Origin of the sequence: Corynebacterium sp. HMSC073B01 (genome assembly GCF_001838255.1) — a bacterium.
Classification (GTDB): domain Bacteria; phylum Actinomycetota; class Actinomycetes; order Mycobacteriales; family Mycobacteriaceae; genus Corynebacterium; species Corynebacterium jeikeium_D.
In genome coordinates this window covers 1-57,671 of the sequence record NZ_KV836134.1, presented here as the reverse complement: position 1 = coordinate 57,671, position 57,671 = coordinate 1, and the positions used below count along the sequence as shown (strand labels likewise).

Genomic DNA, 57,671 nt, shown 5'->3' with positions numbered 1-57,671 from the left:
TCCTCCCAACCGTGCGGAAGACTTGCAATGTACTCCACCGAAAGATCACCGCGATTCGCAGCGTTTCGAATTAGGTACGGGCTAATCCCACTCTGGTTAAAAACACCCGGCAAAGCGGAATTGTCGTTGTACCCCCGCACACCTCGGAGAGTGCCGAAGTAGTGATCAAAAGAGCGGTTTTCCTGCATCAACACGACAACGTGCTCAACCTGGTCGAGGGAGCCAGCCGGTCGGGGCTGCGCGAGTGCATGGCGCAATGATGGCGGCAGCAGCGTGCTCGCAGCGGTGACGGCACCGACTCCTGCGGCAGTCTGCAGGAAATGTCGACGGGAAAACTCAGATATATTTTTAGGTGAAGTTGCCATAGGCATCTACGTTAAGAAGCGCAGATTACCAGCCGGCGAACTGCCGCTTAATTCTCCTCGATAAATCGCTCGAAACGGTCAACCACAGCCTGTGGCTCACGCGCCCACTGATTATGGCCAAGGCGCTGCTCAATGAACTCGTACTTCGCAGACTTAGGCAACATCCGAGCTAGCGCTTGCGCAGATTCCGCTGGGCAATCACGGTCACCGCCACAGTTCAGCAATAACGCTGGGGTAGTTACTTTCGGCATCTCAGCGGCATAGTCGATGTCTGCACCCCGTGGTCGCAGCAAGCCCGTGCGCGAGAAGCGCGCCCACTCCACCACATGATTGCGAGCCTGCCGACCGTAACCGGCCACATCGAACCTGCCTGCCGGCCAATAACCCAAAATCTGGGATACCACCTGCATAAATGGTGCACCGTAACGAAGCCGCTTGTACTCGTTGCCAGTAAAACACCTATAGTGCGGGGTGCCGGATCCGACCATCACCACGCCGGCCACATCCGCTTCCGGTCGGGCCAAATACAGAGAAGCAATCTGGCCGCCCATGGAATGACACAGCAAATAAACGGGAAGCTTCTCCCCTGCTGCCAGATGGTCGAATTCCTTCCGAGCACGAGCCACCGCCAAGGGATAATCCACCGACGCTAAATCCTGGTAGCCCCAATTGTGACGGCGGGTGGCCACCGCAGTCTGGTTACCCTGGCCGCGTAACTCCGAGGTCAGGACGCAAAAACCTCGACGCTGTAACTCTTGGGCAATCGGCCGGTAGTAGCGAGCACCCATGCCAAAGCCCGGCCAAATAACGACAATGCCCCGAGGCGAACCTTCGGGAAACCGAAGCGCCATCGGGGTCACGGAGCCATCTGGCAATGTCTCCTGCACAATACGTGGCTCGACTGGCGGTTCCCCGTTGACCATGCTTCCCCGAGTATCTTCCATTTCATAAACATTAATGGCTGAACGGAGGTTTTGTCAGGGGAACCGACAAGCCGATAACCAGACTTGGTATCGGCTTAGACGTCGAGGAAGCGAACGTCCTTCGCATTACGGGTAATGAACGAACGTCGTGAAGCGACGTCATCGCCCATCAGAATGGTGAACAGTTCGTCCGCCTTCTGCGCGTCCTCGAGGGCGACCTTACGCAGCACGCGGTGATCCGGATCCATGGTGGTATCCCACAGCTCAGCGGCGTTCATCTCACCGAGACCCTTGTAACGCTGAACACCATCGTCCTTGTTGATCTTGCGGTTGGCAGCCAGCCCCTCTTCCAGCAGCTGATCGCGCTCAGCATCGGAGTAGGCGTAGCCCGGCTCACCCTTGGCCCACTTGAGCTTGTACAGCGGCGGCTGGGCGAGGTAGACGTGCCCTTCATCAATCAGCGGACGCATCAGACGGAACAGCAGCGTCAGTAGCAGCGTGGCAATGTGCTGACCATCGACGTCGGCGTCGGCCATCAGCACAATCTTGTGGTAGCGCAGCTTCTCGATGTCGAATTCGTCGTGAATACCGGTGCCCAGCGCCGTAATAATGGCCTGGACCTCGTTATTCTTCAGAGTCTTATCCAGGCGCGCCTTCTCGACGTTCAAGATCTTACCGCGCAGCGGCAAAATGGCCTGGAACAGCGAGTTTCGGCCTGCCTTTGCAGAACCACCTGCGGAGTCACCCTCCACGATGAACAGCTCGGACTGCTTCGGATCCTTCGAACGGCAGTCCGCCAACTTACCCGGAAGACCGCCAAGATCGGTCGCGGACTTACGACGTACCAGGTCACGGGCCTTACGAGCCGCCTGACGGGCATGCGCCGAAGCAATGGCCTTGTTAACAATGGCCTTGGCCTCAGCCGGATTGGCCTCCAGCCAGTGACCGATGTGCTCATTAGTCATGCGCTGGACGAAGGAACGCACCTCGGTGTTACCCAGCTTCGTCTTCGTCTGGCCCTCGAACTGCGGATCGGCGACCTTCACCGAAATCACGGCAGCGAGACCTTCACGGCAGTCCTCGCCGGAGAGGTTGTTTTCCTTCTCCTTCAACAGGCGGTGCTCACGCGCATAGCGGTTCATCAGCGATGTCAACGCAGAACGGAAGCCCTCTTCGTGCGTGCCACCCTCAATGGTGTTAATGGTGTTGGCGAAGGTGTGCACCGACTCGGAGTAACCCGAGTTCCACTGCATGGCAATCTCGACCTCATGGCCGTCACCTGCAGCATCGAAGGAAATGATGGTCGGGTGGATGATGTTCTTCGACTTGTTCAGAGTCTCGACATAGTCCCGCAGACCATTCGGGTAGTGGAAGACCTTGCGGCGCTCCTTCGGCTTGGTGGTCTTCTCTGCCTTCTCCTTCTGCTCCTCAACCGCATCCTTGGCGATTTCAGCGGATTCGGTCTCCGCCTGCTCCGCCAGAGCCTCAGCCTCGAGCTCCTCCTCGGAGACACGCTTGTCCACCAACGTGATGGTCAGGCCCTTGTTCAAAAACGCCATCTCGCGCAGGCGGCGAGAAATGGTGTCGAACTTGAAATCGGTGGTCTCAAAAATCTCCGGGTCCGGCCAGAAACGCTGCGTGGTACCCGAACCGCGAGTCTTCTTACCTCGGATAATTTCTTCCGGAACAGCCTGGTCGAAGTTCTGGTACCAGGTGTAGCCATCGCGGATGACCTCGGTTTCCATGCGCGTCGACAGCGCGTTAACCACCGAAATACCCACACCGTGCAGACCACCGGAGACAGCGTAGGACTCGGAGTCAAACTTGCCGCCGGCGTGCAGCTGAGTCATAACCACCTGCACCGTCGGCATACCCGACGGGTGCATTTCGACAGGAATACCACGGCCGTTATCGCGGACCTGAACGCCGCCGTCTTCCAGCAGAGTGACCTCAACATCGGTGGCGTAACCCGCCATCGCCTCGTCGACGGAGTTGTCTACAACCTCCCACACCAGGTGGTGCAAGCCACGCTCACCAGTTGAGCCAATGTACATACCCGGCCGCTTACGCACGGCCTCGAGGCCCTCGAGGATGGTAATCGATGAGGCGTCATATTGATGTTCGGTAGCAGCCACGGTTCGGCGCGTCTCCTATTCTTGGTTCTCTCCCCGCACAACATTCGTCAGCGCGCGAAAAATAGGCCGGCGGTCAAGCGCTATCAGCGCCAGCCAGAACTACATAGGACTACTAGATAGGTCTGGCTAGTTTGGAAGTCGATAACGTCTCAAGAACCGCCTGCCGGTATTCTCCTGCCCATCTTACCCCAACGTAGTCCCCTACTGTGGATATAGCCGATGCGCTCAAAGGACCAAATTTCGCAGTTTTACGCATACCGACGGCTAATCGTAGACCGTTTACCGACCTTTACCCGTAAGTATCACGCGGTCCTCGGCCCTCGATGTGCAATTTGCCCTTGCGCCAATTCGGCGCTTTTGGCCCCAGCACCTTAATTTCCTCAACCACCCCATCGCCGACGCGTTCCGCAATCGACTTCAAAACCTGTCGCTGCGCTAGCCGCAGCTGTGTTGCCCATGCTGTCGATTGGCACTCGACCACCAAAGTGCCGTCCTTGAACTCCTTCACCTGGGAGTGTTCCGCAACAACCTTGCCGACCATCGAATCCCACTCCGTCATAATCACACCGTGGGCAATGTGGATCTGCCAGCCGCGATCAACTACTGCCTTATTCAGCACCGCACCAATCGGCGCAGGTCGACGGTCATATTTCCGGTACAGCCGAATCCCCGCCTCCTTCAATAGGCTCGGCGAAATCACCGTACCGGCACGATCTCGCACCACTGCTTGCGCTGCCCGCTGCTTATCGACGTCCGCAACAATCCCCTCCGCGGCCTTCACAGGCACACGGCTATCGAGGCCAGACCACGAGCCCTTCTTCTTCGGTGGCCGCTGGAGATTCGGTAACTTGTGACCGCCCTCCTTAGCGGCATCGCGCATGCGGAAAAAAGCGTCGCTGATCAGGTCCTTTTCTTCTTCCGGTGAGTTATCCGGCTCCATGTTCTCGACCATACCCGTCACTCTTCCGCGACTGGGTTTTCATCCAGCAGTGAGATTCGCCCCTGCTCAGTCTGCGCCACCGTCACCGTGTGATGAGTGACAGAAGAATCCTCGACCAGTGCCTGAGGCAACTCCTCCCCCACCGCCGAGGTGATCAACACCTGCTCAGCCTGCTGCGCGATTTCCATGAGAGCTTCCCGACGATGCCGGTCGAGCTCCGCAAACACGTCGTCAAGCACCAAGATCGGGTCGGGCCCATCGGCACGGAGCAAAAAGTACGCGCCGAGACGCAGCGCGAGTGCAAAAGACCAGGTCTCGCCGTGGCTAGCGAAGCCCTTGGCGGGGTCATTGCCGAGAATGAGGTTGAGATCATCGCGATGCGGACCAACGAGACAGGAACCGCGCTCAATCTCCGCGGTGCGGCGCTCCGCCATCTTCGTCAGCAGCAGTGCCTCGAGCAGCTCCGGTTCGCTGGGCAATGGCCCGCCATCCAGACTGTCGACCTTCGGCGCATAGGCAATCGTGGCTGGGCGCGAGTGCGGGGCAAGCGTGGCATAGGCCTCGCTGACATGCTCGGAAAGCTCGGCGATCAAATCCATGCGCGCAGCCATTAACGCCGCTCCCACCTGCGCCAATTGCGCATCCCAGGTATCCAGCGTGCTCAGTGCGGCCTGCCCCTCCGAGGAAGAATAGCCACGGCGCAGCGTCGAGCCCGCCGACTTCAGCAGCGCATTCTTCTGACGCAAAATCTTGTCATATTGAATGCGGATACCGGCGGACAGTGGCCGTCGTAAAGCGAGCAAATCATCGATGTATCGGCGACGGGAAGCGGGCTCGCCCTTGACCAGCGTGAGATCCTCGGGCGAGAAAAAGACCGACTTAACGATCCCCAGCAGCTCCCGCGGAGACTTCAGCCGCGTGCGATTGATCTGCGCCTGATTCGCGCGATGCGGATTGATGAGCAGATGCGCCGTCAGCTCGCGGCCATCATTGACCGCCGTCGCCGAAATGCGTGCCGACGGGGTCCCCGAACGAACCAGCGGAGCATCCGTAGACACTCGATGCGAGCCGAGCGTGGAGAGATATCCAACGGCCTCGACAATATTGGTCTTGCCGTAGCCATTTTGCCCGGTAAATACGGTAATTCCAGGCGTGAACTCGACTTCCAACTCCGGCCAGGAGCGGAAGTCCCGCAAGGACAAATACCGAATGTGCATAGCCGCAAACTAGCCCGGCAGGCGCACAGGCATCAGCAGGTAAGTGAAGTCGGTCTCCGGCGTTGGGTAGAAGCCGTCCTCACCGAGCTCCGGGATAGCTTCCGGCTCTGGAATGAGAATCGCGGGACGCGACGGCTGCGTAAAGCCCAGCAGAACGCGGTGGGAGCGAACAGCGCTGAGCCCCTCGAGCAGGTACTGCGGGTTGAAGGCGATCAGAAGTGGTTCCCCATAGAAGTTGCAGGCCACAGTCTCTTCTGCGTGACCGACCTCGTCGCCATGAGCGGAAAGGACAACCTGGCCATCGGAGAAGTCCATGCGAATCTGCGCACCGTGATCCGCCATCAGGGACACACGACGGATGGCATCCTGCAGCTGGTCAACACGAGCAACAGCCATGGAGGAATGCTGCTTCGGCAGCAGCGGACGGAACTTCGGGAACTCGGCGTCCAGCAGTCGCGTGGTAGTGCGACGAGGATCGGCGAGGATAGCCAGCAGGCCTTCGGAGCCGACCTCACGATCATCAGATCCGTCGCCGAATGCCAAGGTCACTGGCTCGCTGGAAGTGGTATCGAGAGTGCGGGCAGTCTCCGCGAAGGTCTTTGCCGGGATGAGCAGCTTGGTCTCCCCCTCCGGGATCTGCTCCCACTCGAAACTGCGAACCGCCAGGCGGAAACGGTCGGTGGCAGCGAGAGTGACCTCGTTACCTTCGGTTTCCATCCGGATGCCGGTCAGCATCGGCAGCGACTCATCCTTGCCGGCAGCGATAGCGACCTGACCAATAGCCTCAGCCAACAGAGCGGCATCGACAGTGCCGGTAGCAGCCGGAGCTTCTGGTAGCTGCGGGTAATCCTCCAAGGTCAGACTTGGCAGTTCGAAGCGGGAAGAACCACAGCGAACGATGACCTTCGTGCCATCAAAGTGCATCTCTACCTGCTTATTCGGCAGCTTAGAGACAATGTCAGAAACCAACTTTCCATTGACGGCGAAGCGACCGGGCTCATCGACCTCTGCGCTAATACGAATCTGAGTCGAGACCTCGTAGTCATAGCCAGCGAGCTGCAGACCATTGTCATCCGCGAGAAAAATCATGCCACGCAGAATCGGCTGAGTCGGGCGTGCAGGCAGGTTACGAGCAACCCAGCTCACCGCACCCGCGAGATCGTCCTTAGCCGCGCGAATACGGACTTCGGTCTGCTCCATCGTTCCTCCACCGGTATTGGATGTCTGTTATTAGCCGTCTTTTGTGTTGTCAGCACGCTATGTCAGCGCACATGACTGGAGTTACAAAGATTCCATCGTACAACTCTACTGCAGACTGCCAAAGACCTCACTGGGATTCTTGTAGTCCGTCTAGTGCTTGATCGTAGTTCTTACTCGTTCTTGGCATTTTCGAAGTTGTACGCCAGAGGTTGTTTTCCCGAGGTTGTGCGCAGGCCCCCTTTTATCTAGAAGTTTCTAGAGATTTTTAAAGTCGGGAGTAGTAATAGGGGGTGTGCACATTGTGAAATTACATGATTCCCGCTGGTCTTCACTGATTTCGCGCTGTGGATAACCAGTGCGTCTAGCTGTGGATAACTTGGGGTGTCTGTGGATAGTGTTCGGGCTTCATCTTTCATCCACAAAATTTACGAGTTGTCCACAGCTCTGTGCACGGAAAAACCGCAGTTAATAACAAGAATTCCGCACGCCGAGCCCAAGGTTTTTAAGCCGTGCCGCGAGCTCGGTCTCGAATGCGTGTAGTCAGGTCGTTGACCTGGTCCTTTGAGGGCTTCTTCTCCTGAATTTCCTTAACAATCTTGCGTTCAGCGTGCAAAACCGTCGAATGGTCACGATTTCCGAACTCCCGGCCAATCGACGGCAACGAAAGCTCAGTGAAGGACCTCGTCAAGTACATCGCAATCTGGCGAGCATGAGCGACCGGGCGAGTCTTACCCGGGCCCACCAAATCCGCAACCGTTAGGTCGAAGTACTCAGCCGTGGTGGAGATGATGATCTCCGGGGTAATCTGCACCTCGATTTCGTCGGCACCGAGGATCTCCTGCGCAAACTTCAAGGTCACAGGCTCATGAATCATGGATGCGTGAGCGCTAATCTGCAGTAGACGCCCCTCGAGCTCACGAATAGAAGACGAGGTGTTCTCCGCGATGTACTGGAGTACATCATGCGGAACGACCAAATCAGACAGCTGTGCCTTCTTCGACAGAATTGCGATTCGCGTCTCCAAGTCCGGGTATTGCAGATCCGGATTGAGCCCCCACTGGAAGCGGGTACGAAGGCGATCCTCCAGGGTCTTAAGCTCGCGTGGTGGGCGGTCCGACGACAGCACAATTTGGTGGTTGGACTGGTGCAGGGCATTGAACGTATGGAAGAACTCTTCCTGTGTACCTTCCTTGCCCTCCAAGAACTGGATGTCATCGATGATGAGCATGTCCAAATCGCGGTAGCGACGCTTGAAGGATTCCTGGGCGTCGTCACGCACGGAATTAATGAAGTCGTTGGTGAACTCTTCCGAGGAAACGTAACGAACCCGCAGGTTAGGGTACAAATGCTTGGCGTAGTGACCAATGCCGTGGAGCAGGTGCGTCTTGCCAAGACCCGAACCGCCGGAGATAAACAGCGGGTTGTAGGTGCGCCCCGGAGACTCTGCAACAGCGACGGCGGCTGCGGCGGCGAATTTGTTCTGCGGACCAATAACGAAGGTCTCGAAGGTGTAGTTCGGGTTGAGGGTGGGCTCCTCGAAAGGCATGCTCATCTCGGTTGGAGTGCCGTGGCTCTCGGAACGGAAAGGACTTGTGACCTGGCGCTGATCAGCAATAGTCATCGGATTCTCGGCAGATGAGTGCGAAAGCCCCTGGGCCATCGAATCTACGGCGTCCATCGATCGGCGTTGTGACTGGGCACTCTGCTGATTATGGACATTCGGCTGGTGCGTCTGCGACACCTGTGGCGTCTGCGTCGATCCCTGGTGCTGCTCGTGGAGATTGAAGTCGTTCGTATCTGCACTGGGGAACGGGTAGTTGCGGCCAGATTGCTGCTGGTGCTGCTGGTTTGGCTGTTGACGCTGAGCCTGCTGCGGACGCGAAGCTGCAGATGGCATCTGCCCCGAGTGCTGTGCAGATGGTTGAGTGGTCTCTGCTGCCTGGCTATCTTCAGCGTCGTCAGCAGGATCGGCAACGGTGATGACTGTTTCCAACTCCTCGCCGGTCAGCGAGGCTAAGACGGCCTCGATAATGCCCTTGAGCTCTTCTTTTACCAGTGCCTGCACCACTGGCGATTGAGTGCTGAGCAGGAAAAAACCTGGAAAGTCACCAGTGTGCGTCACTGACCGCAGCAGTGCCTTGTGTGGCGGGCGTAGTGGTGCAATGCCCAACTCCGGCGCACCTTCTGGTGAAGTCAGGATAGAAACGACCTGCTCCCAGAGTCCACCTGGCAATTCTGGTTGTTCGCTCACTGTGTGAATGTCCTTTTACATGTTTACGTTCATCAAATTTATCGAGGCGACCTGTTTTTGTGGAGTGTTTTTGGCATGGCGAGAGCGCCATATCTGCCCATTTGGGGGCTATTTCTTGTAATTCGCCCTGTGGGGTGTTTCTACACAAGGTGCTATACGCCCCGAGCAGGACTTCCACATGTTTGTCCACACCTGTGGATAAACCTTGTCGCTAATTGACTAACAGTTTATCCACAGTTTGCCCACAATGAAAAATAGCCCCCTAGTCTGCGTTTACCTAGGTAAACACGTTATTTCCCCTGCTCGCTGTGATTCATGGTGTGGAAGTTATCCACAGCTAATGGGATAAACACCCTGTGGATTGCAGTGCATAGGTCAGTATTTCCACAGGTCAACATCGGTACCGTCGGAAAACTTGGAAAATGATTCTCCAGGTAAATCCGGCGTGTTGATTTGAATTTCTCGCTCGATTCGACGTAACCTATCTGGGTGTTTCATATCCACTGAGATATGAGTCCGAGCTTGTGCTTGGACCCGACAGAACGCATGTAGCTTTCAATCTGTCGGTAAGTAATTTTTCCGTGCATCACGGGAATGCGTCAGACGCATCGCTGCCTCGCACTCGAAGCGAGGAGTTTACTGCGGTGTGTTCAGCGTGGACTCGTGGTCGTTTGAGTTTCAAGGAGTGTCAACCGTGTCGAAGCGGACGTTCCAGCCGAATAACCGCCGTCGTGCACGCGTGCACGGCTTCCGTACCCGTATGCGTACCCGTTCCGGTCGCGCCGTTGTGGCAGCACGCCGCAGCAAGGGCCGTGCCCGCCTGTCCGCTTAAGCAAGAGGACACCGATTTCGGTGCTCCCTCAGAGCAATAAGCTGCGTTCTTCGCGTGACTTCACGGTCACCGTACGACGTGGACGCCGAATCGGACGCAAGACCTTGGTCTTGCATATTCGTGACACCGCCGCTTCTGGCGGTGAAGATAAGACCGATACGCAGATTGCCAGGTTTGGTGGTCCGCGTGTCGGTCTTGTCGTATCTAAAGCTGTGGGCAACGCCGTGACTCGTCACGCTGTATCCCGCAGGCTCCGCCATGTTATGGCCGCGGCCGCGCAGAATCTTCCGTCCACCATGGACATTGTCGTTCGCGCGCTGCCTGCATCTGCCACAGCCACCAGCCAGGAGCTGTCCCACGATGTGCAATCGGCACTCGCCACATACGAACGTCGGCGCTAATTCGCTTGACGACGGCCCCCTCGCTCAGACCCCCGGCGCACGTGTGGCTGAGAGGGCGATTCTCTTCTACCGCCGTCGTATCTCTAATCTGAAGCCCACGAGCACATGTCGTTTTGAACCGACGTGCTCCGCATATGGTCTTGAGGCTGTGCGCCGTTTCGGAGCTATTCGTGGCCTGTGGCTGACTTTCTTGCGCATCTTCCGTTGCGCACCCTGGCATCCGGGTGGCTGGGATCCAGTTCCTGCCACATTCCCCGGCCTGGGTTCGTGGTTGAGGCGAATGCACAGGTAACCTCTAGTAATGCTTAGCCTTTGACGGGGCTTTGTAGACGAAGGCGCGAGTGCGCTGTCCCCTAAAGAACGGAGTGATCTTAGACCGTGCTCAATTTCGTGTATGTGCCGATTTCGGCCATCCTGTGGTTCTGGCATAAGGCCTCAGGTTTCCTATTCGATCCCTCCTCGGGTATCTCCTGGGTGCTGGCCATTATTTTGCTTGTGGTCACCATCCGTATCCTCCTGTTTAAGCCGATGCTGAACCAGCAGCGTTCTGCCATCAAGATGCAGCAGCTCGCTCCTGAGATGCAGGCCATCAAGGAGAAGTACAAGAACGATCAGCAGGCTCAGGCTCTTGCTATGCGCCAGCTACAGAAGGAAATGGGTGTCAACCCGCTCGGCGGCTGTTTGCCGATTCTGGTTCAGATGCCTGTGTTCATTGGCCTTTTCCACGTGCTGCGTTCGTTCAACCGAACGGGTACGACGGGCAATGCGCTTCGCATGTCGGTGGAGCAGAACTGGAATACGCCTAACTACGTCTTCGGTGTAGATGAGGTGCGGTCCTTCCTGCTGGCTCGTGTGCTCAATGCTCCACTGTCCAGTTCGGTTGGTATGGGCGAGGATCAATACGCAGCCTTTACTGTGCCTGGTACGCCTGCGGACTTCACCCGCATGGACATCATGATCGTTGCCATTCCGCTGATTGTTATCGCGGCACTTGCAACGCACTTCAACGCTCGCATGTCTGTTGACCGCACGCGTGCCCGCCAGGAAGCCGGTCTGGTGAAGCGCCAGGAAGGCGTTATGGGTCAGCAGATGGACATGATGAACAAGATGATGCTTTGGTTCTTCCCAATCATGATTCTTGTTACCGGTGCTTTCTGGCACATCGGCCTTCTTGTCTACATGGTGACTAACAACGTCTGGACCTACTTCCAGCAGCGCTACATCTTCGGCAAGCTGGATGAGGAAGAGAAGGAAGCTGTCGCAGCTAAGAAGGCTGCCAAGCGCGAGGCACAGGAGAAACTCGCTCCGAAGGTTGGCCAGAAGCCAATCAATCCGAAGAAGGGTGGCAAGCGTCAGGCAGCGCAGAATGCGCAGCAGGCGCAGTCCGGTCAGGCCTCTGCAGCGAACAAGGCTTCTAGCCATCTTCCGGATGGTAATTCGGGGAAGGGACAGCAGGGCCCAGCCTCGAAGCCAGCGCCAGGACAGAAACCCGCAAATCGGAAGAACCGGAAGCGGAAAAAGAAATAGCTGAAGTGGAATCGCCCTTCGTCTACATAAGTTAATTAATCGAAACGCCCCGCAGTTGATGCGGGGCGTTTTTGCTTGCCTTGGTGCTCTATCGAGCAAACAACGTCACTGTTATTACAGGCATGTAATTTTCTCCGGGGCCTGGAGTTTGGCATCCAACTTTGATCAATGTTTCACGTGAAACATCGCTGTTGCACTGTCGTACACTAGGGGTAGTGAAAAGCTCGACGGGTGACGGCACAGCTGCCCCATTGTGCAAGAAAGGTTAGTGGAACTGTTGAGTAACCCCGAGAAGGACGTCGATAAGCAAGAAGCCTCCGCCGGTTTGGTCGATGCTGATTTGCGTTCGGTGATAGATACCGTGTTTGGAGAGAATGCCGATCGAGCATACCGCTACCATTCCTGGTTGGCTGAGGAGGCTACAGTCCGAGGTTTGATTGGGCCACGTGAAACTCCAAAGCTGTGGGATCGGCACATTATCAATTCTGCGGTAGTTGGAGAAGCGATAGGCAAGGGGCTTGTAGTTGCGGACATTGGTTCGGGGGCAGGCTTGCCCGGGATTCCGCTTGCTCTTGCACGACCAGATTTGAAGGTGGTTCTTGTAGAACCATTGCTGCGCCGTACGACTTTTTTGAACGAAGTTGTGGAAGATCTCGAGCTGGACAATGTGACCGTGGTTCGCGGCCGCGCTGAGGAGAAAGTGGTTCGCGCTGAGGTTGGCCAAGTAGATGTCGTCACTTCTCGCGCTGTTGCCCCTCTTGGGAAATTGGCGGGCTGGTCGCTTCCTTTAGTTAAATCCGGAGGCGCGATGGTTGCACTGAAGGGTGGAACTGCGCAAGAGGAGATTGATCGGGACGCAAAGCTTATTGCCAAGGCGAAGGGAACTAATCCCCGCGTTGTAGAGGTTGGCGGTTCCGTGTTGAGAACTTCGACGTACGCCGTGATTATTCAGAAGAAGTAGGTTGTAAGTCCCCCTCCCCTACTCCACTGCCGGTTCGCTTGTGTTTTGGTTTCGACATTGAGGCGCGTAGTGCCGTCGGGCTAGAGTGGGATAAGTATCGCGGTATGGCAAAGTCCTACCGGCCAAGGTGGATGTTTCACGTGAAACATTTCCACAATCGTCGGCGTCTAACGCTTGTTGGGGCTTGATGATTACGCTTTTGCAGATAGTTACTAAGTTTTTATTCGCACTCCAGTGGCCATGATTGGTGATTGCTGTGCTTGTAAGGGGAATAGTTAATGAGCCGGAAGTCCTGGCAAGACACACCCATCGCTGCGGCAGCTCAACGGGCAGCGCAAGTTAAGGCCCCGAACCGTTTATCGCTTCCACGCCCCGAACGCCCGCGCCGTATTACTATCGCCAACCAGAAGGGTGGCGTGGGCAAGACCACTTCGGCAGTCAACATCGCGTCGGCGCTCGCGCGACATGGTCTAAAGGTGCTAGTCATCGATAATGACCCGCAGGGAAATGCTTCTACGGCCCTGGGGATTGAGCATGTTTCCGGGACCCCGTCGACGTATGAGCTTCTAATTGGCGAACTACAGATTGACGATGTCATCCAGCGTTCCCCTGAATCTGAGAATCTCTTTTGTGTGCCAGCGACGTTGGACTTGGCGGGCTCCGAGATTGAGCTGGTCTCGCTCCTGAACCGTGAGCGCCGACTTCTCGATGCAGTGTCAGATCAGTACCTGATTGACAACGGCTTTGACTTTCTCATTATTGACTGCCCTCCTTCGCTCGGTCTGTTGACTCTGAATTCGATGACTGCCGCCAACGAGGTTTTGATCCCGATTCAGTGTGAGTTTTACGCCTTGGAGGGTGTGACTCAGCTGATGAATAACGTGCAGATGATTCGTCAGCATCTCAATCCGGAGCTACATATTTCTGCTGTGCTGCTCACTATGTTCGATGGCCGCACCAAGCTTTCGGAAGAAGTTGCCAATGAGGTTCGTAACTACTTCGGTGAGGTTGTGCTACGTAATCTCATCCCTCGATCCGTGAAGGTATCGGAGGCTCCGGGATATTCGCAGACCGTAATTTCCTACGATCCAGGGTCTCGGGGCGCAGTTGCTTATCTTGACGCCGCGAAGGAATTGGCAACGCGTGGCGACTATTCAGCAGTTCCGGGTGGAAGTGCGATTGGGCAAAAACCAGCTTCCTCCCCTACCCCGTCCAATTCCACTGAGACAAATTAAAGCCACTAGGAGTAGTAACCGATGTCGAATCAAAAAAAGGATCACCGCAAGGGAGGGCTCGGTCGCGGTATCGCCGCGCTGATCCCAACTGCTCCGGCGGCTAACCCCTCGGTAGGTGAGAGTGCCGCGGATATTATCTTCGGTCCCCGCCGTACCCAGGGGACGAAGCAGGCCGGAAGTAGCGGAGTTGCCGACGTACTGGGAACAGCCGCGACGGGATCCGGCACCTCGTTGACTGAAGGGAAAAACGCCGGAAAATCTGCAAAATCCGGCCAGAGCAAGCCTCATACCGACGAGGCGCAGAAACGTCACAGTGACGATAAGGCTATTGGTAAGTCTAGCGATGTTTCACGTGAAGCATTGCCCTCGGCGACGTCGGGAGTAGTGGACCATAGCAGCGCGGAGCCGACCGATGTTGACGCTTCGGCCGCAAACGAGTTTGGCGCGACCTATCGCGAGATCGACTTGAAGCTGATCACGCCGAACCCGAAGCAGCCACGAGAGGTCTTCGATGAGGAGCCCCTGAATGAGCTCGCTCACTCTATTCGTGAGTTCGGTTTATTGCAGCCGATTATCGTACGACCAATCTCTGAGGATAGTCGTGCGGCCGCACTCGAGGCAGCGCGCAAGGAAGATCCGAACGCGCCGCAACCCGAGTTTGAAATCATCATGGGTGAACGGCGCTGGCGTGCTTCTCAGCGAGCTGGGGTCGACACGATTCCCGCCATCGTTCGCGATACTCCAAACCAGGACATGCTTCGCGATGCCCTACTAGAGAACATCCATCGCGTTCAGCTGAACCCACTCGAAGAGGCCGCTGCGTACCAGCAGCTACTCGAAGAGTTTGGTGTAACTCAGGCAGAGCTGGCGGATCGAATCGGTCGCTCGCGGCCCGTTATTACCAACATGATTCGACTCTTGCAGTTGCCGGTGGAGGTACAGCGACGAGTAGCGGTCGGTGTTCTGTCGGCTGGTCACGCACGTGCCTTGCTTGGAGTTAAGGCAGGTAAGGAAGAACAGCAGCGCCTCGCCGAGCGAATTGTTGCTGAAGGACTATCCGTCCGTGCGACCGAAGAAGCAGTGACATTACTCAATGCCGGCGAGCGACCGAAAAAGCAGCACCGCGAGCCCACTCCGCAGCCGGAGGTCCTTCACAATTGGGCTGACCGCCTGTCCAATTCTTTTGATACGAAGGTGACTGCCCAGATGGGCAAGCGTAAGGGCAAAATCGTTATCGAATTCGGCAACCTCGAGGACTTTGATCGCATCATGTCACTGATGCATCTCGACGAAGAGTAAACCCGGTTACTGTGACTGAAGTATTCATCGAGAAAATTTCGCTGGCCGACATCGAAGGAATCTATCCAGAGACGATGTTAAGCCTGTTTTGGGAACAGGGCATGGAGCATATCCGTACAGCAACTGCCCTACCCCAGTTCTCGACTGAGCCGCGCGAACCTAATTTGGACCCCAGCACGCCAGAAGAGGATGAAGCGCTCAACGGTGATTTAAAGCATTCGGACGGCCAACCCCCTACTCGGCCAGGCGGAGCTAGTGAAAGCCTCTTAAATGGCGATTTAAGCCCTGATTTAGCCGCCCAGGTGCGCTTGGAGAAGGAAGCATGGCTCAATACCGTCTACCTTTCCTGGGGACCGTGCGGATATTCACTACGACGAAAGCCACCGGCATCACTTATCGATGGGAAACTTGAGACCGTCGGCACGCTGCTCTTTGCTCCGCCACGCTTCTGCCCGACGACATTTTCCATGCCTTCCGGACCAATATCGCCGGATGCGATTGCGCTGACGAGTCTGCATTACAACGCTTTAGAGGTTGACGATGACATGCTCCGCGTGCTCATTGTGACCGCTCTGCACAAGCTCGCGCTGCGCGGGATTTCAGCGGTAGAAGCGTTTGGTTGCAGTGGCACGGCGGATTCTATGTCGGCATCCACGCCGTCGTCGCCAACGCCTGACGACGGTACGGAGAATCTAATCGCTGATTTCGAAGCGCAACTCGAAGAAAAGCTGAATCCAAAGCCGTGTATTTCAGATTCGTTGGCGGCGATTAACCATAACGCCGGTGATTTGATTCGTACGCGAACCCTTCTTGACTCCGGGTTTCGGGTGGTGACTCCACATCCGATTCATCCGAAACTCCGTATCGAGTTGGATGCGGAATTGGATTGGGACGAAGAAATCGGCCATGCGTTGGATCTAAGTGCGAAAGAACCCTTTATGCGCTCAAAGCTGTTCAGTCTTTAGCGCTGGGTTTCATTGGTCAGCCGTGTTTAGGCTTTTTCCTCTTCAATCAGCTGCGCAAAGCTGTAAGCGCCGGTCATTGGCTGCTGCTCTTCATCGCCCAGGTACAGACGCTTTACAGCGACAACGATAGATTCGGCAATTACGTCCCGCTGATCTGGGGAAGAAAGAATTGCGACGTCATCCTCGTTGGTCAGGTAACCAACGGCGACTTCCACCGTGGGCATCCTGGTCAGACGGAGGAGATCCCAGGTACGGGCGTGCGAGCGGCAGTCTACCAGGCTCGTACGGGCAACAATTTCTCGCTGGATAAGGCCAGAGAGCTGTTCGCCCAGAATGGAGTTGGAGCCCTTCATCGAGCCAAAGTAAAAGGTCGCAATACCGCTGGCGCGGTTGTTGTGATAGTGGTCAGCCTGCAGGGAGATGAAGACGTCAGCGCCAAATGCGTTGGCCATCTCAGCGCGATCCTCGATGGACGGATTGTCGGTACGAGGACGAGACAGAATAGTCTCTGCACCTGCCGCGACAAGGCGACCCTCAATGCGAGAGGCCAAATCCCAAAGAATCTCTTCTTCAGAAATCTGACCGTAAGGGCCGTCGACCACAATGCCGGGCTCCCCTGCCCCAAGACCTGGATCAATGACAATGCGCTTTCCAGAGAGCTTCGGCCCCATCGTGCGCAGTATTTCCTTCTCGTGGAAGGCGTTTACAGAGCCACCAGTAACCCTCCTGCCCAAGTAGCTGAGCGCCCGGAGAGTAACGGGACCACAGATACCGTCGGGCTCCAGCCCGTAATTGAGCTGGTATTCACGTACAGAGGCATCGGTCTTCGGGCCAAAGTGGCCGTCTACTCGGGCATCGTGGAAGCCGAGTTCCTGCAAGGTAGCTTGGAGAACGCCTACGTCCTCACCGGTCATTTGTGACAGTGGATCGTAGGACAGTACGCGGGTGCCCAGAGTGTACGAGGCTTCTCGCAGTAGGCGCAGGGTGCTGTCGCGGATAATCCCGTCGGCATAGACACCGCGGGACTGTTGGAACGCCAGAAGAGCGTTGCGCATGTCCTCATCAAAGAGGTCATCGTCACCAGACCACTGAGGCGAGTTCTCCTCCGCGGCTGAGCCCTCCCAATTGGGCAGAAGCCCAAGACGAGCCAGGGTAGAACGTACCTCGGCTACACGAGGTGACCTATCGCCCACCTTCAGAAACTCTGGCACGAAAACTCCCTTCCGAACTCCACAATTATGTTTAGGCCGTTGTGGGTCCTCACAACACTTAATCAGTATTACTGGCCAGTGAGCTAAACGAAACTTCAGTTAAGAAATCCCGCGCACTCTCAGAGGATATGGTCAGCAATACCTCTCAAGTTGGCGGCAACCTGGTTCCTTCACGGTATTAAGGAAGACGTAAACCGCCATTTCCAGCAAGATTACCAGGTCGCAGGCGCGAATTGATTGTTACGAGGGCGCGTCGGCTAGCCCGACGGCAGAACCCCAGGACTAACTCTAAATCACAACCACAACTTCAGTCACATCATAATGGGGTGTGTCCAACGAAGGTGGCAGTAGCGAAGTGACGGGTGGGCAGTCGTAACCTCGTATCGGATAAGGAGCAACCCCAAGTTCTTTTAAAGGTGCTTTTCGATGAGCGACGTGATTTCGCCCTTCGGGCGGACTCCGCGAATCTCTTCGACCTTCTTGCCGTCCTTGAATAGGAGCAGGCTTGGGATGGACATAATCTGGAACATGCCAGCCAGTGCACGCTCCTCATCGACGTTGACCTTGGCGATGACGGCCTTGCCATCGAGCTCGGTCGCAACCTCGTCCAAAACGGGAGCAATCTTCTTACACGGGCCACACCACTCTGCCCAGAAATCAACAAGCACCGGCTTATCGGATTCGAGGACATCGGACTTAAAGGTGTTGGCGGTGACGGTTACCGGAGCCATGAAATTCTTCTCCTTAGAATGAGCTCGTTTGAGTTCTTAGTGGTTTTGTTTTGTGGTCTTGATTCTAATTTTTCAACCTAGCTTCTTCAGCCTCGCGTACGGATTTGGCGCTCAAGGCGTCAAAAATTAGGGCTTCCGGTGGTGCGAGTGAAGTACTAAATTGTTAATTAATGGTGTTCTTGAGAACGCTGCAAGTGCTCGATGAGTACGGGGCGTACCGGGCTATAACACGTCCCGCTGCACCCTGATTGAGCTACAGCTAACAACAATTGGGCTTACCGACTATCGGATATTCCCCATAGTTGGATATCTGCAATCGTAGGGCTTATCCAACAATTGCGATACCCCAACTATTAGGTGTTTATCCAGCTAGTGCGACTGCCCTGCTGTCATCTACCGAGTAACAGTTTCCAAGTAGTGCTCAGCATCCAGCGCAGCCTTGCAGCCAGAACCAGCGGCGGTAATCGCCTGCTGGTAATGCGAGTCAACAACATCGCCCGCCGCAAAGACGCCCTTGAGAGAGGTCTGGGTGCTCGGAGCGGCTACCTGAATGTAGCCATTCTCATCGCAATCCAGCTGATTGCGAACCATCTGCGAACGTGGCTCGTGGCCAATTGCTACGAACATGGCAGTCACATCCAGGACGGACTTCTCACCAGTGACGGTGTCTTCCAGCTCGAGACCGGTAACCGAACCCTTGTCCTCACCAAGAACCTGGGACACAACCTTGTTCGTCGCAAAGCGAATCTTGTCATTGTTCTGCGCGCGCTCGACCATGATCTTCGACGCACGGAACTCATCGCGGCGATGGACAATCGTCACCGAGCGGGCGAACTTGGTAAGGAAGGTTGCCTCTTCCATTGCGGAGTCACCGCCGCCGATGACGGCGATATCGTGGTCGCGGAAGAAGAAACCATCACAGGTGGCACAGGCGCTGACACCATGACCAAGCAGCGCCTGCTCACCCGGAGCACCGACATAACGCGGAGCGGCACCGGTTGCCAGGATGACAGCGTGAGCCTTGTGCTCTTCTTCGCCAACCCAGACAGACTTGATATCGCCGGTGAGATCCATGCGATCGACAATCTCCATGCGCAGGTCAGCGCCGAAGCGCTCTGCCTGTGCGCGCATCTGATCCATCAGCTCTGGGCCCATGATGCCCTCGGAGAAACCTGGGTAGTTCTCCACATCGGTAGTCGTCATAAGCAGGCCGCCAAACTCGATGCCCTCGAACACCACAGGCTTCAGGTCGGCACGGGCTGCGTAGGTGGCAGCCGTGTAACCGGCGGGACCGGAACCGACGATGATCAGGTCGTGAACGATATCGCTCATGAAGACTCCTATAATTTTTATCTCTCACATCACATGGCGCACAGTGATGCTCAGTAGTAAGCAAATTTTTCAGCTCCGGGAAAGAAATTACCGGAACCAGCCACCTCAACCAACGTGAGGTTAGCCATCTCTATTCCCCCAGCCTCTCCCCTGCTCCGCAGTTGTTAGGCCACCTGCACTTCTTCCAATTGTCGCCGAAGCGTACGACGCGCCCGCGCCCGCCGAGACTTCAACGTCCCGCTCGGCTGCCCAATACTGCGAGAGGTCTCCTGCAGCGAATATCCAAAGATGTCCAAGTACAGCAGGGCATCCCGTTGATCCGTTGGCAGCTGCTCCAATGCGGCGGCCATAGTCACACGTAGCGGAACATCCGGGCAGGGAATCGGCTGTGAACTCATAAACGTCTCAAAATCCTCCTCCTTATCGCAGAGAGGGATCTCCCCGAAACGACCGCGGTTGTGGTCAATACACGCATTCTTCACGATGCACGTCAGCCACGTCGCCACCGTTGAACGCCCGCGAAAGCTCGCCGCCCCCGCAATTGCCCGCGCCAGACCCTCCTGTACCCCATCCAAGGGATCGAAATCATCCCGACGATAGCGCCGCGCCATTGCTACCAACTGCGGATAATAACGCCGTGCCAACACCGCGAACGCGCGACGATCCCCCGCCAGGTGCGCCTTCAATAATTCACGATCGACCTCGTCCGCAGATGCATGCTTTTGCATACCGACGACGCCACAATCCCCCAGTCGCCGACCCATGCGGGCCTTACGGTGACTGTCCCCAATTCGATTTCTTCCCCCAAAGTTCATGGCTCCTATGCAAACACGAAACCCGCGCTCTCCGCTTGGCAAAACTGCCGTGGAGACCGCGGGCTGTGGATGAATTTCAAAACGTCCCAGTAGCTGTGGATAACTTGGGACAACTTGAACTGTTGCCACCTAAGGCAAGCTCAGAGCGTTATTCCGTACCACGCACCTGAATGTCGCCAATAGCAACTGGCAGCAACGAATCCGGAGATTGCTCAGCCAGATTGCGGTCGCCGACAAGTGGGTTGTCCGCATCGGAATTCTGCGACTCAGCATCAGCATCAGCATCTGTATCAGCGTCAGTGTCTGAGTCGCTGTCGGCTACCGCTTCCGCAGCCGTCGGCAAGCCGGAGATCCAGACAACAAGGTTCTTCCACTCAGTGTCGCGGCTATCGATTTCAATGGTCGTCGTATCTGAGGTGGCAGTAGCGCTTCCGAGAACCGTTGTGTCATCCAAGTTCGTCGAGTCAGCATCTCGTAGGCCGCGAACTTCAATGTGTGCGCCCGGGGTCGCCGCGACCTTAAGTTCTCGAATGGTTGCCGGTTCATCCAGAGTGACCCGAATACCAACGCCAGGTTTGAAGTCCTCTGGACGATTGCCGAACTGGCTGAGGTAAGTCGAAGTTACCCAGAAGCTTTCCTCGTCACTATCGATGGTCAGCTCAGCCATGTCCGGATTGTCTGGACCGGCTGCCGGGTTGTCGCTGTCGGCCTGCCACTCGTTAGCGTCGGCAAGCGAAAGCGTCGTGATCGGAGCCGGGCCGCGTCGTACGGACTCGGAGTTAATCGGTGCGTCCGAGGAACGGTTAACCAGACCAAAGATGCCCGCGGCGACAAGTGCACCGACAATGACTACACCGACAACGACTGCGCCGGTGCTGAATGCGCGGGTGCGATTCTTGGTGTGGCGAGCGTTTGATTGGGCTACACCGTCGGCATCGACGGATTCGCGCGCACCGGTGTCGGGGTCGATTGCGAGAAACTCCGAAGAGTCGGGGCCGAGCGCTGCAGTGCGCAAATCCTCCGCGAGTGTGCGAGCTGGCGACTCCTGTTGGTTGAAGTTCTCCGGGCGAACCTGCTTCGCGCGGTCGATGGCAGCAGAAATATCGGAGGGGATATTTGGCACGTTGTAGAACAGCTCGTCGATGACAGAAAGCAACGCGTTGTAGTCCGAACGTTGCGAGCTATCGGGCAAAACGACGGGGAAAGCGTCGTAGATGTGGCCGTCGCTGCTGATGCGCAATTGTCCAGGCTTGTTTGTCAGGCCAAGGCAGCGCCCAGATTCGTGGGCGTCGGCGATTGTCTCGGCAAGTGATGCTATTGCGAGTGCCAGGGCATCCGGGTGGGCGGCCTGATCGAACCGCTCAATACCGATACTGCTGGTCCAGTCGGCGACGATGAGCACCTCGGTGCGTGTCTTCGCCACACTATGAATGCGGGACATCCCGGTGCCAGCCAGGTCACGCAGCTCATTGGTCGTCGTGGCAATCTTCTGGGCGGCAACCGATGGCGAAGTGTCGTAGTACGGCAGTGCAATCGTGTCGACGAAGACAAGTGCGACATCTGAGTTGTCGGGATCGCCCATATCCATGGCACGCCACAGGCGCAGACCTGGGTAGGTTGCGACTTCAGAACGCAGACGGAAACGACCACCTGAGACCATCTCGCCGGGTACATAGCGGGTTGGGCGAGAACCCTGCGTCGGCATCGGCGGCAGCAGCGGCGAAGCGGTGAAGCCCTCGTTTGCCAGACCCGTGGCCTCGCCGATCAGGTTCGACGGGGCAATCGAGAAAGCATCAGCGGCGAAGCCACGTTCGCGCTCCATATCCTCACGGTCGGCGACGGCATTGTCGGCTGCATGAGGCTGCGGAGCAAAGCGGCGTAGACCCGGGATGCGGCCGAGGAAGCCACCCAGAACGCGGACCTCTTCCAATGGAGCCTGAGCGAGCACCAGGCCGGTACCGATGAGGAAGACCACGCCGGTGACGATGGTCTGCAGCAGCACGCCGAAGGAACCGAAGAAATCGAACAGCACAAGGTCGGTCAATGCGAATGCGCCCCAGGCGACGGCGACACCGACGAGCGACGCCCCCAGTGCCCACAGCACGGTGTGGACGGTCGCCTTACTGTCCAAGTGTCCGAGAGTGCGGCGCAAGAGCAAGAAGCCAATTACCGCGCCGGCGACGAAACCGAAACCGTTGGCGGCACCGAGCAACACGACGACGGTCTCATCGTCAGAAGCCAGACGAGGAGCGAAGAACGACAGAATCACCTTGACGGTGGTAATGCCGAGGATGATGAAAGTCGGGGTCCAGGCCTCTTCACGGGCGTAGAAAACACGCAAGTGCAAAAGCACAATGGCGTATGGAATAAGCGAGAACGCCGAGAAGGACAGCGTCCAGCCGAGAATCTCTGCGGTTTCGCGGGGGAACTCCAGATACGCAAAAAGACCGACGGCGATGGGGCGGCCGAATGCGGTGAAGAATGCGACGATCGGCACCAGCGCAATCATGGTCAGGCGCGTACCGATGGACAGATCGCGGACCACTGCCCCATCATTGCCGTCGGCTGCATTGCGGGACAGTCGCGGCATGATGGCGGTCAGCAAGGTAACGCCGATGATGCCGTAGGGCACCTGCAACAGCAGCCACGCCTGCTGGTAAATCGTCGGCGCGGCCTTGGAGGCAGTCGAGGCAATATTGGTGGTGATGAAGTAACCAGCCTGGGAAATTGCCACGTAGGTAATAATCGCGACACCCATGCCGGTGAACTGTTTGATGCGGTCGTCGATACCCCACAGCGGACGCAAATCAATGCCCGCGCGCTTGAGGTAGGGAATCATGATGGCTGCCTGAATGACGACACCCAGGGTGGTACCAAGACCCAAAAGCAGGATGTGCGGATCGGAGAGTGAACCGTCCGAATCCGGACTCAATTGGCCGGGCAGGAACAGATATAGCAAGAGCGTGGCAATGGCCACGACGTTGTTGGCGACAGGTGCCCACGCACCGGGTTTAAAGATTCCCTTGGTGTTTAGCACCGCCATGAGCAGCGCAAATATGCCGTAGAAGATAATCTGCGGCAATAGTAAGAACGCAAATGACGTTGCCAGCGGAACGTTGACCTTACCGGCCTCGTTAAGGCTCAATCTGGTCAACAGTGGCGCACCTATCACCGCCAGCACCGTCACCACTGCCAACAGCGTCATAGAGACAGTCAAGAGACGTCTAATGAAGGCGGCACCGTGATCTGGATCCTCCTTCTCCGCGCGCACCAACACTGGCACCACCAGAGAAGTCAGCACTGCGCCGAGGACGATTTCCGTAATCAGGTTCGGCAGTGTGTTGGCGACGTTGAAGGCTGAAGCCACAGCCGGACCCAGCGTCGCGCCGATGAGCAGGTTTCGCAAAAAACCCGTAATGCGCGAAATCAGGGTAGCGATTGCCATCGAGCCCGTGGAGGCGACGATGTCCGAGTTCGACTGTCCCTGATTTGCGTCCGCCGTCGAGCCTGCGGAGGAATCGCTGGAAGCGGTTGCTGTCGCAGTTGCCGCCTTTGCTGGCGATGGTGATGCCGATTCCGTCATCGCGTCAGTGGCGGTATCGGCATTTGCCTTATGGCCGGATACGCGAGTTAGGTCCGGGGCCGCTTCGGCCGGCTGAGATTCAGCCGTTGGCCGCGCCGCCGGAACCGGAGCCGGTGGCGCGGGGCGACGAATGCGGCCTCGAAGTCCAGATTTATGCGCGTCTGAGTCAGTCACATGTCCTATTGTTGCTTAAAAGGGGGTCTATTTCCGAAAGTACTGTGACCGTTTTGCGGCAAAAAACCCACCAACAGTGACGATGACGAGGGTCACGATAGCCAAAACCCCAACCGAAGCGCCCGATTGCACGGAAATACTCACTGATCGGGAAATGGGCGTGCCGCCAGGTGATTCGAGCCACAGCAACAGATTGTGGGAGTTGTCTCCACTATCCCGTGGCCGGTCTCCCTCTGGAGCATTGGTTGCCGGAGTAGATTCTGCATCATCACCCGACTTCGGAGTGAACTGAACAGTCACCGATCCCTTGGCAGGGATGGCGGCCTCATACTTCTCCTCCATCACCGAATCTCCAGAGCCGACGCGCACGAACGCGGGAACCGGCAGTGGCAGACCATTGCGAGCCAGCACCGCAATTGGCGACAGCTGCGTTGCGCGGGTGTAGACACCGCCGGGAGCTACCAATGTCACTGAATTGCGCAGACGTCGAGTCATAACCAGTGCCTGGTCGCTGAGTTCTTCGCTCCGCCGCTGCACGTCAGTTGACTGCAGCTGATTTCGCCGGCCGAGAGTGGTAAACGAGCGCAGTAAGTCGTGCCGCAGGGGGCGGGTGAATTCATACCGCGTCAGCGCGACGTTGGGATCGTTGGACATGATTGTGGTCAGGTCCGTGATTTCGCGGGAGGCTATCCGAGCCTTCTCCACGAGCGCTTCACCCACCGGCGCGGGATCGGCGAACTCGGCAACTGGGGTAACCGAGCCCGCATCCAGGTCACGAGCTGCGGCGGTGATGGAGTCCATCAGCGGAGTCAGCTCAGCCAGGTTATCGTCCACGGCTTTCCGAACCGCGGCCATGAAATCTTCAGCGTCGCTAGCGCGTGGATCCCAACCGGACGGTGGTGCTGCCACCACAGCCGCGCGAGGGGCATCCGAATCAGTCAGTGATTGGAACAGAGTGCCAATCGCTGTCTGCATCCGTGCAGCCTCGGAGTCGATTCGGAAATCGTAGCGTCCGAGCAGATTCGAATACGCCACAGTCTGGGGAGACCGTCCTGTTACAGCCAGAGAGGCTGTCAGTGCCCCAGAGAGGGCGAAGGCGCGGCTACCGTCGGCAAGCACGCCACTGTGGCCAGGCCGTAGTGTCTGACCATCGGCGGTGATAGTGGTGTTGTCCGCGACTAATACGGTGGTGTCGTGCGCGGCTTCGCGTGGAGTGGGCGAGGGAGGCAGCGTCTCGCCGGTATCTACGCGGTCTTCGAATGCGCGCTCCGGGGTGGTTCCGTTCAGAGCTGTCGCCGCCGAGTACAGCGGGGCGCTTTCCGACGTTACGTATCCCTCGGCGGGCAAATAGATACCCGGCAGTGTCTGAACGTCCAAATGCTTGGCGATGGTCTGCCGACCAGCGGCGAGTGCCTCCATGGAAAGCTCTTGATCCGCCACGCGAGCTACGGCGCTGGCATCGGTGCCGCCCCACGGCAGTGACAGTGTGCATGTGTCCTGTGTGAGATCGTGCAGCCGATTAAGCCAGTCGGCGGCATTGTCGCTGGCGGGCATATGCGTGAGATTGGTGTCATCCGCGTTTCCCCAGGAATCCCGCAGTCGTGGAGAGGACTCCACAGGACTTGGGCGGCTGGTGCCAATCCAGTAGTCACGGGTCATCCGGGAGATTGCATCGAGGGTCTCCGGGTCGATGGCGATGCATGTCGATTCCCGCAATCTCTCCCCATCGGGGCCGGCAAAGCCTTTTTCCAACGAGGTGAGCAAACCGTCGAGGCGGCCACCGCGTTCGAGAGACTCGGCCAAAGAATTGTCGGTGAGGATGAGATTCGGCGACGAGGGTGCGTCACCGGTCTCACCGCCGACCACTGGCACTGGCTGGCTGATGGGCCAAATCAGCGAAAACGGCACTGGGTCACGGCGGGTGGGCGCATCGGAATTGTCGGTCTCATCGTTGTCGTTCTCATCACCGGCAGGCGGTTCCGGCTCATCACCTGCGGCTTGCGAATCCGTCACCGGTAGCAGTGCGCGTGTTTCCGCCAGCAGGCGGTCGATGTCATCTTCCGGTTGCCCGTTAGCATTGATGAGCAGCGGAAACGTGCCGGCTTCCGTGATGTCGAGTCCTTCTGGGGCCGGTGCGGAGATAGGAACACTTAGCGTAACCTCACGCGTCTCGCCCGCTTTCAGCTCGATGGGGGCACTGAAGGTACCAGCCACATCAAACACCGATTCAGGCTCAGCGAGAATCGTCCGCGCATCTGCAGAGGAAGCTAGTGCGCCGGCCCGCTGTGGGCGCAGCGCAACATTGCTGATATCCGCGTTGGAGGTGTTGTGCACCTGCACCTTGATGGTCAGTGTCGAATGTAGAGCCGCGACATGCGGAGCGAAGCTGGTTATCGAAAGCCGAAGGGGTCCCTGTTCACCGACTCGATTGGTACCACTGCCCCACAACTGCTCATCTTGCGCAAAAGCTGGGGGCGCAACGGCCGTCGGCAAGCACAGTATGAGCGCTGCGGTGGCGGCCGTGACTTTACGAACAACATTCCTTGGCAACTGCAACCTGAACATGCGCAATCACCTCGGCGTCTGCCGGCCTGCTCGCTTTTCCGCGCGGGAGAGATCGGGCAGCAGATTGTGCGCGCGCCGGGCCAGTTTGCGTTCGTCAGCGTAGGCCAACCGCTCCACCAGGGTGTCTACCGGGACCCACATGACCTGAGTGACCTCGGGATCTTCGTCGTTCAAATCGCCATCGACGTAGCGCAGAAGGTGATGGTGCACGGTCTTGTGAATCCGCGTGCCATCGGAGACAAACCAGTAGTCAATCACACCGAGCTCGTCGATGACCTCGCCGCGAATGCCCGTTTCTTCCCACACCTCACGTTCGGCGGTGGAATCGAAAGCTTCGCCGGGCTCGACATGGCCCTTGGGCATCGACCACAGCAGGCGCCCGCGACGATCGTGCCGACCAATCAGCGCGACATAAATCCGTGACAGGTTGACTTTGCCGCCATCGCCGACCGCCTCAGCAAGCCCCGAGACGACCAGTCCGCCCGCCGAAGTCTCAATCGAGGTCTGCATCGGCGCTGCATTTTGCGCGCGCGACGAGTGCGCACGGCGATTGTTCGTGCGCTTCGTCTGTGCGTGACGACGGCGATTGTTCCTATCCTGACCGTTCTTACGGCCACCGCGGTTGTTCGACTGCTTCGAGGGTCGTGCCGACTTCGGTGATTTGGAAGATTTCTTGGCGCCACCGGAGTTTGGCTTGGCCGATTTGGGGCCATTGGCACCGGAGCCACTACGTTTTGCGGAATTTCCGCTGGTAGTAGCGCTATTGGTGTTGGTGGACGCGGAAGCGCCACCCCTTCTGCGCGGTCGCCGACGACGTCGACGGCTCTTCGCCGCCGAGTTGTCATTGCGTACCACGTTGTTCATTCCACTTAGACTACCGGGTTTATAGGTATAAGCGGGTATTGTGTCGGTCGTGACACAATCGACTCCTTCAACGACAAATGGTGACCAGCCCGGGGGGACTACACCTCACGGCGCTACTCCGGCGGCTGCTGATGCGGACCCACAGGTGCGTAGGACGGCAATGCTGGCAGTGGCGGATCAGGCGATTGCTAAGGAGTCGGAGATTCTCGATTCGCTGGCAGCTGCGTTTAGTGCAGCTGGCCACCGTCTGTACCTTGTCGGCGGTTCTGTGCGCGATGCTCTCTTAGGGCGACTGGGCGTGGATCTCGATTTCACCACCGACGCACGCCCGGAGGTGACGCGCACGATTCTCGATGACTGGGCGGACATTGTCTGGGATACCGGCATTGAATTCGGCACACTCTCCGCGGAACGGCATGGCCGTCAGGTGGAGATCACCACATTCCGTGCGGATACGTACGACCAGGTCAGTCGCAATCCGGAGGTCACTTTCGGTGACACGCTGGAGGGTGATCTAATTCGCCGTGACTTCCGCTGTAACGCCATCGCCGTGGAGCTCCACGGTGACGGCACCCGCACCTTCCTCGACCCGCTCGGAGGTTTCGAGGATCTTGTCGCGGGTGTGTTGGATACCCCGGGTGCGCCGGAAGTCAGCTTTGGCGACGACCCCTTGCGGATGCTGCGTGCCTGCCGCTTCGCATCCCAGCTCGGGTTCGACGTGGCACCGCGTGTGCTCAAAGCGCTGAAGGAAATGTCCAGCGAAATTGACCGCATCACGGTCGAGCGCATCTCCACCGAGCTGAACAAGCTCATCCTGGGTGCGGACCCAAGCCGAGGTATCGACCTGATGGTGGAATCGGGGTTGGCCGACCGCGTGCTGCCGGAGATCTCCGACATGCGCATGACGCAGGATGAACACCGCCAGCACAAGGATGTCTACCAACACTCTCTGCAGGTCATGCGGCAAGCTATTGACCAGGAAGAACCCGGTGAACCGGACCTCGTACTGCGCTGGGCGGCACTGCTGCACGACTGCGGCAAACCCGCTACCCGTGCCTACAACGAGCAGGGAAACGTCACCTTTTACCAGCACGAAGTTGTCGGCGCGAAGCTGGTGCGACGCCGCCTTCGGAAACTGAAGTTCCCGAAGAAGACTAACCACGAAATCTCGCAGTTGGTCTACCTGCACATGCGCTTCCACGGCTACGGCGAAGGCAAGTGGACGGACTCGGCGGTGCGACGTTATGTCAACGACGCCGGAGATCTGTTGGAACGACTCAACAAAATCGTGCGGGCCGACTGTACGACGAGAAACCGTCGTAAAGCAGCACGCCTCGCACGAGCCTGCGACAGCCTGGAAGCGCGAATCAAGGAGCTCGCCGAGCAGGAGGACCTCGCACGCGTCCGCCCCGACCTGGATGGCAACGAAATCATGGAAATTCTGGACCTGAAGCCCGGCAAAGAAGTCGGACAGGCCTGGAATTACCTGAAAGAGCTGCGATTGGAGTCCGGTCCGCTGGAGCGTGAAGATGCTATCTTGGCGCTGAAGAAATGGTGGTACGAGCAGTCCGGTGAGCAGGCTGAAAGCGAAAGTGAGAGCTAATGGCATCGATTAATCCGGAAAATCTCTACGGCGACCGGCTTTTTACCAGCCTCGAGCGCAACGACCCGGCTGCCGGTATGCTGCTGCTCGCAGCACCCGGCATGCTCTCGCCGGAGTTTTCCCGCTCGGTGATTTTCCTCATTGAGCACGATGAACACGGCACCCTTGGTGTCGATCTCACACAGCGTTCGCAGACGCCGGTGCACAATGTGCTCGAGCCTTGGGCGCCGCTGATGGCCAAGCCGCCGGTGCTCTACGTCGGGGGTCCGGTCAACCAGACACAGCCAATCTGCATTGGTGTGGTGCGAAATGGTGCCACCCTCCCAGAGGAGACCGACAGTATTACCGGTGCCCCGCTGATGGAACGCATCGCTCACAGGTTTGCGCTGGTCAACCTCGGTGCGGAGCCGGAGGGCGTACGCGACCGCATAGATAGCGCACGCATCTTCGCCGGTTACGCAGGCTGGGATCCGGGGCAGCTGGAAGACGAGCTCGAGCGCGGTGACTGGTACGTCGCCCCTGCCCTGCCCTCAGATGTACTCGCGCCTGCTGCCGCGGACATCTGGGGTGATTGCATGCGCCGTCAGCCCTGGCCGCTGCCACTGTATGGCACCTATCCCGTAGATGTACGTGACAACTAGATGAGTGAGCACATCAATACCGAAGGAAACAGGGCTGAAGGAAGTAGCTCCACAACCACAGCAACTGGCGACCGCAGCGACATAGCTGCCGGCATCCGGCAGACACTGCCCGTGGGCATGGGACTCATTCCGCTAGGGCTCGCATTCGGCCTGCTCATCGCACAAACTGGCTTTAGCTGGTGGTGGGCACCCATCTTCTCCTTCGTGGTCTACGCGGGGTCGATGGAGTTCCTCGCTGTTGGCCTGGTTATGGCGCATACGGGTCTGCTCGGCTGTGCCGTGACGTCCTTTATGGTCAACTTCCGCCACGTCTTCTACGGACTGACGTTCCCACGCGATCGGATACAGTCTCGTCTCGGCCGCGCATACTCCACATACGCGCTTACCGACGAGTCGTATGCCATCGTCTCTGCAGCAAATCCGACCGAAAAGATGTCGGGCCGCCGACTGTTGACAATTCAGATTCTCTGCCAGTTATTGTGGGTGGGCTCCGGTATTGTCGGGGCTCTAACCGGCGCAGCACTGCCCGAGGGTATCCGCGGTGCCGAGTTCGCACTGGTGGCGCTCTTTACGGTGCTGGCCATGGACGCGTTTGAGACTTCCAAGGATTGGTCACTGCCCCTGTCCGCTATCGTCTGCACGCTGGTGGGCTGGCTGATTAACCCGAACCAGATGCTGGTTATCGGACTGCTGATGTACTTCGGCCTGCTGCTGTTGCGCGTGTGGTCGCCGCGGGTGGATCGGGTGATGCGCATGACGTCGGCAAGCAAGCCGCGTACGACGGAGGGAGAGCGAGCATGACTGCGTTGCCCGATTCCGGCTATGTGCTTGCCGCGCTCTTTGCGATGGGAGCGGTGACAGTTGCGCTGCGTGCGCTGCCGTTTGCGTTCGTGCGCACTCTGAAGGGGTCTCCCCTGTTCGAGTTCCTCGGCACGACCATGCCGGTTGGAGTCATGGTGGCGTTGGTTGCCTACACCGTCTTCGGGCGGCTAGGACTCAGCGGTGAGAGTGGCGACCCCGGCGCTGCCTGGGCCGTGCCCGTAGCACTGGTGGTCACCATTGGCCTGCACTGGTGGCGGCGTAACACCGTGATTTCGATTTTTGTAGGCACGGCGCTGTATATGGTCCTCGTGAACCTTGTCGCGTGAGGTGCGCTGTGTGTGGGACGGTGCCAGCGGACCAGTGGCTAGCGGCAGTGGCTAGAACTGTGCCGGTACCTGACCAGTGAAGTCCGGTAGTCCCGGAATCTGGGGCAGCTGCGGGGATTCCGGCAGATTCAGTAGTTCGCCGAGATTCGGGCTCTCGGGCAGGTTCGGGACGCCTGGGATGTCCGGCAGGCTCGGGCTGTCGGGCAGGCCAGGCAGCGATGGAGTGCCCAGCGTGCCGTCGAAGGCATTCTGAACATCACTGGTGTGAGTTTCCTTCGTGCCGTAGGTGTTAGCAGCGACGCTGAAGTCAGGTCCAATGGATGCCGAGGCGTGAACGCTCTGGCGGTCATCGGACCAACCCCACTTTGTGCCAATAACACCCGGCAGCGTGGCGGTGCCGTAATCCTGACGGTAGCCATCCGCTGCCACAGGTGACGCGGTGCTCATAGCAACCAGCACCGGGTCAGAAGAGTTCTCACGCTTCTTGGCCTCCAAGAACTTCACAGTGTCCGCGCTGGACGTTGTTGAATTTCCCCAGTGATCTGCACCGTGGGTGTTGCTGAGGCCGTACTCACGCGCAGTGGCGTTGATGGAATCCGGGTAACGGCCATAGAGCTCACTGGCGATATTGTCATCGGAGTAGCGAATCATCTCTGTGGCCTTCGCCTTGTCCGCCTCTGTGCCATGTTTGAAGACGTAGTCCGCAATGTAGAGCTTGACAATCGAAAGCCCCGGACGAGCCTCATTTTCGTTCGCCGTACCGTAGTGCGTGCCACTTGGGGTGTGGGTAAAGCTGATCTGGGTTCGCCCCGGAGCATCAATAGTGCCCTGCGGAGTCAGTTTTGGCTGCGGAGCCGCAGCGACGTTTCCAGCTGCCAGCGGAAGGCTGGTGACAGCGATGACACCGGTAAGACCCATGCGAATCGCGCGGGAAGGCCGTGGAGTAAGACGATGACGAGCGTTCATAACAAAAAACCAATCTACACGCGCAGGTGACCGACGCGCTGCCAAGCTGGATCGTAAGCGGTATCGACGACGTGCTCTCCCTCGGTCCACGTCTCCGCAACAGCTCGCAGACCCGCCTCCGCATCAGATGCCGGGTCAATAAAGAAGTGCATCAGAGCCATGCCATCGGATTGCTCAGTTGCAACAAAAATACCCTTGTCCTCAGCGATGGCTTCAGCGGCAGCGGTATTGAACTCGGAGAGGGATTCCTTCGATTCGTCCGTCGGCAAGCCCTTGTCATCAATATTGCCGAGCATGAGCTGAATCAGCACATGCTGCGTCATAGTCGGGCTCACCAGCTGCGTAATCGGCGCGCGAGTAGCGACGACGAGTGGCTGGCCGTTGGCTTCGGCATCAATGGTGAGCCACTCCGGGCACTCTTCCGCGAGCTGCTCGACGACACCGCCCAGCTCCGGTAGCGGGATAGCACCTTCCGGCTCCTCGCCAGCGAAGGCAAAGCCGCGCAGCCATAGGCCGAAGTCCTCCTCCCCCAGAGCCAGCTGCAGCAGCGTGAAACCGAGCTGAGCTACCAAGCGCTCACCGTCCTCCAACTGAGCAATTGCCGGGAACAGCGGGTGGAATAGACGAACGTCCACTGCCCCATGACCACTGCTAACAGCCACGCGTGCGTCTGCCGGATCGACCTCGGCCGGAGCATCGGCCTCGAGCGCACCCTGTGCAACCAACGTGGCCGCGACATCCCCCAGCGACAGCTTCATCGCCGGATCCGCCTGACGGAGGTCGGTGAAAGACCACACCGCGCCGTCGTCAGGCGCGGCCTCCAGCCAACGGCGAGCGACCGGACGCAGCTCCGGATCGCCGGCAGCGCTAACAGTCAGAAGGTGGCGAGAATACGGAGCGCCAGCCTCAAACCCCCAGATGAGCCGGTCATTAATAGCGGCGATGCGGCCGCCGACCTCCTTCTGGACATCAATAATGTCCACATCGGCGGCATTCGGAGCACCATCGATACCGAGCTGGACACTAAACATCGAGTCGAGCGCATCGGCGCCAAAAGAGTTCCACCACGACCAGAACTCGTTGATTGCGGTCTCTTCTGCGGCGCGCTGTTCCGGGGAGAACGGAGCCGGATTCTCGTTAGCCATGCTGAATCTCACACTTTCGTTTGCTCGTTTAAAACCGAACCATATGTTGTGCGCCCCAGTATATGTGCCAAGCCGGATTCGCCCCTCGGGTCCATGCGCTAGACCGCGTTAAGCGGGTTGTGGCTCCGGCTCAGCTTCTGCTTCCTTGCCCCAGCGAGCGGCGTAGACCGCACAGATCATCAGCTGAATCTGGTGGAAAATCATCAGCGGCAAAATGTAGAGGCTGGCATCGGCACCAAAGATAACGGCAGCCATGGGCAGACCGGTGGCCAGGGACTTCTTCGAACCGCAGAACTGAATCGCAATGCGGTCCTTGCGGTCGAAGCCCATCTTATTTGCGATGAATCCGGACAACCGCAAAACGAATTCCACCAGCACGACCGAAAGCACACACAGGATGACAATGTCCCCTGCCGGCACCTTCGACCAGATGCCCTGCACCATGCCCTCGGAGAACGCCGCGTAAACGACCATTGCGATAGATAGGCGGTCAACGTTCTTAGTCGTCTTCGCGGCGGCAAACTTCAGGGTCCAACGGCGAGTGAGCTGGCCGATTGCGAATGGCAGCAGCAACTGCAGCGAGATATCCAAGAACACCGACGAATCCACATGAATGCCGCCGCCGGTGGCCATCAACAGCATCACCAGCACCGGTGTGACCACAATGCCCAGCAGGTTAGATGCCGAGGCACTGACGATTGCGCCGGCGACATTGCCCTTGGCGATGGAGGTGAAGTTCACACTCGACTGCACCGTCGACGGTGCCAGCGTCATGTACAAAATGCCCAGGTAGAGGCCAGGAGAAAGAATCCAATCCAGGGGTTTCATCAGCAGGCCGAGGATTGGGAACAGCACGAATGTGAAAGCCAGAATGGTTATGTGCAGCCGCCAATGCTTAACACCGGCCAACGCATCCTGCGGGCTCAGGCGCGCGCCATAGAGGAAGAACAAGAAGCCAATGGCGATCTTTGTGGCCCAGCTGAAAACCTCAGCGGTAGTGCCGCTTGCAGGAAAAATAATCGCCAGTATCGCTGCAGCAACGATACCGACGATGAGGGGATCTGGACGCCAATTCACAATTCGTTGCCACATGGACAAATAGCTTAGTGGGCAACCAGAGGTTGTCTTACTGTTTTGCAGAAGCTTTTCTCTGCAATAATTTTTTACTTCTTCTGCTCAGCTGCCTTGCGCAGCGCATCCTTGTCCACAGGCTTGAAAGTGGCATTCGCGGATGAGCCCTTGTCCGTGCACAGTCCTTCCAGACCACAGGAGCTGCAGCCACCGGAGACACCGCAGTCTGCTGCCGGGTTGTCGGAGCAGCAGGCATCATCAGTCGCAGTGTCGGCGGCATCAGTGGCGGCGGAGTCACAGCCACAGCCGCTGTCACCGTCACCGCACCCACAACCGGAGCCGGACTCGGCGGAGACCTTGGCGTCGTAAAGCGCGATGGTGTGCGAGCCGATAGCCGCACCAATGCCGAGCATGGCGATACCGGCGAGCAGAGCGACGGCGTACCACAGCCACATCCAACCAGAGGCCTCCGGGCGTATGGCGAGGAAGCCGAGCATGGCGGCGCCGAGGAAAGCGACAGCGGACACAGCCCACGGTGGGCCGGCAACGCGGTGCGTAATATCCCAGTTTTCCTGGGACTTTCGAGCCTCAGGCGCACGAATTCCGATCCAGTTATTACCCGGTAGCTTCGCCGACCATGCCAAACCAGCGACAACGGCTATGCAAACAGCCAGAACCAGGGTAATTACAGGGATGACAATCATGCTTCCAATTTATATAGGTGGTTGAGCACGTGCCAAACGCACCTATTAGACTGTGAGACCATGACCAACAGCGAAAAGCCCTCGTCCTCGGCAGAAGCCACCGACTACCGCTACTCCCCCGAGCTGGCGACTCAGCTAGAGGGAAAGTGGCAGGCGTATTGGAAAGATAACGGCACCTTCTACGCCCCCAACCCGGTGGGCGATTTGGCAGCTGCCGACGGCTCGACTCCGCCGAAGGACAAGCTTTTCGTCCAGGACATGTTCCCGTACCCGTCCGGTGTCGGTCTGCACGTAGGCCACCCGCTGGGATACATCGCCACCGATGTCTTCGCGCGCTTCCACCGCATGCAGGGCGCAAACGTGTTGCACACCCTGGGCTACGACGCCTTCGGTCTGCCGGCGGAGCAGTTCGCAATCCAGACCGGTACGCACCCGCGCGTGACGACGGAAGCGAATATCGCCAACATGGAGCGCCAGCTGGGCCGCCTGGGACTTGGCCATGACCGCCGCCGTGTTTTCGCGACCACTGACCAGGACTACTACAAGTGGACGCAGTGGATTTTCCTGCAGATTTACAACGCCTGGTTCGATGAGGATCAGAAGAAGGCCCGCCGCATCGATGAGCTGATTCCACTCTTGGAGTCGGGCGAGATGGCTACCAAGGACGGTCGCGTCTACGCTGAGCTCAGCGAGACCGAGCAGCGCGAAGCAGTCGACGAATTCCGTCTGGTTTACCAGTCGAATTCGATGGTCAACTGGTGTCCGGGCCTCGGCACTGTGCTGTCCAACGAAGAAGTGACCGCCGAGGGCCGTTCGGAGCGCGGTAACTTCCCGGTGTTCCGCAAGCGGCTGGGCCAGTGGATGATGCGCATCACCGCATACGCTGACCGCCTGGTCGACGACCTGGAGCTGCTGGACTGGCCGGACAAGGTCAAGTCCATGCAGCGCAACTGGATCGGCCGCTCCCGCGGTGCCGAGGTCGACTTCACAGCCGAGGTCGGCCCGAAGGTCTCCACCAAGATCAGGGTCTTCACCACTCGCCCGGACACTCTCTTCGGAGCCTCCTACATGGTGCTTGCTCCTGAGCACGAGCTGGTGGATCAGCTGGTCGAAGCCGGCAGCGGTTCCTACGAGGGCGTGGATGAGCGCTGGACCTTCGGCAAGGAAACCCCAGCCGAGGCCGTCGCCGCTTACCGCGCCGCAATTGCCTCCAAGTCCGACCTGGAACGCCAGGAGAACAAGGAAAAGACCGGTGTCTTCCTGGGCGCTTACGCCACCAACCCGGTGAGCGGTGAGCAGGTGCCGGTGTTCATTTCCGACTATGTCTTGATTGGCTACGGCACCGGTGCCATCATGGCTGTCCCGGCCCACGATGAGCGCGACTACGAGTTCGCCACTGCCTTCGGTCTGCCAATCCGCGAGGTTGTTGCAGGTGGTGACATTGCAAAGGAGGCGTACGTCGGTAACGGTACGTGCGTGAACTCCGCCAATGATTCCGGCCTGGACATCAATGGCCTGGACAAGGACACCGCCATCGCCACCGTCATTGAGTGGTTGGAGAAGGAAGGTGCTGGTCACGAGAAGGTCCAGTACAAGCTGCGCGACTGGCTATTCGCCCGCCAGCGCTACTGGGGCGAGCCCTTCCCCATCGTCTACGACGAGGACGGTCACGCCCACGCGCTGCCCGAGTCCATGCTTCCGGTCGAGTTGCCAGAGGTCGAGGACTACAAGCCGGTCACCTTCGACCCGGACGATGCTGACACCGAGCCAAAGGCTCCACTGGACAAGGCCACTGACTGGGTCAATGTCGAGCTCGATCTCGGCGATGGCAAGAAGAAGTACCGCCGTGACACCAATGTCATGCCGAACTGGGCAGGTTCCTCCTGGTACCAGCTGCGCTACATCGACCCGAATAACGCTGAGGAGTTCGTTGACCTGGAAAACGAGCGCTACTGGACCGGCCCTCGCCCGGAGACTCACGGTAAGGACGACCCAGGCGGCGTCGACCTCTACGTCGGTGGCGTCGAGCACGCAGTGCTGCACCTGCTCTACTCCCGCTTCTGGCACAAGGTCCTCTTCGACCTCGGCTACGTGACCTCCAAGGAGCCGTACCGCCGTCTGTTCAACCAGGGCTACATCCAGGCTTACGCCTACACCGATGCCCGTGGTGTCTACCAGCCGGCGGATCAGGTTGTTGAGCGCGATGGTAAGTTCCTCATCCCGGGCGGCGCCGAAGACGGCTCTGACCTGGAGGTCTTCCAGGAGTACGGCAAGATGGGCAAGTCCCTGAAGAACGCTGTCTCCCCCGACGAGGTCTGCGACAACTACGGCGCCGACACCCTGCGCGTCTACGAGATGGCCATGGGTCCGCTGGACACCTCCCGCCCGTGGGCGACGAAGGATCTGGTCGGCTCGCAGCGCTTCCTCCAGCGCGCTTGGCGCCTGGTGGTCAATGAGGACTCCGGTGAGCTCGCCGTCACGGACGCAGCGCTTTCCGACGACGACCTCAAGGCACTCAACCGCACCGTGGAAGGGGTTACCTCTGACTACGCAGAGCTGCGTGACAACACGGCCGTCGCAAAGCTCATTGAGTACGTCAACTACCTGACTAAGACCTACGGTTCGACCGGTGCCCCGCGCGCCGCCGTGGAGCCGCTGGCTCTCATGCTTGGTCCGGTGGCACCGCACATCGCGGAGGAACTGTGGAGCCGTCTCGGCCACACCGAGTCCCTGGCACACGGTCCGTGGCCGGCAGTTGACGAGAAGTGGCTGGTCGACGACACCGTTGAGCTGCCAGTTCAGATTAACGGCAAGGTTCGCGCTCGCATTGACGTGGCTACCGATGCTTCCCGCGAGGACATCGAGGCCGCCGCGCGTGCCGACGAAAAGGTTGTCGCAGCTGTGGAGAACGCCGGTGGCAATATCGTGAAGGTCATTGTCGTTCCGGGCAAGATGGTCAACCTGGTTGTGAAGAAGTAGCCAAGGAGACTAGTGCGTACGAGAAAGTGTCGGGGTTTATGACAGTTTGAGGCCTAAAATCGACTCAAATTTGTCATAAACCCAGACACTTTCTCGCTTGAGACTTTCTCGCAAAAGCCTCAAACGGGTGGCGCCGAGGCTGGCCGCCTCTTACCCCTACTTAACGCCCAGAATCAGGACACCGAATGTGGAGAGCATCCACATCAAAGTGAAGGGCATGAGCACCCAGCACATAGCGAGCCACGCGCGCCAGTTGCGGAAGTTTTTCCACTCCACGTAGGTCTGCCAAAAGCCCAAAAGGCAGCCGACCAGGGAGATTACGCCCGGGACAACGGGGAAAAGGATCTCCCAAGTGCGGGAGCAGAGGAAGCTGGACTTACCCGCATCACAGGTGGGGCCACCGACAATGGCGCCGGCGATGCCAATAATGAGGCCCGCGAGCAGCGTCGTAAGAATCACACCCGCGGTGTAGATGTAGGCGCGCTTGCCGGAATACATCTTGCGCTCAAGCTCGTCGAAGATTTCATCCTCATTGCGCTCTGGTGTACTGCGCTTCGGTGAATTATCCACCATCTGCTCCCCTCGCCTCTAAATGCCGTCTGATGTGCCTGCCATACTAGGCCGGAGTAATCAGCATTGGCACCGGGCTGTGGCGAACGATGTGGTTAGTCGACGAGCCGATGAAAATTCGCCCGAATGGGCCAAGAGTAGACGAACCCAAAACGAGCAAGTCTCCCTTTTTCCATTTGATGGACTGAATGGCCTCTTCCCAACCGTTGCCGGAGGCTACTTCCGCATCAATGGAAAGGTCTGGGTAACGGGTATGCGCGCGGTCCATACCGCGGTCGAGCAGCCCCATAGCCTGCTCGCGCCACTCAATCATCAGGTCAGAGGAGGGGCCGTAGCCGTTCTCCGTCGGGTACATGGTCGCACCACGCGGCGTAAACGAGACCAAACGCAGGGGAACTTCCCAGCGATATGCCAGGTCAGCAGCCTTATTCAATGCGTGGTGCGACTGTGGGGTGTCAATGTAGCAAATGCTGACACGGGTCACACCGTGCTTAGAAAGCTTCGCGCCGGGGATCGCCAATCCCAGCGGGATTGGCGAGTAATGCAGCAGCGCATCCGAGGTTGATCCCGCAGTAAAGCGACTGCGGTTCTTGGCGGTCCAGTCCTTGGTATTGCTTCGGCGGGTGCCAAGCAAAACCACATCGGCTTCGAATTCTTCGGCTTCGTTGCAGATAGTTGTGGATTCGCTGGAGGATTCGATGATCCGTACGGCATCGTCGTCAAGCATGCCCTTGCGCAGGCCAGCGAGCTTTAGCTCATCCTTGATGATTTTTTCAAGAGACTCGGTTTCGTGGGAAACCCAGGAGTCATTGGTGCTCAACCGAGCCAGTGAGGTCAGCGGCCAGCCACGCGACAGTGCGCTGACAACGCGAATCTGCACCTTCGTGGTGCGAGCTAACCAAGCGGCGTAAGCAAGCGTTTCGGTGCCGTACTCGCCTGGACGCCACGCAATCATGATACGAAGCGGGCGGGAAGCCATCGCTAATCCTCCTGTGATTACTCAGAAATATCCAAGTGGTGCTTCTGGGTAATAGCCTACGTGGATAGGCGGGCATATTTAAAACGGCACCGAGGAAGTGTAAAAGCTATGTATCCTGCCTGTGGGCTTAAAGGTGGCAGGGCTAGCTGGAAAAGAGACTAGACGCTTGGGTTTGTCTTTGGGTGCTCCGGGTAGTTTTCGAGGATCTTGGACAGAATCGTCTCAAGACCAGCGCCAAACTCCAGCTCTTCCTGGGTCAGCGTGCTGAACATCTCAGCCATCTGCTGATTGCGCTCTTCAGAAACGCGGTGCAGCTCTTCACGGCCACGGTCGGTCAGTTCAACGCGGACGCCACGGCGGTCTTTGCTGTCGCGGACGCGCTCCACCATGCCGGCGACCTCCAAGTGGTGCACGGCGTTGGAGGCGGTGGGCATGCGGATGGCCTCGGCCTCAGCCAACTGGCTGATACGGCAGGCACCCAGTGCCTCCAGGGTCATCATGATGGACAGCTGCGCGCGGCTGAGCTGGGACTCCGAGGAGCGGCGGCTGTAGAGCAGCTCAGCGCGAGTCAGAAGAGGGCGAATGCGCTTAGCGAGCGACAGAGGAGTAACGGCATCAGGATTGCCAATCGAGCCCGAAGATAATGTCATAGCGACGATGTTATATGCGAACAGTGCTAGTTGCCAATACGAAATTTATTTGGGGTGCTATTTATTTTTCTACAACTGGTGATTTCGGCAATGAAATCACCAGGAATCTTCCACCAATCATCTAAAGCCCCAGTACAAAGCATTAAACCTATCTGCGTATAAGGTTTTTTCGGTGCTGGCAGAAACCCCCTAAAGTGTCACTTCTTCTGTACTTAGAACTTTGGGTTGGAGGTAGCCATGCGGCTACTCTCGCGAATACTTTCGACTTGTGATATATCTCGCGAATCAATCCTCTCGGATGTATTGCTGTCAGCTTTACGACGGCTGCAGCGCACGCATCCATGGCAGGGACGAGGTGGGCGCAGCAGCGAGTAGGGCGAGAAGGGCGTGGAAGGAAGCGGGGAGGACAGGGGATAGAGGAGCACAAAAGCGCCAGCGGCTACTGCATGGGTAACCGGCTGGCGCTTTTCAAGGAACATGCTCTCGGAGCTGCTCGCTTGTACTTTTGAGTGCTTGTACCTTTTAGTCTTCGCCCTTAATAAATGCTTCGAGCTGTGCTCGCGCAACATCGTCGGCAAGCTGCTTCGGCGGGGACTTCATCAGGTAGGAAGAAGCGGCGTAAACCGGGCCGCCGATGCCGCGATCCTTGGCGATCTTAGCTGCGCGAACAGCATCGATGATGATGCCGGCGGAGTTCGGGGAGTCCCAGACCTCGAGCTTGTACTCAAGGTTCAGCGGCACCTCGCCGAAGGCCTTGCCCTCGAGTCGGACGTAGGCCCACTTGCGGTCATCCAGCCAGTCCACCCAGTCCGACGGGCCGATGTGGACGTTGCGGTCATCAATCTTGCCGGCCAGTGGACCGGTGAGATTGGAGGTGACAGCCTGGGTCTTGGAGATCTTCTTGGACTCGAGACGGTCGCGCTCGAGCATGTTCTTGAAGTCCATGTTGCCGCCGACGTTGAGCTGCAGGGTGCGCTCGAGGCGAACACCACGGTCCTCAAATAGCTTGGCCATGACGCGGTGAGTGATGGTTGCGCCGACCTGGCTCTTGATATCGTCGCCGACAATCGGAACGCCCGCGTCTTCGAACTTCTTGGCCCACTCCGGGTCGGATGCGATGAAGACCGGCAGGGCGTTGACGAAGGCCACACCAGCGTCAATGGCACACTGTGCGTAGAACTTGTCGGCCTGCTCGGAACCGACCGGCAGGTAGGAGACCAGGACATCGACCTTGGCGTCCTTCAGCGCCTGAACTACGTCGACCGGTTCAGCCGGGGATTCGTCGATGGTGTCCGCGTAGTACTTGCCAACGCCGTCCAGGGTCGGGCCGCGCTGAACCTCAACGCCGAGAGTCGGGACATCGGCAATCTTGATGGTGCAGTTTTCGGAGGAAACAATGGCCTCGGAGAGGTCCTTGCCGACCTTCTTGTCGTCAACGTCGAAAGCTGCGACGAACTCGACATCGGAGACGTGGTAGTCGCCGAAGACGACGTGCATGAGGCCAGGAATGGTCTCATCGGGCTTTGCATCGCGGTAGAACTCGACACCCTGCACCAGGGAAGAGGCGCAGTTGCCGACGCCGACGATAGCGACGCGAATTGAACTCATTTGGTAATTCTCCTTGAAACTATGTGCTCGGAGGCTTTGACCTCGCGCCGGGAACTCACACCGGGAACTCGCATCAGGACCTAGCATCAGGACCCCGCACCAGGGCCTTGTGCCAGCGGTGCGGCCGTGAGTGGGTGCGCGCATTGAGGTAACGAGCGTGACGTTATACCTTTATGCGTTTTTTGCCGATGCCCGAACCGCGAGGGGGCATGTGTTTACCGATAAAGCGGGGGTGAAATCAGCCCGCACGAGCCTGCTAATCTGTCTTCGTGATGACATGGCAGGGCGAGATTGATCACTCCTTGCTCAAGAAGCAGTTATTGGAGCAGTGGCGTGTAGGGGAGATTTCACGGAAATCACTCTGTGATGCCGATGCTCGGCTGGTCGCTGCCGCGCGTTTTCACGGCAGAAAGTCCCAGGAAGAGTGCCCAGTATGTCGCAAATTCGACCTCCGACTCGTATTCTGGGTGTTCGGAGAAAACTTGGGCCGTCGTTCCGGCTCTGCTTGTACTGAAAACGAATTATCCGCAATAGTTAATGAATATGGTTCGTGCACCGTCAAAGAAGTTGAGGTGTGCCCCGACTGCAAGTGGAGTTTCCTGACCCGGACACTTCAGGCAGCTCGAGAAGAGTCAGAAAACTAGGGAGAGCACCCGTGAGCAATGATCGACCCGATAGCCCAGGCGGTCCTAACAGCCCTCACGAGGGCCAGGGTTCTAATTCATCAGGCGAGTGGTGGGATCAGCCGGATGCTGATTCCTTCAATACGCACGCACGCTCCGATGACGCATCGCTTGACGACGATTCCAGCGACAGCATTGATGCTGTTTCGGTCGGTGGCAGTGACGAGGGTCTGGCTACTGATTCAGAGATGACGTCGGCAAGCGAGCCGAACCCGGCGAAGGGGCAGTACGCCCCAGATGACCATGAACCAGATGACCATGAAGAGGAAAGCTCGATGGCGCAAGAAGAACAGCCGACTGATAATAAGCGGCGAATTTTAGCGTGGCTCGGTCTAGCCGTGGCGCTGGTCGTGCTGTTGCCGCTAGTTGTGTTCGGTGTCGCTTATGCAACAACGGACGTGCCGGAGCCAGAAGAGTTGGCAAATAGCCAGATTGCGGTGATTTATGACCGTACTGGTGAAAAGGAAATCACGCGCATCGTCCCCGAGGGCGGTAACCGAAGCAACATCACTATCGACAAGGTGCCGGATGCTGTACGCAATGCAGTGCTGGCAGCTGAGGATCGTGATTTCTATACCAACCCGGGTTTCTCCTTGACTGGTTATGCCCGTGCGGCTCTGGGAGTCGTGACTGGTAATTCCAGTGCCGGTGGCGGCTCGACCATTACGCAGCAGTACGTCAAGAATGCTGTGGTGGGCAATGAGCGCACGCTGACCCGTAAGGCCAAGGAACTGGTCATGTCGGCGAAGATGGCGCGGGAGTGGACTAAGGACGAAATCCTTGAGGCCTACCTCAACACGATTTACTTCGGTCGTAACGCATACGGTATCGCGGCAGCGTCGAAGGCCTACTTCGGTAAGGAAGTCGGTGAGCTGAATGCCGAAGAGGGTGCTGTGCTGGCAGCCTCGATTCAGCGTCCATCCGCACTGGATCCGTGGACAAACCGTCCAGAGGCGGAGCAGCGTTGGAACTACGTCCTCGATGGTCTGGTGGAGATGAACATCGTCTCGCCGCAGAACCGCGCGGGAATGCAGTACCCGGAGACCATCGATCCGGCGTTGGCGCCGAAGCAGGCTCCGGAGCCCGGCCCGGCTGCCATGATTAAGAATCAGGTGCTGGCTGAGTTGGAGCGCGAAGGTATCTCCGAGCAGGAGGTCAACACTGGCGGTCTACGCATTACGACGACCATTGACCCGACGGTGCAGCAGGCTGCCCTGGATGCGATGGAAAACTACGTCGATCAGTCAACGGGTTTGCGTGCTGCCATCGTTTCGGTGGAGCCAAAGACCGGTGCTGTCCGCGCCTACTACGGTGGCGACGATCCGACTGGTTGGGACTACGCGAACAGCGGTCTGCAGACCGGTTCTACTTTCAAGATTTTTGCGCTGGCAGCAGCGCTCGATCAGGGCATTCCTCTGACCGCGCAGTACTCTTCGGCACCTGTCCAGTCCGGTAACGCCACTCTGTACAACGCCGGTGGTGCCGGCGGTGGCGTCCTCCCGATTTACGAGTCCCTGAAGCAGTCGCTGAACACCCCGTTTATTCGCCTGCAGCGCGACCTGAAGAATGGCCCGGATGACACCGCCAAAATGGCTCATCGTCTGGGCGTGGCTGAGTCCATCCCAGGTATTGAAAAGACTCTGATGGATGACAACGGTCACTCGCAGGACGGTATTACCTTGGGGCAGTACCTCTCACGTCCGCTGGATATGGCTGTTGGTCTGGCTACGCTGACCAACGATGGTGTCTATCAGCAGACTCACTTCGTCGACAAGGTCGAAAACTCCAAGGGCGAGATTGTTTACGAGTCCAATGCCGACAAGGGCGACCGTCGAGTTTCCAAGGCAGTGGCCACCAATGTGATATCAGCTATGGAGCCTGTTGCTGGCTACAGCAACAAGCCCTTGAGTGGTGGTCGCCCGTCGGCTGCCAAGACCGGTACTACGCAGTTGGGTGACACCGGCCAGAACAAGGATGCGTGGATGATTGGTTCGACGCCGCAGCTGTCGACCGCAGTATGGGTTGGCAATGTCGATGGTTCGGCGCTCTACAACTCCTACGGTGGCATCATGTACGGTGCCCAAACCCCGGGCGATTTGTGGAAGTACACCATGGATAACGCACTGGCTAACGAGGACTTTGAGTACTTCACGAAGCCGGAACCAATCGGTGGTGTCGCAGGTGCGCCGCAGTACCAGGCGCCGTCGACCTCTGACTCTGGCTATGACCAGGAATCTGCCCCGGAGACTACCGAAGAGGAGTCTGCCGAGGAGTCGACCTCTGAGTCCTCCGAGGAGCAGCCTGCACCGCTTCCGGTTCCGGGTGGCGATGGCGGCGGCGGTGGCGGCGGAATCGCTGACCTACTGCCCATCCCGATTCCGGGAGGCGGTGGTTTCGGCGGTGGCAATGAAGGCGGCGGAGACCCCGGTAACCCTGGAGGTGGACAGTAAGTGGATACGTGGGTGATTTTCACCATTGTCTGCGTCGCGATCGGCTTCCTGATGTTCGGCACGGCCTTTTGGGGCTTCATGCAGAAGTGGAAACCGGCAATCATTTGGGCTCTGTGCCTGGCAGCCTTCCTATTCGCGACAGTCATTCCGGTGATTATTGCGTTGGCACATGCTTCCTCGACATCAATGTAGGACGCAGGTCAGGTAGCCAGCTGCTAGAGCGCTAACCGCCCACAAAGCACGCGACAACTTCACAATTCAAAGAGACGCACGCAGTAGCTCTGTGTGCGTCTCTTTCTATTCGGTGCTCCGACGCCGCTTGCCAGTACTGCTTGCCGACGGCGCCTGCGATTAGGACATATACCTCTGCCTGCGGTACCCTGGCAGGGTTGCTTGACGCAACGATCCTCCTGCTGCATAGCGGTTGGCATGAAAGATAGTGCCAGCGCACCACGCTGTGTAGCCGAAATACAAGAACTAGACCATAGGAGGTGATGAGGTCCGTGCGTCACTACGAAGTAATGATTATTATCGATCCGTCTCAGGATGAGCGCACCGTAGGCCCGTCCCTGGAGAAGTACCTCGACGTTGTCCGCAAGGAGAACGGCAAGGTGGAGAAGGTGGACATCTGGGGTAAGCGCCACCTCGCCTACCCGATCGAGAAGAAGGAAGACGGCATCTACGTTGTCGTCGACCTCACCTGCGAGTCCGCATCCGTGCTGGAACTCGACCGTCGTCTGAATCTGAACGACAGCATCCTGCGCACCAAGGTGCTGCGGGTTGATCGTTAATCTGCGTCATATTTGCGTATCCAGAGTGCTCGAATGGGGCACACCGGTAGTGCGAAAGCCGTAGGATAGCGGGCGAAAGCCCCATCATCAGCTCGACAGAATACAACCGAGGAGAAGAAGCATGGCTCAGGGAGACGTACAAATCACAGTGGTTGGCAACTTGGTTGCTGACCCGGAGCTTAAGTACACCCAGAACGGCACTGCCGTGGCGAATTTCCGCGTCGCGTCGACTCCGCGGGTGTACCGAGATGGCCAGTGGGTTGACGGCGAGGGCATGTTCCTCACCTGCAGCCTGTGGCGTGAGGCAGCGGAGAACGCTGTCGAAAGTCTCTCCAAAGGCATGCGTGTCATCGTCCAGGGTCGTCTGCGCCAGCGCAGCTACGAGACCCGCGAGGGCGAGCGTCGTACCGTCTTTGAGGTTGAGGTCGATGAGGTGGGTCCGTCCCTGAAGTTCGCTCGAGCTCAGGTCACGCGCACTCCACGCAACGGCGGTGGAAACTTTGGCGGCGGTAACCGCGGCCAGGGTGGAAATGCCGGTGGTGGTTTCGGCGGTGGCTTTGGTGGAAACCAGGGCAACCAGGGTGGACAGAGCGATCGCGGTTTTGGTGGCGGAGCTCCTGCGGAAGATCCGTGGAACTCAGCTCCTCCGGCCGGTGGTGGCTTCGGCGGCGATGAGCCTCCGTTCTAAGCTCCTTCCAGCCACGGCACTACGTGACTAGTTTGCAGCAGATTTAGCATCCACAATTCTCATAGTCTTTTAAAGACATATCCAGCGAAAGGCAGGGATCATGAAGCTGATCCTCACCGCCGACGTTGACAAGCTCGGTGTCGCAGGCGACATCGTTGAGGTCAAGGCCGGCTACGGACGTAACTACCTGCTTCCTCGCGGACTGGCAATTGTTGCCACCCGCGGCGCAGAAAAGCAGATCGAGGGCATTCGTCGTGCCCAGGAGGCTCGCGCTATCCGCGACCTCGACCATGCACGTGAAGTCAAGCAGAAGATTGATTCGCTCGACAACGTCTCCGTTGCTGTGAAGGCTTCGGAAAATGGCAAGCTGTTCGGTTCCGTCACCAAGGGTGACATCGCCGATGCAGTTCGTAAGGCTTCCGGTCAGGCTATCGACAAGCGCGCAGTCGTGCTTGCTCCGAGCCAGATCAAGTCCCTTGGTAAGCACACCGTTGACATCGCGCTGCACCCGCAGATTACCGCGCATGTTTCCGTACAGGTCGTCGCCGCGTAAGTTCGCGGTTTAAAGTTTTTACTTTGACGGCGGCCGACGAGCGCCGCGCCTAAGGATGTGCGCGGGCTCTGAGGCCCAATGACAACAGCACACGTGAAGCTCTGATCTTTCGTAGTGAAAGGTCGGGGCTTTTCGTGGTTTAAGGCTGGCTTAAAGCCTTTTACGCAGGTGCTGGAAAGAGCATCTACAACTTGTCCACAGGCTAACGATGATTGCTGTGGATAAACCTGTGGGTAACTTGTCTGACTGCCGTGGATAACTTTTCTGGAGAGTGCGAGATTTTTATTAATTCATCGTTAATAATCTCCGCATGAGCAGCATCGATGCTAAAGGGGCAACAGAGGATTACATTTGTGCAGGATTAAGGCAAATATGTACTGACCTGCGTGGATAGAATATTTTCGGGTTGAAACTCTGCTACCCCCGTTAACATTCAAGCGGCGGTTTAGGGTTACGGACCGTTCACCTGGACTTTTCTTGATTGTGCACATGTTCTCCCCAGGCCTATCCACAGGAGCTGTGGATAACTTCGGGGATAAACCCCGTGGAAGATTGTTTTCTGGGGCCTTCAAGGGTACTTTTACAGGTCCGTCAATCCGCTCGAACAGGTATAACTGCGGTAGGTAGTCTGGTGTCCAGTGCTGGCGGTCGGAACAGACATATTGACTGTGACGGTCAGTCAGTAACAGGGTTGAAAAGGCACCTAAGTGGTCCAGAAGGGGAGGAGCTGCTCACGATGAGTCAGCCTGTAGGTGATGGTGGTCATTCAGGAGCAGGGGACGAGGCGTCGTCCTACTCGGTAAATTCCCACGATGATTCTTTCGATGACGTTCCGCTGCCTCCGGAACCGCCGGTAGAGGATGCGCCACCGGAGGAGTATTCCTTCTCGCAGAGCTCGGGCAAAGGATCGTCGGCAAGCGGATCTGGGGCGCGGGACTGGGAGCGAGACCGTGGTCGTGGCGCTCGTGCGAGTGCCGTCGCGGGCGCGACTTTTGAGCGCACGCCGCCGCACAATATCGAGGCAGAGCAGAGTGTGCTCGGTGCAATGTTGCTGAACTCCGAGGTCGTTGCGGATGTGTATGAGCAGCTGACACCGGAGGATTTCTACCGCCCGGCGCACCAGACGATTTACTCGGCGATTTTGCACCTCTACGGTGAGTCCTCGGAAATTGACCCCATTTTGCTGGCAGGTCGTCTGGATCGAACTGGAGACCTGGAGCGCATCGGTGGTCCGCTGTACCTGCACACCTTGGCCTCCCTGGTGCCAACGGCGGCGAATGCGCAGTTCTATGCCCGAATTGTTGCGGAGAAGGCGACAATTCGTCGCCTGGTAGAGGCCGGCACGAAGATCGCCCAGATCGGCTATGCGGGCGCGGAGGACACGGAGCCGGAGCAGCTGGTGGATGAGGCGCAGCAGCTCATCTTCAGTGTTGGACGTGAGAACACGAAGAATGACTACGTTCCCATCGCCGATGTCCTGGATGACACGCTGGAGGAACTGGATCTTATTACCCAAAACGGCGGTCTGGCGCAGGGTGTGCCGACGGGGATCACCAACCTGGACAAGCTGACAAACGGTCTTCACCCAGGTCAGATGGTGATTATTGCGGCTCGACCGGGTGTGGGTAAGTCCACGCTGGCGATGGACTTCATGCGTTCGGCCTCGATTCGCAACGGCATGACCAGCGCAATTTTCTCGTTGGAGATGTCGCGCAATGAAATCATGATGCGCATCATGTCCGCAGAGGCGAAGATCAACATGGCATCTTTGCGCTCCGGTGACCTGGATGAGCGGGACTGGACCAAGTTGGTCGAGGTCGGCGACAAGATTCGCGATGCTCCGCTGTTTATTGATGACTCGCCGAACCTGACCATGATGGAGATTCGCGCGAAGGCACGTCAGCTGAAGCAGAAGCACGATCTGAAGATGATTGTGGTCGACTACCTGCAGCTGATGAGCTCGGGTAAAAAAGTCGAGTCCAGGCAGCAAGAGGTCTCGGAGTTCTCCCGTCAGCTCAAGTTGTTGGCGAAGGAACTCGAGGTACCGCTGATTGCAATTTCGCAGCTGAACCGTGGTCCGGAAGCTCGCACAGATAAGAAGCCACAGGTCTCGGACCTGCGTGAGTCGGGCTCACTGGAGCAGGATGCCGATATCGTCATGCTGATTTACCGGCCGGACTCGCAGGAGGCTGACCATGAACGTGCTGGTGAGGCGGATATTATCGTCGCAAAGCACCGTGGTGGACCGACCGGAAGCATTGCTGTGGCCCACCAGCTGCACTACTCCAGGTTCGCCAACCTGGCGGAGGAGCCCAGCGGTTCTCTCTAGGGCCTCGCCTAGCCACCCAGAATTAGTGCAATCCGGGTGGCTAGGTAAGGTGAGTGACAGTCAATGGGGCGAGTTTTCGTGCGTTGACGGTTTTGAAGGTTTTGAGGGTTACGCGGAGTCGTCGGGAAGCGGGGAAGCACTATGTCACCAACTGCCGCTCCCGTGGCAGCGGAGACCAAAGCTAAAAGGCATAAGAGTGCGCCGAAACAGCGCGTCGGCTGGGTAGATGCGGCCAAGGGGCTGTGCATTCTATTAGTTGTGCTTGGCCATGCCATCACAGAGCTGCAAGCGCACGGTTACTACACGGCGCAGTGGGCGGGGATTAACTTCTTCCTCGGACCAATCCGTATGCCGCTGTTTTTCCTGCTATCTGGTCTGTTCGCCGGCAAGGCACTCAAGGAGTCGTGGCATAAGTTGGCCAATCGCCGAATCTGGGTGATGGTCTATCTCTACGTGATTTGGGTTCCACTGCGTGACTTCGTGCTTTTCCTCATGCCATATACGCACGTGGATGCCGATGGCATCGTGTCTCCGCCGCCGATTACGGACCACAGTGCGTGGGGGCCGCGAATTTACAACACGCTTCACGCGGGCATCGAGCCAACTTCTTACCTGTGGTTCCTGTGGGCGCTGGCGCTATTTGCAATTCTCACACGAGCATTCCGCTGGGTACATCCGGTGATTCAGCTCATCGTTTCAGGCCTCATTAGTGCATGGGCGCCTTTTGCCTCATCCAGCTGGTCGTGGGACTTTGTCAGCAAGATGCTGTTCTTCTATGTGCTGGGCATGTACGGTGCGCCCTGGATCTTCCGGATGGCACAGCGTCGCAGCGGCCTCTCACTGCTAGTGACGCTGACGGCGTTCCTGTCGGTGGCAATCTGGGTGCAGGCGACCTACGCGAGCTTTAACGAAGGCAACGTCGGCTTCACCCGCGTGTACCTGTCCACCACTGGCGCACTGGCTGCAATCAATGTTATGGCGATGCTGCAGAACACTCGCCTAGTTGTGCCCTTTGAAAAGGTTGGCGGCCGAACGCTGCCTATCTTCCTCATGCACATTCCAATGTTGGTTGTGGTCATGATTATTTGCGACCTCATCCTGCCGAAGGACCCACACTTGGTCATCATGACGCCGCTGGTGGCCATCATCGCGGCGATGCTGTGTCTCGGTCTGCACAGGTTGCTGCTTGCCATCGGTGCCGGATGGCTCTTCGTCCGTCCTGCTTGGGTAGTTCGCATGACTACGCCGGGACAGCGTGCTCTTCAGCACAGCCAGAATCTTCCCTCCCAGCCTGAAGGCGAGGCTCTGCGTCAGCCAAAGAGCGAACCTGCTTCCTAATTCAGCTCAACAAGGCGGTAGCGTGGAACCGAGAGCCGATCAGGCGGCAGAAGTGACACAGAGAATAGCCATGAAGAAATGAGAAAGCCATGCGTCTAGCAACGTTGCGATACCAGGGTGCAACCCGCGCCGCTGTTCTCGGCGACGGCGTAGCGGTCCTTTTTGATGACCACTGTCTCGGAGATGTGTTAGCGCGGCCAACGTGGCGTCGTGAAGCGGAAGAACTCTTGGCGGAGGCGGGGAACAACCCTGACAACGTCATGGCGGAGAGCACGTGGGCGTTCGCGCCGCTGATCACGCGGCCGGGCAAGATTGTTTGCGTCGGCCTGAACTATGCCGCCCACATCGATGAGATGGGACACGAGCGTCCCGAGGTGCCGACGCTATTCGCGAAGTTTGCCGATGCCGTTGCCGGTGCGAAGGATGATATCCGAGTGCCGGAGGCCTGCGCGGAAAAGCTCGATTATGAAGGCGAGCTCGCGGTTATCGTCGGCGAGACCTGCTTGCGGGTGTCGGAGGAGCAGGCACAGGACGCTATCGCTGGGTACGCGATTATGAATGACTTCACCCAGCGCGATTTCCAGTACGCCACCGCGCAGTGGCTACAGGGGAAGACGTTGCAGCGCGCCAGTGCTTTCGGCCCGTGGATGCTCACAGCAGATGCTTTCGATGCGGACTCCGCACGGGTGCGCACATATGTCGACGGAGAGCTGCGCCAGGATGCCCCGATTGCGGACCTTGTTTTCTCCCCGGCGAAGTTAATCGCCTACATCTCACAGTTCGTGCAGCTGAACCCGGGCGATGTCATCTCCACGGGAACGCCGGCGGGTGTTGGTCACGGCATGAGCCCGCAGACCTACCTTCAGGATGGTCAGGAAATGATCATCACCATCGATGGCCTGGGTAAACAGGCCAACACTGTCCGCATCAACCACTAGCACGCGCCGCTTTACGACGTCCCCGCGAACCCGGCGGGAATGAATCGACTCCCGCGTGCGTTGTGGGGAACTAACGGGTAAAAACCTACGTAAAGAACGTGAAGTTAGAACACGACGTTAAAGAGTAAGAGGAGTTAGACCCATGGCAACTGTTGATATTACGAACGAGACTTTCGCTGAGACTATTCAGAACAACGACATTGTGCTCGTTGATGCCTGGGCATCCTGGTGCGGTCCGTGCCGCCAGTTCGCCCCGATTTATGAGAAGGCTTCGGAGAAGCACCCAGAGGTAGTGTTCGCAAAGCTGGACACCGATGCCAACCAGGAGGTTTCGGCCGCCCTGGGCATTCAGTCGATTCCGACGCTGTTTGTTTTCCGCGAGGGAATCCTGCTGTTCCAGCACTCTGGTGTGCTGCCTGAGACCGCTCTGAGCGACCTGGTTGGCCAGGCTTCGGAGCTGAACATGGATGATGTCCGTGCGCAGATTGCCGAGCAGGCCGCACAGGATAGCGCTACCGAGTAAATTCTGCGGTTTAGTCCGCATACTGTGCGTTTTCCAACTTAGAGCACTGCCGCATGAGCCCCCGCGCCTCAAGCCCGCGGGGACTTTTTGTATCTAGTCCGCGCGCTGGCCACGAATGAGCCAGCCAATACCAAAGCCAGCGAGTGCCGCTACTAGTGCCCACAGGGCTGGAGCGACTTTGTTTGAGTTTTCCTCAATCGACAGTGGTGCGCTGGTGCGGGCATGCTTTGTCTCCTTCTCACCTGTTGGCAGAACCTGCCCGCTCGGGAACACGTGCTTGACAGCTTCGGTGAGGTCGTTGGCGGTCAGGTTTTTGCCCAGAACCGCGATAGCGTAACGGTCATCGTCGCCAAGGAACCCGGCAGTGGTGTGCTGCTCTTCGTACCAACCGGATTTGTTGGCAATCGTTTCCTTCGGTAGCGCTGCACGCAGACCGAAGTTCTGGTCTGCATCGCCGTAGGAGTAACGCGGCAGTGAGTACATCAGCTGACGCATGTATTTGGTCTCCGTGTCGCTCAGTCCGCCTTCTTCGCTCAGCATGCGGTCAAAGTAGGCGACCATGTCGGCTGGCGTACTAGTGGTGGCTCCCCACATAGGCGAGCCGACGGTCTTATCCGACAGGCCGTAGCGCTGCCGGACATTGTCAACGATGCGTACACCGCCGTAGGAATCCCACAGCTCGTCAGTTGCTTCATTGTTGGAGTATCGAATCATGTCGTCGCGCAGCATGGCATCAGGGTTGCCCTCAACCGGCATATCGCCCTGGCCAGCGACGATCTCGCCCTTCTTCGGCTGTGTGTAGTTGGAGTAGGCCACGACATCGGCGATGAATACCTTCATCAGGCTGGCGAGGCGAAAAACATCATCACAGTGTGCGTTGCAGATGAACTCACCGGTCTGGCGATCCAGGATGCCCATGCCGAGCATGCCGCCCTTAGCATCAAACTTCTCGGTCACCTGGTCGAGACGAGTTTGGACGCCAAGGCCCCACTGGGTATTCGCCCCTGGCACAAGTGGGGGAAACGCCTTCGGCTCACTTTTCGCAGTGCTTTCCGACGGCTCCGTTGAGGACGTTTCCGATGTCGTTGAAGAGGTTTTCTCTGCCGACTTCTCTGCCGACTGTTCCGCCCACTTCTCCGCGGTTTTCCCTGTGTGCTTCTCGGGAGCCTTTCCTGCTGGTTTTTCGGTGGTCTTCTTGGTTTTTGCGTCGGAGGGCTTAGTCGGCTCCGTTGAGGATGGAGCTGCGACGACTACCTGCGAAAATGCGCCGGTATTGGTGGAGTCAGCAGTTGCGGTGACTGTCGCGTTAGCCAGCGGCGCAGTTGCTGACAGAGTAATTACCGCGGCGAGACTCGCGGCAAGTCCGCGGTACGCGCGTTGAGGGCAATGAACCATGTTTAGAGAGTTTACAACTCTGGGGGAGTCTTGCTTGTCGGTAACCAGCTCTTTCCGTTTGCCGAGAGAGAGCGAGCTAGCTCACGTACAATTTTTTAAGAGATGGAATCTTCTCGGTTCCGATTAGTTATTCCGCATATGTTGAGGAAGGTTGGATTTGCATGGCTAATCCATTTGCCAAGGGCTGGAAGTACATGATGTCTTCGTTTGATAAGAAAATCGAGGACAATGCGGATCCGAAGGTTCAGATTGCACAGGCAGCTGAGGCCGAGCGTCAGCGCCATCAGGAGATTCAGCGTCAGGCTGCGGCTATCATCGGCAACCGCAATCAGCTGGAAATGCAGCTGGGGCGGTTGACCTCTGAGCGTGACAAGATTACCGAGAACACCCGCCAGGCACTCGCCAACGCGGATCAGGCTCGTGCCAAGGGCGATGAGGCCACTGCACAGAAGATGGAAAGCACTGCTGAGGTGTTTGCCACCCAGCTGGTGAATGTTGAAAAGGAGCTGGAAAATACTACGCAGCTCCACCAGCAGGCCGTATCTGCTGCTGAGGAGGCACAGCGTCAGGCGCAGCAGTCGCAGGCTCGCTACGAGCAGATTAAGCAGGATATCCGCAAGCTGGAGTCGCAGGCGGATCAGGCCAAGATGCAAGAGACCGCGTCGAAGACTCTCCAGAGCATGCAGGGTATTTCCGAGGATCCGAATGTGCCGACTTTGGATTCGGTCCGTGAGAAGATTGAAGGCCGCTACGCCAATGCGTTGGGCGCTCAGGAGCTCGCGGAATCCTCACAAGCAGGTCGCATGGCTGAGATCGAGACTTCGACTCGCGATGCCGCTGCCGACATGCGTCTGGCCGAAATTCGTGCCCAGATGAATAATGAAAGCGCTGCTCTCGAATCCGGTTCTGCCGCGAAGGATAACGCCGGCGAGCTGGAGGCCGCCGAGTCCGCCGAGTCCGCCGAGTCCGTTGAGGCCGTTGAGGACACCACAACGGACGCAGACGAAGCGAAGTAGCGTTCACCAGTTGCCAACAATCGTCAACAAGAAAGTGTCGGGGTTTATGTCAGTTTGAGCGGGAAAAACCACCCTAAACTGACATAAACCCCGACACTTTCTCGCACCAGCAGCGCCAGCAGCGACAGTAGCGCCAGCAGTGCTGAAGCCACCGAAACTGCCGAATCCGTGAGGCGCGCTATTACTCCAATTCGCCGTTCTTCCGCGCGAGCAGCACTCCGCGGATACCGGCGTGGAAACCATCGCGCAGATTGACGCGCTGCGTCTCCGTCAGCGTGTATTCGTGCAGGGTTTCGCACGCAAACTGCAGCAGCGGACGATCAATGTCCGGTGGCAGCCCACCACCAGAGAGCAAGTGGGCACTATCGCGCGCCTGCTCGTTCGCAATATTCTCGTACCACCAGTTCGCGTACTGCTGTCCCACATCGAACGGCGTCTGAAAACCCGCGGATGCCCACACCTCGTTCGGCAGGGGCACGTATCGACTACGCAGCTTCCTCCTTGGCGCCATCATCGAAGGATTCGGCCGCGGGCTTGGTTTCGGCGTACTCGTGTTGGCACCGTCTTCGCTTGTCGACGGCTCCGTCGCCGACCCCCCACTGCCAACTGCAGTCGACGACGCGGAATCGGGGGCAGACGCGCCTGCATTCTCGGCTCCGGTGTTGTTCGCAGTGTCGTTACCAGCCCCACTGCCAGTGTTGACTGTCGCGCCGGGCATGGCCGCTGGAGAAGGCTGTGCTGGCTGCGTTGGCTGCGTTTGCTGTGTTGGCGAGTCAGCCGAAACGCCCGAAGCAGCGGAATCCACCTGTGTAGTTTCCAAACCGCCGGTGCGCTCTACCTCAGCGCGGTGCTCAGCCTGCGCCGGGATTTCCCGGGCACCCATCTTGGCCGCGTGTTCGACCTCGTTGAACTTCGGCGAGTCGGCCTTGGCCGTCGGCGTGGCTGCGGCATTGTCTTCGCTGCGACAGTCGGAGTCGCGGTCAGCTGTGGGGGATGGCACAACGCGCTGGTCCTGCGGAACCTCCGGAGAGCCGGCCTCCGGCGAAGCAACATCACCGTCGGCAGCGGAGGGAGTGTTCTCCGTGCCGTCGTCAAGCGAGTCCTCGCCCGGAGGAGTGATGCGCGTATCCGGTACACAGGTGGCACCGAGATCTTCGATTGGTTCGGCATCGCCCAGCGGCTTATTCGTGCGGACGACCGGTGGGATTGGGCCCTCGAGGACATTGAGCTGCATGGCGTCGGCGAAGTCCTCGCGGGGATCGAGGATTGTCGTCGAATCGCAGGCATGGCGAAGTGCACCGGACATGGAGTCCCAGCCGAAGCCGTAGAGATGCACGCGCACACCGGCGGCCGAAGCCTCAGCGACGCCGGGCAGCATGTCCGCATCGCCCGAGACCAGCACGATATCGGAAACTTGGTTGCGCAGGCCGGCGACAACCATGTCTGCGACGAGTCGCGTATCGACGGCCTTCTGCGTCCGTCGGTCACCCCATTCAATGAGCTGACCTGCGCGCAGCTGCACACCATCAATCGTGCGCAGTGAGCGCTGGTAACGATGCGGCCCCGACTCCGGGATGCCGTCGTACCAAAGTTGCCGCTGAACTGGCTGGTTCAGCTGCTGGTTAATCATTCGGTCAAGGACACTAACTACTTCTCTAAGGTCGATTTCTAATTGCCCGCGGGCTCCGGTTTCCCACGAGTTGTAAAAGCTCGCCAGTAAATATGACGTATCGACGAACACCAATGTGCGTTCAAGCATGGCTCCTAATTCCTGATTCTTTATTAACTAAATAAGAAAACCGGTTACATCGACAAGGATGCCCGAATAATTCATTCTATGCGCTAAACATGTTTAACTTCAGGGACTATTCTCAATAAGCCGCATTGCTTTGACCGTTCTTCGCGGGTTGGCAGAAGTGCGAGCCGACGAGAAAGCACCGATCAATTTAGGTATTGACGTGCAAAGAAATCGCCCCGCGAAGAGTGCGACCACACAGGAGAAGGGGAGTTACAAACAGGTATGAGACGCTGGTTCGGCCTATTGGTTCTCATTACTGTGTTGGGGCAAGCGGTTTTCAACGGCGGTCGCGTGCTGCTTTCTTGGCGAGTCCTCGATTTTGGCGGTTCCGCCGCCACCGTCGGTTGGTTCACTGCCGCATTTTCACTTGTACCTCTTATTATTGCGCTTCCCGCCGGCAAGCTTGTCGACAGCCATCGTGCCACCGAAGTCATGTACTCCGGTCTCGTCGCCACCGTCATCGCTGCAGCAGTAATGTCGCTCTCGCCGAACCTACCTATTCTTCTGATCGGCTACGTGGCCCTGGGTTTTGCCCACATGACCACGCTCATCGCCGCTCAAGGCATGGTTTCGCACCTGCGTGGCGGCGTCGCCGGGCTTGATAGCCTCTTTGCATACTTCACGCTTGGAATCTCCGTCGGGCAGTTCCTCGGCATCGTCGGTGCGGGTCTGCTCACTCCCAACCACGACGGCAGCGCCATGACCGCCACCACTTCCGCGCTCTGGACGATGACGGGAATCGGTGCGGTCGCCCTGGTCATCGGCTGGCCGGTCGCAACTGCTTATCGACGGCACGAAGCAAATGCAGCCGCCGAAGTGCAAGCTGCTAGCTCAACTGAGTATTCTCCGGCGTCGACTGTTAGCGACCGCAGCCGGATGGAGGAGAGGCGGCTGGCGCAGGCCGAAGCCAGTGGCGCATCGGTCTTAAGCATCCTGCGTATCGATGGCATGTCCAGCGCTATGTCTGTCTCAATTGCGGTCATCGTAGCCATTGACCTGTTGACGGCATATGTGCCGGTGCTGGGACGTGAACTGGGCTTTAGTGTTGCCGAGGTGACGGCGATCCTTGGTGCGCGTAGTGGTCTTGCGATTATTTCCCGAGCCCTCATGCCGACTGTTTTGCGCAAAGCTAATCGCAATCGGGTCCTTATCATTGCAGTTTGTGCCGGTGTCATGCCGCTTTTGGCTATGCCGTGGCTGCAGAGTGCGTGGCTCATGGTTATTGCTGTTGGTATCTGCGGTTTGGCCTGGGGCTTTGTGATGCCCATGTCGATGACGTGGGTGAGTTCCCTGGTGGATGCCGAGGTGCGTGCTCAGGCGTTGTCCATCCGGCTAATGGGTAACCGCTTGGCGCAGGTCATCCTGCCGCCGATTGCTGGTGTGGGTGCTACCGCGATGGGTGCAGGCAGCGTGTTTCTGGGGGCGGGTGCGCTGATGGGTGTCGCATCTGCCACTGCTTGGCGACGACTCGCAGGTGACAAGGCGGCTCTGACTAAGTAATTGGTCGGTTGCTGAGTTGCTGACAAGTAGAGACCGAGCCGTAGGGCCCGACCCCCGGAAAGTGGACACATCGGGGGCT

49 protein-coding genes (1 of these 49 running past the window's edge) are annotated in these 57,671 nt (G+C 58.0%); 25 read left to right on the top strand and 24 right to left on the bottom strand.

Annotated elements, in window-relative coordinates:
- From HMPREF2849_RS00355 to dnaA, 7 genes are all read right to left on the bottom strand, one after another.
- A protein-coding gene (locus HMPREF2849_RS00355) for an alkaline phosphatase family protein (protein ID WP_070439206.1) crosses the window boundary here: on the bottom strand, nucleotides 1-365 show its 5' portion. It extends 1,588 nt beyond the left edge of the window; the window shows 365 of its 1,953 coding nt (coding positions 1-365); it begins with the start codon at nucleotides 363-365; its stop codon lies beyond the left edge, outside the window.
- 47 nt (nucleotides 366-412) lie between these two features.
- The gene (locus HMPREF2849_RS00350; protein ID WP_368664798.1) at nucleotides 413-1,309 is read right to left on the bottom strand and encodes an alpha/beta fold hydrolase; all 897 of its coding nucleotides are present in this window, start codon (nucleotides 1,307-1,309) and stop codon (nucleotides 413-415) included.
- A gap of 74 nt (nucleotides 1,310-1,383) precedes the next feature.
- Entirely contained in the window at nucleotides 1,384-3,423 is a 2,040-nt protein-coding gene (gene gyrB, locus HMPREF2849_RS00345) for a DNA topoisomerase (ATP-hydrolyzing) subunit B (protein WP_016421743.1), read from the bottom strand.
- A 289-nt stretch (nucleotides 3,424-3,712) separates the two neighbouring features.
- Nucleotides 3,713-4,375 carry a DciA family protein gene (locus HMPREF2849_RS00340; protein ID WP_049170117.1) on the bottom strand — a complete coding sequence of 221 codons (663 nt, stop codon included), beginning with the start codon at nucleotides 4,373-4,375 and terminating at the stop codon, nucleotides 3,713-3,715.
- A gap of 5 nt (nucleotides 4,376-4,380) precedes the next feature.
- A complete protein-coding gene (recF, locus tag HMPREF2849_RS00335; protein WP_048731375.1) occupies nucleotides 4,381-5,580 on the bottom strand; it encodes a DNA replication/repair protein RecF in 1,200 nt (399 codons plus the stop codon).
- 9 nt (nucleotides 5,581-5,589) lie between these two features.
- Nucleotides 5,590-6,780 carry a DNA polymerase III subunit beta gene (gene dnaN, locus HMPREF2849_RS00330; protein WP_048731377.1) on the bottom strand — a complete coding sequence of 397 codons (1,191 nt, stop codon included), beginning with the start codon at nucleotides 6,778-6,780 and terminating at the stop codon, nucleotides 5,590-5,592.
- Nucleotides 6,781-7,282: 502 nt separating this feature from the next.
- Nucleotides 7,283-9,031: a chromosomal replication initiator protein DnaA gene (gene dnaA / locus HMPREF2849_RS00325; RefSeq protein ID WP_048731378.1), complete on the bottom strand. Its 1,749-nt coding sequence runs from the start codon at nucleotides 9,029-9,031 to the stop codon at nucleotides 7,283-7,285.
- Nucleotides 9,032-9,725: 694 nt separating this feature from the next.
- On the opposite strand from dnaA, the gene rpmH reads away from it, so the two are divergent.
- From rpmH to HMPREF2849_RS00290, 8 genes are all read left to right on the top strand, one after another.
- Nucleotides 9,726-9,863, top strand: coding sequence for a 50S ribosomal protein L34 (gene rpmH, locus HMPREF2849_RS00320; RefSeq protein WP_005511646.1), 138 nt, complete (start codon nucleotides 9,726-9,728; stop codon nucleotides 9,861-9,863).
- A 20-nt stretch (nucleotides 9,864-9,883) separates the two neighbouring features.
- Nucleotides 9,884-10,264 carry a ribonuclease P protein component gene (gene rnpA, locus HMPREF2849_RS00315; RefSeq protein WP_049170110.1) on the top strand — a complete coding sequence of 127 codons (381 nt, stop codon included), beginning with the start codon at nucleotides 9,884-9,886 and terminating at the stop codon, nucleotides 10,262-10,264.
- A complete protein-coding gene (gene yidD, locus HMPREF2849_RS10895) occupies nucleotides 10,224-10,556 on the top strand; it encodes a membrane protein insertion efficiency factor YidD (protein ID WP_080969543.1) in 333 nt (110 codons plus the stop codon). Before rnpA ends, yidD begins: the two co-directional genes overlap by 41 nt.
- A gap of 86 nt (nucleotides 10,557-10,642) precedes the next feature.
- Nucleotides 10,643-11,791: a membrane protein insertase YidC gene (gene yidC, locus HMPREF2849_RS00310; RefSeq protein WP_049189412.1), complete on the top strand. Its 1,149-nt coding sequence runs from the start codon at nucleotides 10,643-10,645 to the stop codon at nucleotides 11,789-11,791.
- 325 nt (nucleotides 11,792-12,116) lie between these two features.
- Nucleotides 12,117-12,752, top strand: coding sequence for a 16S rRNA (guanine(527)-N(7))-methyltransferase RsmG (rsmG, locus tag HMPREF2849_RS00305; protein ID WP_083280649.1), 636 nt, complete (start codon nucleotides 12,117-12,119; stop codon nucleotides 12,750-12,752).
- Between the two features lie 278 nt (nucleotides 12,753-13,030).
- Nucleotides 13,031-13,987 (top strand): ParA family protein, encoded by a 957-nt coding sequence (locus HMPREF2849_RS00300; protein WP_016421734.1) that lies wholly within the window; start codon nucleotides 13,031-13,033, stop codon nucleotides 13,985-13,987.
- Between the two features lie 21 nt (nucleotides 13,988-14,008).
- Nucleotides 14,009-15,286, top strand: a complete 1,278-nt coding sequence (locus HMPREF2849_RS00295; protein WP_070862422.1) for a ParB/RepB/Spo0J family partition protein — start codon at nucleotides 14,009-14,011, stop codon at nucleotides 15,284-15,286.
- A gap of 11 nt (nucleotides 15,287-15,297) precedes the next feature.
- Complete coding sequence (locus tag HMPREF2849_RS00290) at nucleotides 15,298-16,251, top strand: hypothetical protein (protein ID WP_049170104.1); 954 nt, start codon at nucleotides 15,298-15,300, stop codon at nucleotides 16,249-16,251.
- Nucleotides 16,252-16,277: 26 nt separating this feature from the next.
- Here HMPREF2849_RS00290 and HMPREF2849_RS00285 read toward each other — a convergent pair whose 3' ends face one another.
- From HMPREF2849_RS00285 to HMPREF2849_RS00255, 7 genes are all read right to left on the bottom strand, one after another.
- Nucleotides 16,278-17,462, bottom strand: a complete 1,185-nt coding sequence (locus tag HMPREF2849_RS00285) for an N-acetylmuramoyl-L-alanine amidase (RefSeq protein ID WP_048733139.1) — start codon at nucleotides 17,460-17,462, stop codon at nucleotides 16,278-16,280.
- Between the two features lie 410 nt (nucleotides 17,463-17,872).
- Entirely contained in the window at nucleotides 17,873-18,193 is a 321-nt protein-coding gene (gene trxA / locus HMPREF2849_RS00280) for a thioredoxin (protein ID WP_016421730.1), read from the bottom strand.
- A 393-nt stretch (nucleotides 18,194-18,586) separates the two neighbouring features.
- Nucleotides 18,587-19,525, bottom strand: a complete 939-nt coding sequence (gene trxB, locus HMPREF2849_RS00275) for a thioredoxin-disulfide reductase (protein ID WP_049170102.1) — start codon at nucleotides 19,523-19,525, stop codon at nucleotides 18,587-18,589.
- 164 nt (nucleotides 19,526-19,689) lie between these two features.
- A complete protein-coding gene (locus HMPREF2849_RS00270; RefSeq protein ID WP_042389015.1) occupies nucleotides 19,690-20,253 on the bottom strand; it encodes a sigma-70 family RNA polymerase sigma factor in 564 nt (187 codons plus the stop codon).
- 235 nt (nucleotides 20,254-20,488) lie between these two features.
- Nucleotides 20,489-24,097, bottom strand: coding sequence for a murein biosynthesis integral membrane protein MurJ (locus HMPREF2849_RS00265; RefSeq protein ID WP_070439191.1), 3,609 nt, complete (start codon nucleotides 24,095-24,097; stop codon nucleotides 20,489-20,491).
- 27 nt (nucleotides 24,098-24,124) lie between these two features.
- A complete protein-coding gene (locus tag HMPREF2849_RS00260) occupies nucleotides 24,125-26,662 on the bottom strand; it encodes a hypothetical protein (protein WP_070429066.1) in 2,538 nt (845 codons plus the stop codon).
- A 6-nt stretch (nucleotides 26,663-26,668) separates the two neighbouring features.
- Nucleotides 26,669-27,526 (bottom strand): NUDIX hydrolase, encoded by an 858-nt coding sequence (locus HMPREF2849_RS00255; protein ID WP_180950691.1) that lies wholly within the window; start codon nucleotides 27,524-27,526, stop codon nucleotides 26,669-26,671.
- Nucleotides 27,527-27,686: 160 nt separating this feature from the next.
- Here HMPREF2849_RS00255 and HMPREF2849_RS00250 point away from each other — a divergent pair, with 160 nt between their 5' ends.
- The 4 genes from HMPREF2849_RS00250 to HMPREF2849_RS00235 all read left to right on the top strand — a co-directional run bounded on the left by HMPREF2849_RS00250 (nucleotide 27,687) and on the right by HMPREF2849_RS00235 (nucleotide 30,918).
- Nucleotides 27,687-29,129: a CCA tRNA nucleotidyltransferase gene (locus HMPREF2849_RS00250; protein ID WP_070862421.1), complete on the top strand. Its 1,443-nt coding sequence runs from the start codon at nucleotides 27,687-27,689 to the stop codon at nucleotides 29,127-29,129.
- The gene (locus tag HMPREF2849_RS00245) at nucleotides 29,129-29,770 is read left to right on the top strand and encodes a YqgE/AlgH family protein (RefSeq protein WP_070545997.1); all 642 of its coding nucleotides are present in this window, start codon (nucleotides 29,129-29,131) and stop codon (nucleotides 29,768-29,770) included. Before HMPREF2849_RS00250 ends, HMPREF2849_RS00245 begins: the two co-directional genes overlap by 1 nt.
- A gap of 117 nt (nucleotides 29,771-29,887) precedes the next feature.
- On the top strand, nucleotides 29,888-30,571 hold the full coding sequence (locus HMPREF2849_RS00240) for an AzlC family ABC transporter permease (RefSeq protein ID WP_042389007.1): 684 nt from the start codon (nucleotides 29,888-29,890) through the stop codon (nucleotides 30,569-30,571).
- Nucleotides 30,568-30,918 carry a branched-chain amino acid transporter permease gene (locus HMPREF2849_RS00235; RefSeq protein ID WP_016421723.1) on the top strand — a complete coding sequence of 117 codons (351 nt, stop codon included), beginning with the start codon at nucleotides 30,568-30,570 and terminating at the stop codon, nucleotides 30,916-30,918. The genes HMPREF2849_RS00240 and HMPREF2849_RS00235 overlap by 4 nt, the downstream gene beginning before the upstream one ends.
- 51 nt (nucleotides 30,919-30,969) lie before the next feature.
- Here the strand turns inward: HMPREF2849_RS00235 and HMPREF2849_RS11265 are convergent, their stop codons facing one another.
- The 4 genes from HMPREF2849_RS11265 to HMPREF2849_RS00215 form a co-directional block, all read right to left on the bottom strand.
- On the bottom strand, nucleotides 30,970-31,884 hold the full coding sequence (locus HMPREF2849_RS11265) for a hypothetical protein (protein WP_053087271.1): 915 nt from the start codon (nucleotides 31,882-31,884) through the stop codon (nucleotides 30,970-30,972).
- Between the two features lie 14 nt (nucleotides 31,885-31,898).
- Nucleotides 31,899-33,029, bottom strand: a complete 1,131-nt coding sequence (locus HMPREF2849_RS00225; RefSeq protein ID WP_049189417.1) for a DUF695 domain-containing protein — start codon at nucleotides 33,027-33,029, stop codon at nucleotides 31,899-31,901.
- Nucleotides 33,030-33,137: 108 nt separating this feature from the next.
- Nucleotides 33,138-34,121: a bile acid:sodium symporter family protein gene (locus HMPREF2849_RS00220; RefSeq protein WP_016421713.1), complete on the bottom strand. Its 984-nt coding sequence runs from the start codon at nucleotides 34,119-34,121 to the stop codon at nucleotides 33,138-33,140.
- A 71-nt stretch (nucleotides 34,122-34,192) separates the two neighbouring features.
- Complete coding sequence (locus HMPREF2849_RS00215) at nucleotides 34,193-34,804, bottom strand: SdpI family protein (RefSeq protein ID WP_070604821.1); 612 nt, start codon at nucleotides 34,802-34,804, stop codon at nucleotides 34,193-34,195.
- A gap of 60 nt (nucleotides 34,805-34,864) precedes the next feature.
- Here HMPREF2849_RS00215 and leuS point away from each other — a divergent pair, with 60 nt between their 5' ends.
- Complete coding sequence (gene leuS, locus HMPREF2849_RS00210; protein WP_070862420.1) at nucleotides 34,865-37,783, top strand: leucine--tRNA ligase; 2,919 nt, start codon at nucleotides 34,865-34,867, stop codon at nucleotides 37,781-37,783.
- Between the two features lie 156 nt (nucleotides 37,784-37,939).
- Here the strand turns inward: leuS and HMPREF2849_RS00205 are convergent, their stop codons facing one another.
- From HMPREF2849_RS00205 to HMPREF2849_RS00190, 4 genes are all read right to left on the bottom strand, one after another.
- Nucleotides 37,940-38,356, bottom strand: coding sequence for a hypothetical protein (locus HMPREF2849_RS00205; protein ID WP_048733161.1), 417 nt, complete (start codon nucleotides 38,354-38,356; stop codon nucleotides 37,940-37,942).
- Between the two features lie 43 nt (nucleotides 38,357-38,399).
- Nucleotides 38,400-39,332 (bottom strand): universal stress protein, encoded by a 933-nt coding sequence (locus tag HMPREF2849_RS00200; RefSeq protein WP_069358890.1) that lies wholly within the window; start codon nucleotides 39,330-39,332, stop codon nucleotides 38,400-38,402.
- Nucleotides 39,333-39,490: 158 nt separating this feature from the next.
- Nucleotides 39,491-39,982, bottom strand: a complete 492-nt coding sequence (locus HMPREF2849_RS00195) for a MarR family winged helix-turn-helix transcriptional regulator (protein WP_016421708.1) — start codon at nucleotides 39,980-39,982, stop codon at nucleotides 39,491-39,493.
- A gap of 522 nt (nucleotides 39,983-40,504) precedes the next feature.
- On the bottom strand, nucleotides 40,505-41,590 hold the full coding sequence (locus tag HMPREF2849_RS00190; protein WP_016421706.1) for an inositol-3-phosphate synthase: 1,086 nt from the start codon (nucleotides 41,588-41,590) through the stop codon (nucleotides 40,505-40,507).
- A 272-nt stretch (nucleotides 41,591-41,862) separates the two neighbouring features.
- Between HMPREF2849_RS00190 and HMPREF2849_RS11090 the strand changes: the two genes are divergently transcribed.
- The 10 genes from HMPREF2849_RS11090 (at nucleotide 41,863) to trxA (HMPREF2849_RS00145) (ending at nucleotide 51,883) form a co-directional block, all read left to right on the top strand.
- The gene (locus HMPREF2849_RS11090) at nucleotides 41,863-42,234 is read left to right on the top strand and encodes a DUF5318 family protein (RefSeq protein WP_240593405.1); all 372 of its coding nucleotides are present in this window, start codon (nucleotides 41,863-41,865) and stop codon (nucleotides 42,232-42,234) included.
- A gap of 11 nt (nucleotides 42,235-42,245) precedes the next feature.
- Nucleotides 42,246-44,723, top strand: coding sequence for a transglycosylase domain-containing protein (locus HMPREF2849_RS00185; protein ID WP_070862419.1), 2,478 nt, complete (start codon nucleotides 42,246-42,248; stop codon nucleotides 44,721-44,723).
- Entirely contained in the window at nucleotides 44,724-44,915 is a 192-nt protein-coding gene (locus HMPREF2849_RS00180; protein ID WP_016421704.1) for a hypothetical protein, read from the top strand.
- A 311-nt stretch (nucleotides 44,916-45,226) separates the two neighbouring features.
- Nucleotides 45,227-45,514 (top strand): 30S ribosomal protein S6, encoded by a 288-nt coding sequence (gene rpsF / locus HMPREF2849_RS00175; RefSeq protein WP_070439172.1) that lies wholly within the window; start codon nucleotides 45,227-45,229, stop codon nucleotides 45,512-45,514.
- Between the two features lie 121 nt (nucleotides 45,515-45,635).
- Nucleotides 45,636-46,202 carry a single-stranded DNA-binding protein gene (locus HMPREF2849_RS00170; protein WP_005511984.1) on the top strand — a complete coding sequence of 189 codons (567 nt, stop codon included), beginning with the start codon at nucleotides 45,636-45,638 and terminating at the stop codon, nucleotides 46,200-46,202.
- Nucleotides 46,203-46,302: 100 nt separating this feature from the next.
- On the top strand, nucleotides 46,303-46,755 hold the full coding sequence (gene rplI, locus HMPREF2849_RS00165) for a 50S ribosomal protein L9 (protein WP_005511982.1): 453 nt from the start codon (nucleotides 46,303-46,305) through the stop codon (nucleotides 46,753-46,755).
- A gap of 736 nt (nucleotides 46,756-47,491) precedes the next feature.
- Nucleotides 47,492-49,084 (top strand): replicative DNA helicase, encoded by a 1,593-nt coding sequence (gene dnaB / locus HMPREF2849_RS00160; RefSeq protein ID WP_070439169.1) that lies wholly within the window; start codon nucleotides 47,492-47,494, stop codon nucleotides 49,082-49,084.
- A gap of 141 nt (nucleotides 49,085-49,225) precedes the next feature.
- Nucleotides 49,226-50,422, top strand: a complete 1,197-nt coding sequence (locus HMPREF2849_RS00155) for an acyltransferase family protein (RefSeq protein WP_070439166.1) — start codon at nucleotides 49,226-49,228, stop codon at nucleotides 50,420-50,422.
- A gap of 89 nt (nucleotides 50,423-50,511) precedes the next feature.
- Nucleotides 50,512-51,360 carry a fumarylacetoacetate hydrolase family protein gene (locus tag HMPREF2849_RS00150; RefSeq protein ID WP_070429056.1) on the top strand — a complete coding sequence of 283 codons (849 nt, stop codon included), beginning with the start codon at nucleotides 50,512-50,514 and terminating at the stop codon, nucleotides 51,358-51,360.
- Between the two features lie 142 nt (nucleotides 51,361-51,502).
- Nucleotides 51,503-51,883: a thioredoxin gene (trxA, locus tag HMPREF2849_RS00145; protein ID WP_070429055.1), complete on the top strand. Its 381-nt coding sequence runs from the start codon at nucleotides 51,503-51,505 to the stop codon at nucleotides 51,881-51,883.
- Between the two features lie 93 nt (nucleotides 51,884-51,976).
- Here trxA (HMPREF2849_RS00145) and HMPREF2849_RS00140 read toward each other — a convergent pair whose 3' ends face one another.
- A complete protein-coding gene (locus HMPREF2849_RS00140) occupies nucleotides 51,977-53,278 on the bottom strand; it encodes a serine hydrolase (RefSeq protein ID WP_070429054.1) in 1,302 nt (433 codons plus the stop codon).
- A 161-nt stretch (nucleotides 53,279-53,439) separates the two neighbouring features.
- Between HMPREF2849_RS00140 and HMPREF2849_RS00135 the strand changes: the two genes are divergently transcribed.
- Nucleotides 53,440-54,294: a PspA/IM30 family protein gene (locus tag HMPREF2849_RS00135; protein WP_070862418.1), complete on the top strand. Its 855-nt coding sequence runs from the start codon at nucleotides 53,440-53,442 to the stop codon at nucleotides 54,292-54,294.
- A 181-nt stretch (nucleotides 54,295-54,475) separates the two neighbouring features.
- Here the strand turns inward: HMPREF2849_RS00135 and HMPREF2849_RS00130 are convergent, their stop codons facing one another.
- Nucleotides 54,476-56,053: an NYN domain-containing protein gene (locus HMPREF2849_RS00130; RefSeq protein ID WP_070429052.1), complete on the bottom strand. Its 1,578-nt coding sequence runs from the start codon at nucleotides 56,051-56,053 to the stop codon at nucleotides 54,476-54,478.
- A 261-nt stretch (nucleotides 56,054-56,314) separates the two neighbouring features.
- Here HMPREF2849_RS00130 and HMPREF2849_RS00125 point away from each other — a divergent pair, with 261 nt between their 5' ends.
- The gene (locus HMPREF2849_RS00125) at nucleotides 56,315-57,592 is read left to right on the top strand and encodes an MFS transporter (RefSeq protein WP_070429051.1); all 1,278 of its coding nucleotides are present in this window, start codon (nucleotides 56,315-56,317) and stop codon (nucleotides 57,590-57,592) included.
- Nucleotides 57,593-57,671: the final 79 nt, after the last annotated feature.

Bases quoted from the DNA above. Each gene is read 5' to 3' on its own strand.
- HMPREF2849_RS00350 (WP_368664798.1), bottom strand. From the start codon at position 1,309: ATGGAAGATACTCGGGGAAGCATGGTCAACGGGGAACCGCCAGTCGAG.
- HMPREF2849_RS00340 (WP_049170117.1), bottom strand. From the start codon at position 4,375: ATGGTCGAGAACATGGAGCCGGATAACTCACCGGAAGAAGAAAAGGAC.
- recF (WP_048731375.1), bottom strand. From the start codon at position 5,580: ATGCACATTCGGTATTTGTCCTTGCGGGACTTCCGCTCCTGGCCGGAG.
- dnaN (WP_048731377.1), bottom strand. From the start codon at position 6,780: ATGGAGCAGACCGAAGTCCGTATTCGCGCGGCTAAGGACGATCTCGCG.
- yidD (WP_080969543.1), top strand. From the start codon at position 10,224: ATGTGCAATCGGCACTCGCCACATACGAACGTCGGCGCTAATTCGCTT.
- HMPREF2849_RS00300 (WP_016421734.1), top strand. From the start codon at position 13,031: ATGAGCCGGAAGTCCTGGCAAGACACACCCATCGCTGCGGCAGCTCAA.
- HMPREF2849_RS00295 (WP_070862422.1), top strand. From the start codon at position 14,009: ATGTCGAATCAAAAAAAGGATCACCGCAAGGGAGGGCTCGGTCGCGGT.
- trxA (WP_016421730.1), bottom strand. From the start codon at position 18,193: ATGGCTCCGGTAACCGTCACCGCCAACACCTTTAAGTCCGATGTCCTC.
- trxB (WP_049170102.1), bottom strand. From the start codon at position 19,525: ATGAGCGATATCGTTCACGACCTGATCATCGTCGGTTCCGGTCCCGCC.
- HMPREF2849_RS00270 (WP_042389015.1), bottom strand. From the start codon at position 20,253: ATGCAAAAGCATGCATCTGCGGACGAGGTCGATCGTGAATTATTGAAG.
- HMPREF2849_RS00260 (WP_070429066.1), bottom strand. From the start codon at position 26,662: ATGTTCAGGTTGCAGTTGCCAAGGAATGTTGTTCGTAAAGTCACGGCC.
- HMPREF2849_RS00255 (WP_180950691.1), bottom strand. From the start codon at position 27,526: ATGAACAACGTGGTACGCAATGACAACTCGGCGGCGAAGAGCCGTCGA.
- HMPREF2849_RS00250 (WP_070862421.1), top strand. From the start codon at position 27,687: ATGCTGGCAGTGGCGGATCAGGCGATTGCTAAGGAGTCGGAGATTCTC.
- HMPREF2849_RS00245 (WP_070545997.1), top strand. From the start codon at position 29,129: ATGGCATCGATTAATCCGGAAAATCTCTACGGCGACCGGCTTTTTACC.
- HMPREF2849_RS00240 (WP_042389007.1), top strand. From the start codon at position 29,888: ATGGGACTCATTCCGCTAGGGCTCGCATTCGGCCTGCTCATCGCACAA.
- HMPREF2849_RS00235 (WP_016421723.1), top strand. From the start codon at position 30,568: ATGACTGCGTTGCCCGATTCCGGCTATGTGCTTGCCGCGCTCTTTGCG.
- HMPREF2849_RS11265 (WP_053087271.1), bottom strand. From the start codon at position 31,884: ATGAACGCTCGTCATCGTCTTACTCCACGGCCTTCCCGCGCGATTCGC.
- HMPREF2849_RS00225 (WP_049189417.1), bottom strand. From the start codon at position 33,029: ATGGCTAACGAGAATCCGGCTCCGTTCTCCCCGGAACAGCGCGCCGCA.
- HMPREF2849_RS00220 (WP_016421713.1), bottom strand. From the start codon at position 34,121: ATGTGGCAACGAATTGTGAATTGGCGTCCAGATCCCCTCATCGTCGGT.
- HMPREF2849_RS00215 (WP_070604821.1), bottom strand. From the start codon at position 34,804: ATGATTGTCATCCCTGTAATTACCCTGGTTCTGGCTGTTTGCATAGCC.
- leuS (WP_070862420.1), top strand. From the start codon at position 34,865: ATGACCAACAGCGAAAAGCCCTCGTCCTCGGCAGAAGCCACCGACTAC.
- HMPREF2849_RS00205 (WP_048733161.1), bottom strand. From the start codon at position 38,356: ATGGTGGATAATTCACCGAAGCGCAGTACACCAGAGCGCAATGAGGAT.
- HMPREF2849_RS00200 (WP_069358890.1), bottom strand. From the start codon at position 39,332: ATGGCTTCCCGCCCGCTTCGTATCATGATTGCGTGGCGTCCAGGCGAG.
- HMPREF2849_RS00195 (WP_016421708.1), bottom strand. From the start codon at position 39,982: ATGACATTATCTTCGGGCTCGATTGGCAATCCTGATGCCGTTACTCCT.
- HMPREF2849_RS00190 (WP_016421706.1), bottom strand. From the start codon at position 41,590: ATGAGTTCAATTCGCGTCGCTATCGTCGGCGTCGGCAACTGCGCCTCT.
- HMPREF2849_RS11090 (WP_240593405.1), top strand. From the start codon at position 41,863: ATGACATGGCAGGGCGAGATTGATCACTCCTTGCTCAAGAAGCAGTTA.
- HMPREF2849_RS00170 (WP_005511984.1), top strand. From the start codon at position 45,636: ATGGCTCAGGGAGACGTACAAATCACAGTGGTTGGCAACTTGGTTGCT.
- rplI (WP_005511982.1), top strand. From the start codon at position 46,303: ATGAAGCTGATCCTCACCGCCGACGTTGACAAGCTCGGTGTCGCAGGC.
- dnaB (WP_070439169.1), top strand. From the start codon at position 47,492: ATGAGTCAGCCTGTAGGTGATGGTGGTCATTCAGGAGCAGGGGACGAG.
- HMPREF2849_RS00155 (WP_070439166.1), top strand. From the start codon at position 49,226: ATGTCACCAACTGCCGCTCCCGTGGCAGCGGAGACCAAAGCTAAAAGG.
- HMPREF2849_RS00150 (WP_070429056.1), top strand. From the start codon at position 50,512: ATGCGTCTAGCAACGTTGCGATACCAGGGTGCAACCCGCGCCGCTGTT.
- trxA (WP_070429055.1), top strand. From the start codon at position 51,503: ATGGCAACTGTTGATATTACGAACGAGACTTTCGCTGAGACTATTCAG.
- HMPREF2849_RS00140 (WP_070429054.1), bottom strand. From the start codon at position 53,278: ATGGTTCATTGCCCTCAACGCGCGTACCGCGGACTTGCCGCGAGTCTC.
- HMPREF2849_RS00135 (WP_070862418.1), top strand. From the start codon at position 53,440: ATGGCTAATCCATTTGCCAAGGGCTGGAAGTACATGATGTCTTCGTTT.
- HMPREF2849_RS00130 (WP_070429052.1), bottom strand. From the start codon at position 56,053: ATGCTTGAACGCACATTGGTGTTCGTCGATACGTCATATTTACTGGCG.
- HMPREF2849_RS00125 (WP_070429051.1), top strand. From the start codon at position 56,315: ATGAGACGCTGGTTCGGCCTATTGGTTCTCATTACTGTGTTGGGGCAA.